General features: G+C 74.3%; 45 protein-coding genes. 24 read left to right on the top strand and 21 right to left on the bottom strand.

Annotated features, from left to right (window positions below):
* Together LQ51_RS01645 and LQ51_RS01640 are read right to left on the bottom strand one after the other, a co-directional pair.
* Nucleotides 1–1,096: GAF domain-containing protein (locus tag LQ51_RS01645; protein ID WP_046562823.1), on the bottom strand; the 1,096-nt coding region annotated here is incomplete at its 3' end.
* A gap of 157 nt (nucleotides 1,097–1,253) precedes the next feature.
* Entirely contained in the window at nucleotides 1,254–2,375 is a 1,122-nt protein-coding gene (locus tag LQ51_RS01640; protein WP_046562815.1) for an FAD-dependent oxidoreductase, read from the bottom strand.
* Between the two features lie 51 nt (nucleotides 2,376–2,426).
* Between LQ51_RS01640 and LQ51_RS01635 the strand changes: the two genes are divergently transcribed.
* Nucleotides 2,427–3,119 carry a TetR/AcrR family transcriptional regulator gene (locus tag LQ51_RS01635; RefSeq protein WP_046562822.1) on the top strand — a complete coding sequence of 231 codons (693 nt, stop codon included), beginning with the start codon at nucleotides 2,427–2,429 and terminating at the stop codon, nucleotides 3,117–3,119.
* A gap of 454 nt (nucleotides 3,120–3,573) precedes the next feature.
* On the opposite strand, the gene LQ51_RS01630 is transcribed toward LQ51_RS01635, so the two are convergent.
* The 6 genes from LQ51_RS01630 to LQ51_RS01605 form a co-directional block, all read right to left on the bottom strand.
* Nucleotides 3,574–4,908: a glutamate mutase L gene (locus tag LQ51_RS01630; RefSeq protein ID WP_046562814.1), complete on the bottom strand. Its 1,335-nt coding sequence runs from the start codon at nucleotides 4,906–4,908 to the stop codon at nucleotides 3,574–3,576.
* A complete protein-coding gene (locus LQ51_RS01625) occupies nucleotides 4,905–5,297 on the bottom strand; it encodes a 3-aminobutyryl-CoA ammonia lyase (protein WP_046562813.1) in 393 nt (130 codons plus the stop codon). Before LQ51_RS01625 ends, LQ51_RS01630 begins: the two co-directional genes overlap by 4 nt.
* A complete protein-coding gene (locus LQ51_RS01620; RefSeq protein ID WP_046562812.1) occupies nucleotides 5,294–6,055 on the bottom strand; it encodes a lysine 5,6-aminomutase subunit beta in 762 nt (253 codons plus the stop codon). Before LQ51_RS01620 ends, LQ51_RS01625 begins: the two co-directional genes overlap by 4 nt.
* On the bottom strand, nucleotides 6,052–7,614 hold the full coding sequence (locus LQ51_RS01615) for a lysine 5,6-aminomutase subunit alpha (protein WP_046562811.1): 1,563 nt from the start codon (nucleotides 7,612–7,614) through the stop codon (nucleotides 6,052–6,054). Before LQ51_RS01615 ends, LQ51_RS01620 begins: the two co-directional genes overlap by 4 nt.
* 73 nt (nucleotides 7,615–7,687) lie before the next feature.
* Nucleotides 7,688–9,259 (bottom strand): amidohydrolase, encoded by a 1,572-nt coding sequence (locus LQ51_RS01610; RefSeq protein WP_046562810.1) that lies wholly within the window; start codon nucleotides 9,257–9,259, stop codon nucleotides 7,688–7,690.
* A gap of 5 nt (nucleotides 9,260–9,264) precedes the next feature.
* Nucleotides 9,265–10,314, bottom strand: a complete 1,050-nt coding sequence (locus LQ51_RS01605; protein WP_197087497.1) for an L-erythro-3,5-diaminohexanoate dehydrogenase — start codon at nucleotides 10,312–10,314, stop codon at nucleotides 9,265–9,267.
* A 153-nt stretch (nucleotides 10,315–10,467) separates the two neighbouring features.
* On the opposite strand from LQ51_RS01605, the gene LQ51_RS01600 reads away from it, so the two are divergent.
* Entirely contained in the window at nucleotides 10,468–11,874 is a 1,407-nt protein-coding gene (locus LQ51_RS01600; protein WP_046562808.1) for a KamA family radical SAM protein, read from the top strand.
* 75 nt (nucleotides 11,875–11,949) lie between these two features.
* Here LQ51_RS01600 and LQ51_RS01595 read toward each other — a convergent pair whose 3' ends face one another.
* On the bottom strand, nucleotides 11,950–12,144 hold the full coding sequence (locus tag LQ51_RS01595) for a CsbD family protein (RefSeq protein WP_046562807.1): 195 nt from the start codon (nucleotides 12,142–12,144) through the stop codon (nucleotides 11,950–11,952).
* Nucleotides 12,145–12,317: 173 nt separating this feature from the next.
* On the opposite strand from LQ51_RS01595, the gene LQ51_RS01590 reads away from it, so the two are divergent.
* Nucleotides 12,318–12,929, top strand: coding sequence for a histidine phosphatase family protein (locus tag LQ51_RS01590; RefSeq protein ID WP_046562806.1), 612 nt, complete (start codon nucleotides 12,318–12,320; stop codon nucleotides 12,927–12,929).
* On the opposite strand, the gene LQ51_RS01585 is transcribed toward LQ51_RS01590, so the two are convergent.
* The 4 genes from LQ51_RS01585 to LQ51_RS01570 form a co-directional block, all read right to left on the bottom strand.
* A complete protein-coding gene (locus LQ51_RS01585) occupies nucleotides 12,859–13,365 on the bottom strand; it encodes an Lrp/AsnC family transcriptional regulator (RefSeq protein ID WP_046562805.1) in 507 nt (168 codons plus the stop codon). The two genes, LQ51_RS01590 and LQ51_RS01585, sit on opposite strands and share 71 nt — an antisense overlap.
* Nucleotides 13,366–13,464: 99 nt before the next feature.
* A complete protein-coding gene (locus tag LQ51_RS01580) occupies nucleotides 13,465–13,941 on the bottom strand; it encodes a MarR family winged helix-turn-helix transcriptional regulator (RefSeq protein ID WP_046562804.1) in 477 nt (158 codons plus the stop codon).
* A 58-nt stretch (nucleotides 13,942–13,999) separates the two neighbouring features.
* Entirely contained in the window at nucleotides 14,000–15,142 is a 1,143-nt protein-coding gene (locus tag LQ51_RS01575) for an acyl-CoA dehydrogenase family protein (protein WP_046562803.1), read from the bottom strand.
* Nucleotides 15,139–16,257, bottom strand: a complete 1,119-nt coding sequence (locus LQ51_RS01570) for a M24 family metallopeptidase (RefSeq protein ID WP_197087495.1) — start codon at nucleotides 16,255–16,257, stop codon at nucleotides 15,139–15,141. The genes LQ51_RS01575 and LQ51_RS01570 overlap by 4 nt, the downstream gene beginning before the upstream one ends.
* A 114-nt stretch (nucleotides 16,258–16,371) precedes the next feature.
* On the opposite strand from LQ51_RS01570, the gene LQ51_RS01565 reads away from it, so the two are divergent.
* Both LQ51_RS01565 and LQ51_RS01560 read left to right on the top strand, forming a co-directional pair.
* Complete coding sequence (locus tag LQ51_RS01565; RefSeq protein WP_046562801.1) at nucleotides 16,372–16,710, top strand: antibiotic biosynthesis monooxygenase family protein; 339 nt, start codon at nucleotides 16,372–16,374, stop codon at nucleotides 16,708–16,710.
* Nucleotides 16,707–17,321, top strand: a complete 615-nt coding sequence (locus tag LQ51_RS01560; protein WP_046562800.1) for a YdeI/OmpD-associated family protein — start codon at nucleotides 16,707–16,709, stop codon at nucleotides 17,319–17,321. Before LQ51_RS01565 ends, LQ51_RS01560 begins: the two co-directional genes overlap by 4 nt.
* Before the next feature lie 165 nt (nucleotides 17,322–17,486).
* Here the strand turns inward: LQ51_RS01560 and LQ51_RS01555 are convergent, their stop codons facing one another.
* From LQ51_RS01555 to LQ51_RS01545, 3 genes are all read right to left on the bottom strand, one after another.
* Nucleotides 17,487–18,572 carry an FUSC family protein gene (locus LQ51_RS01555; protein WP_156312948.1) on the bottom strand — a complete coding sequence of 362 codons (1,086 nt, stop codon included), beginning with the start codon at nucleotides 18,570–18,572 and terminating at the stop codon, nucleotides 17,487–17,489.
* A gap of 113 nt (nucleotides 18,573–18,685) precedes the next feature.
* The gene (locus LQ51_RS01550) at nucleotides 18,686–19,519 is read right to left on the bottom strand and encodes a siderophore-interacting protein (protein ID WP_046562798.1); all 834 of its coding nucleotides are present in this window, start codon (nucleotides 19,517–19,519) and stop codon (nucleotides 18,686–18,688) included.
* Nucleotides 19,516–20,550 carry an ABC transporter substrate-binding protein gene (locus LQ51_RS01545; RefSeq protein WP_046562797.1) on the bottom strand — a complete coding sequence of 345 codons (1,035 nt, stop codon included), beginning with the start codon at nucleotides 20,548–20,550 and terminating at the stop codon, nucleotides 19,516–19,518. Before LQ51_RS01545 ends, LQ51_RS01550 begins: the two co-directional genes overlap by 4 nt.
* Before the next feature lie 67 nt (nucleotides 20,551–20,617).
* Here LQ51_RS01545 and LQ51_RS01540 point away from each other — a divergent pair, with 67 nt between their 5' ends.
* Genes LQ51_RS01540 through LQ51_RS01530 form a run of 3 tightly spaced genes read left to right on the top strand, consistent with a single transcriptional unit; the run spans nucleotide 20,618 to nucleotide 23,552 of the window.
* Nucleotides 20,618–21,691, top strand: coding sequence for a FecCD family ABC transporter permease (locus LQ51_RS01540; RefSeq protein WP_369799810.1), 1,074 nt, complete (start codon nucleotides 20,618–20,620; stop codon nucleotides 21,689–21,691).
* On the top strand, nucleotides 21,688–22,713 hold the full coding sequence (locus tag LQ51_RS01535; protein WP_046562795.1) for a FecCD family ABC transporter permease: 1,026 nt from the start codon (nucleotides 21,688–21,690) through the stop codon (nucleotides 22,711–22,713). The genes LQ51_RS01540 and LQ51_RS01535 overlap by 4 nt, the downstream gene beginning before the upstream one ends.
* Nucleotides 22,714–22,742: 29 nt before the next feature.
* Nucleotides 22,743–23,552: an ABC transporter ATP-binding protein gene (locus LQ51_RS01530; protein ID WP_046562821.1), complete on the top strand. Its 810-nt coding sequence runs from the start codon at nucleotides 22,743–22,745 to the stop codon at nucleotides 23,550–23,552.
* Nucleotides 23,553–23,558: 6 nt separating this feature from the next.
* Here the strand turns inward: LQ51_RS01530 and LQ51_RS33645 are convergent, their stop codons facing one another.
* Complete coding sequence (locus tag LQ51_RS33645; RefSeq protein ID WP_231605171.1) at nucleotides 23,559–24,209, bottom strand: hypothetical protein; 651 nt, start codon at nucleotides 24,207–24,209, stop codon at nucleotides 23,559–23,561.
* A 266-nt stretch (nucleotides 24,210–24,475) separates the two neighbouring features.
* Here LQ51_RS33645 and LQ51_RS01520 point away from each other — a divergent pair, with 266 nt between their 5' ends.
* Nucleotides 24,476–25,432: a helix-turn-helix transcriptional regulator gene (locus tag LQ51_RS01520; RefSeq protein WP_052744721.1), complete on the top strand. Its 957-nt coding sequence runs from the start codon at nucleotides 24,476–24,478 to the stop codon at nucleotides 25,430–25,432.
* Nucleotides 25,433–25,442: 10 nt separating this feature from the next.
* Here the strand turns inward: LQ51_RS01520 and LQ51_RS01515 are convergent, their stop codons facing one another.
* Complete coding sequence (locus LQ51_RS01515) at nucleotides 25,443–25,970, bottom strand: 2'-5' RNA ligase family protein (protein WP_046562794.1); 528 nt, start codon at nucleotides 25,968–25,970, stop codon at nucleotides 25,443–25,445.
* Between the two features lie 166 nt (nucleotides 25,971–26,136).
* Between LQ51_RS01515 and LQ51_RS01510 the strand changes: the two genes are divergently transcribed.
* The 8 genes from LQ51_RS01510 (at nucleotide 26,137) to LQ51_RS01475 (ending at nucleotide 35,698) form a co-directional block, all read left to right on the top strand.
* Nucleotides 26,137–26,916 carry an FkbM family methyltransferase gene (locus tag LQ51_RS01510; protein ID WP_231605169.1) on the top strand — a complete coding sequence of 260 codons (780 nt, stop codon included), beginning with the start codon at nucleotides 26,137–26,139 and terminating at the stop codon, nucleotides 26,914–26,916.
* A gap of 225 nt (nucleotides 26,917–27,141) precedes the next feature.
* Complete coding sequence (locus LQ51_RS01505) at nucleotides 27,142–28,143, top strand: LacI family DNA-binding transcriptional regulator (protein ID WP_046562793.1); 1,002 nt, start codon at nucleotides 27,142–27,144, stop codon at nucleotides 28,141–28,143.
* 122 nt (nucleotides 28,144–28,265) lie between these two features.
* Complete coding sequence (locus tag LQ51_RS01500) at nucleotides 28,266–29,945, top strand: ABC transporter substrate-binding protein (protein WP_046562792.1); 1,680 nt, start codon at nucleotides 28,266–28,268, stop codon at nucleotides 29,943–29,945.
* Nucleotides 29,946–29,997: 52 nt separating this feature from the next.
* Complete coding sequence (locus LQ51_RS34445; RefSeq protein WP_046562791.1) at nucleotides 29,998–31,158, top strand: ABC transporter ATP-binding protein; 1,161 nt, start codon at nucleotides 29,998–30,000, stop codon at nucleotides 31,156–31,158.
* A complete protein-coding gene (locus tag LQ51_RS01490; protein WP_046562790.1) occupies nucleotides 31,155–32,132 on the top strand; it encodes an ABC transporter permease in 978 nt (325 codons plus the stop codon). Before LQ51_RS34445 ends, LQ51_RS01490 begins: the two co-directional genes overlap by 4 nt.
* A gap of 3 nt (nucleotides 32,133–32,135) precedes the next feature.
* Entirely contained in the window at nucleotides 32,136–33,185 is a 1,050-nt protein-coding gene (locus LQ51_RS01485) for an ABC transporter permease (protein WP_046562789.1), read from the top strand.
* A gap of 55 nt (nucleotides 33,186–33,240) precedes the next feature.
* Nucleotides 33,241–34,242, top strand: a complete 1,002-nt coding sequence (locus LQ51_RS01480; RefSeq protein ID WP_046562788.1) for an ABC transporter ATP-binding protein — start codon at nucleotides 33,241–33,243, stop codon at nucleotides 34,240–34,242.
* Nucleotides 34,243–34,285: 43 nt separating this feature from the next.
* Entirely contained in the window at nucleotides 34,286–35,698 is a 1,413-nt protein-coding gene (locus tag LQ51_RS01475) for a GH1 family beta-glucosidase (RefSeq protein ID WP_046562787.1), read from the top strand.
* Between the two features lie 66 nt (nucleotides 35,699–35,764).
* Here the strand turns inward: LQ51_RS01475 and LQ51_RS01470 are convergent, their stop codons facing one another.
* Entirely contained in the window at nucleotides 35,765–37,060 is a 1,296-nt protein-coding gene (locus tag LQ51_RS01470) for an ROK family transcriptional regulator (protein ID WP_082159219.1), read from the bottom strand.
* 177 nt (nucleotides 37,061–37,237) lie between these two features.
* Here LQ51_RS01470 and LQ51_RS01465 point away from each other — a divergent pair, with 177 nt between their 5' ends.
* From LQ51_RS01465 to LQ51_RS01455, 3 genes are all read left to right on the top strand, one after another.
* Complete coding sequence (locus LQ51_RS01465; protein WP_046562786.1) at nucleotides 37,238–38,611, top strand: glycosyl hydrolase family 18 protein; 1,374 nt, start codon at nucleotides 37,238–37,240, stop codon at nucleotides 38,609–38,611.
* Nucleotides 38,612–38,844: 233 nt separating this feature from the next.
* Nucleotides 38,845–39,717 carry a class I SAM-dependent methyltransferase gene (locus LQ51_RS01460; RefSeq protein WP_046562785.1) on the top strand — a complete coding sequence of 291 codons (873 nt, stop codon included), beginning with the start codon at nucleotides 38,845–38,847 and terminating at the stop codon, nucleotides 39,715–39,717.
* 178 nt (nucleotides 39,718–39,895) lie between these two features.
* Nucleotides 39,896–41,335 (top strand): nitroreductase family protein, encoded by a 1,440-nt coding sequence (locus tag LQ51_RS01455; RefSeq protein WP_082159218.1) that lies wholly within the window; start codon nucleotides 39,896–39,898, stop codon nucleotides 41,333–41,335.
* Between the two features lie 43 nt (nucleotides 41,336–41,378).
* On the opposite strand, the gene LQ51_RS01450 is transcribed toward LQ51_RS01455, so the two are convergent.
* Nucleotides 41,379–42,038: a helix-turn-helix transcriptional regulator gene (locus LQ51_RS01450; RefSeq protein WP_231605158.1), complete on the bottom strand. Its 660-nt coding sequence runs from the start codon at nucleotides 42,036–42,038 to the stop codon at nucleotides 41,379–41,381.
* Between the two features lie 114 nt (nucleotides 42,039–42,152).
* Here LQ51_RS01450 and LQ51_RS01445 point away from each other — a divergent pair, with 114 nt between their 5' ends.
* From LQ51_RS01445 to LQ51_RS01430, 4 genes are read left to right on the top strand one after another with little or no spacing between them, the layout of a single operon-like run.
* Nucleotides 42,153–42,653 (top strand): DUF2231 domain-containing protein, encoded by a 501-nt coding sequence (locus tag LQ51_RS01445; protein WP_046562783.1) that lies wholly within the window; start codon nucleotides 42,153–42,155, stop codon nucleotides 42,651–42,653.
* Complete coding sequence (locus LQ51_RS01440) at nucleotides 42,653–43,048, top strand: hypothetical protein (protein ID WP_046562782.1); 396 nt, start codon at nucleotides 42,653–42,655, stop codon at nucleotides 43,046–43,048. Before LQ51_RS01445 ends, LQ51_RS01440 begins: the two co-directional genes overlap by 1 nt.
* 1 nt (nucleotide 43,049) lies before the next feature.
* A complete protein-coding gene (gene folE / locus LQ51_RS01435) occupies nucleotides 43,050–43,646 on the top strand; it encodes a GTP cyclohydrolase I FolE (protein WP_046562781.1) in 597 nt (198 codons plus the stop codon).
* Nucleotides 43,647–43,676: 30 nt separating this feature from the next.
* Entirely contained in the window at nucleotides 43,677–44,936 is a 1,260-nt protein-coding gene (locus LQ51_RS01430) for an NAD(P)/FAD-dependent oxidoreductase (protein WP_046562780.1), read from the top strand.
* A gap of 169 nt (nucleotides 44,937–45,105) precedes the next feature.
* On the opposite strand, the gene LQ51_RS01425 is transcribed toward LQ51_RS01430, so the two are convergent.
* Nucleotides 45,106–46,041, bottom strand: coding sequence for an ion transporter (locus LQ51_RS01425; RefSeq protein ID WP_046562779.1), 936 nt, complete (start codon nucleotides 46,039–46,041; stop codon nucleotides 45,106–45,108).
* Nucleotides 46,042–46,196: the final 155 nt, after the last annotated feature.

Below are 46,196 nucleotides of genomic sequence, written 5' to 3'. Positions count from 1 at the left end.
CGGCCTGCGCGGCGGCCGCGGCGCGCATCCGCGCGGTGAGTTCCGCGGCGGCGGTGGCCCGCTGCTCGGCCTCGGCGCGCAGCTCCCGCTCGGCGCGTACCACCCTCGCCAGCTCGTCGTGGGCGGCTCTGGCCCGGGCGTCGGCGGCCGCCTTCGCCTGTTCGATGTGGTGGCGTTCGATGGCCAGCGCCGCGGTGCCGGCGAAGACCCGGGCGAGGGCGAGGTCGGCGTCCTGCGGCACCCGGGGGGTGCGGTGGTACATGGCGAAGGTGCCCAGCAGGCTGCCGTCGCGGGCCAGGATCGGCGTCGACCAGCAGGCCGCCACCCCGGCCTGCTGTGCGAGGTCCCGGAAGTCGTCCCAGAACGGGTCGGTGGCGATGTCGGTGACGATGACCGGTTCCCGGCGATGCGCCGCGGTGCCGCAGGAGCCGACGCCCTCGCCGGTGGCGATGCCGTCGATGGCCTCGTTGTAGAAGTCGGGCAGGCTGGGTGCGGCGCCGTGGCGCAGGTGCCGGCCGTCGGCGTCGGCCAGCAGCACCGACACGAGCACCTGGTGCGGGGCGAGCTGCTCGATGCAGCGGGCCATGCCGTCGAGCACCTCGGCCAGGGGCGCCTGCCGGGCGATCTGCTCCACCAGGGCGCGGTGCTCGGCCATCAGCCGTTGGGCCTGCTTGACCTGGGTGGTCTCGACCCCGATCACCCGGATGCCGCAGACCGTGCCGTCGGCGGCGCGGCGCGGCTCGTAGGTGAAGTCGAAGTACGCCTCCCGGGCGTGCAGGCCGGAGCCGAGCAGGACCCGGACGTCCCGGCCGGTGTAGGGCTCGCCGGTGCGGTAGACCTCATCCAGCAGCGCGATGAAGCCCTGGTCGGCCAGTTCGGGCATGAGCTCGGCGAGGGCGACTCCGGTGCGGGCCCGTTCCTCGCCGATGGTGGCGAAGAACGCCGGGTTCGCGGTCTCCACCCGGTGCGTCGGCCCGGTCAGTGACGCGAACACGGCGGTGGACTGCCCGAACAGGGCCCGCAGGTCCTCCTCCGCGCCGGGCTGGTCAGCGGCCGGATCCGCGGCGGCACGCCGCTGGCCTGACACCGCTGTCATGTTGTCCTCTGCCTCTCGTGCGCGACCGGCCGGGGCGGTGACCGCAGGTGGATCGGGACCCCGGTGCTGCGGATGAGGGTAACGGATGAACCGGGCCCACCGCACAACTCGCCCCGGGCTCCGCCGCCGGGTCGACCCGGCCCCGGAAACGGGCCGGTCAGGTCGGCTGGACCTGGTCGAAGACGGCGAGGGCTTCGGCCGGGTCCGGGCTCACCAGGCGGTCCAGGCCGGCCGCCGTGATCCGCGCCCACCCGCCGGCCCGCGCGCACATCTGTTCCTCGAAGGCACGCACCACCTCGTCGAGGTCCGCGGGGTCGGCGGCGGCGACGGACTCGGCGAGTTCGGCGCCCTCCAGCATCGCCAGGTTGGCGCCCACCCCCAGCGGGGGCATCAGGTGGGCGGCGTCGCCCAGCAGCGTCACCCCGGGCACATGCGGCCAGGTGTGGCCCACGGGCAGGACGTAGAGCGGGCGGTGCACGAACGCGCCGCCGTGGCGGAGCAGGTCGAGGACGGGTGCCGCCCAGCCGGGAAACAGCGCCAGCAGGTGCGACCGTACGGCCTCGACGTCGGCCAGGTCCAGGCCGGTGTGCCAGTCCAGCGGCGCGCGGAACCGGGCGTACACCTTGACGTGGCCGCCGCTGTTGCGCTGGGCGACCAGCGATCGGTTCACCCCGTACACGCCCACCGAACCGGCGCCGATCAACCGGGCCAGCTCCGGGTGGCGGGTGTCGACGTCGTCGAGGGAGGTCTCGACCGAGGTGATGCCGGTGTAGTGCGGTGTCGCCGGGGAGACCGCCGGCCGGGTCCGGGACCAGGCCCCGTCGGCGCCGACGACGAGGTCGAACGTCTCGGCGCGCCCGTCGGCGAACCGGACCAGGACGCCGTCCGGGGTTCCCGGCAGGACCTGCGTGACGGCCCGCCCCCACTTGACGTCGAGGGGGCCGAGCAGCAGGTCACGCAGCTGCCCGCGGTCGATTTCGGGATTGGCCCGCTCGTCGGGACGGGGTTGCCAGTCGCGCAGCACGGTGCCGTCCGGGTCCAGGATGCGCAGGGCCTGCCCTTCGGGGCGGGCCAGCGCCTGGAAGCCGGCCAGCAGCCCGGCCTTGTCCAGCGCCCGCTGGCCCAGCCCTTCGTGCAGGTCGAGGGTGCCGCCCGGGGGCCGGGCGTCGCGGGCGGGGTCGCGTTCGAAGAGGGTGACGGGGTGGCCGTGGCGGTACAGGACCCGGGCGAAGGTGAGGCCGGCGGGGCCGCAACCCACCACGGCGATACGATGTCTCATGCCGATACACCGTATTGGCTGGGTCGAGGTGCGGCCAGCAGAGGGGTGACCATGAGCGTCTGGGACCGGCCGGAGCCACCGGCTCCGCCCGTGCCGCTGGACCGGCAGCGGATCGTCGCCGCCGCCATCGCGCTGGCCGACGAGGGCGGCCTGGACGCGGTGTCGGTGCGCAAGGTCGCCGCCCGGCTCGACGCGGGCCCGATGCGCCTGTACGGCCACATCGCCACCAAGCAGGAACTGTTCGACCTCATGCTCGACGAGGTCCAGGCCGAGATCCTCCCCGAGGAGCAGCCCGCAGACTGGCGGGAGGCGCTGTCCGTCCTGGCCCACCGCACCCGGCAGGCGGCGCTGCGCCACCACTGGCTGGCCGACCTGCTCGGCGGCCGCCCGAGCCTGGGCCCGCACGGCCTCGCCGTGACCGAGGCCACCCTGGCCGCCCTCGACGGGCTGGCCGACATCGACACCGTGCTGCGCGCGGTGGAGACCGTGGCCGCCTACTTCACCGGCGCGATCCGGCGCGAGATCGCGAACCTGCGGGCCGAGCGGGCCACCGGCCTGTCCGAACGCGACTGGCAACGCGCCCACGGCCCGCACGTGACCAGGATGCTGGCCACCGGCCGCTACCCGACCCTGAGCAGGGCCGTACACGACGGCACCGACGTCGACCCCGACGCGTCCTTCGCCACCGGCCTGGACTGGATCCTGGACGCCGTGGCCGCCAAACTCACCGGCCCACCGGCGTGACCGGCACCCGCTGCCGGCCCGGGGTGCGGCGGGCAACGGTGGACCGGAACGGAAATCGGGGCGCGGCTCGCGCCGCGCCCCGATGCTCCCAGGCCCTTCCCGGCCGGTGGGGCGAGGAAAAGCGACGGCGACCTTCGGACCGACCCGACGTGGACTGGCTGCCCCCGCCTGGCCGTTGTCTACTGGCCGTGCCGCTCATCCTGCCCGTACACCGGTAACCGCGGCCGGTCCGCGCCGCCCCGCCGACCCCCGCCCGCTGGACCTGGCCGCCGCAACCTTTTCGGTCACTCGGCCAGCAGGCGAAGGGACGAAGCGAACAACAGCCGCTTCCCGTAGTAGGACTCAAAGACGGTACGGCGTCGACCCCCGCCGCTGTCAACCCACCCCGGCCTGTCGTGTGGTGCGCCACGGCGTGTCGCGTCGGCGCGTCTCGATGCGTGGCCGCGCGGGCGGCTCAGCCGCCGAGGTGACGACGCAGCAACGCGGCCGCCGCCCCCGGATGATCCGCCGCGAGCAGACCACCGGCAGCCAGCACGTAGTCGACGTCGACGACCGGGCGGGCGGCGCGCGGCAGCGGCCACCCGCCGGCGTGGTCGGCGAGCACCGCGCCGAGCACCCCCGCGGCGTCACCCGGGTCGGCGTGCCGCAACACCCCGCCCGAACCCACCATCAGCCGCACATCCCGCAGGTCCCGGCCGGCCCGCTCCCCTGTGGCGGCGCCCCGCGCGTGCCGACGCAGCGCCACCGTCGCGGCGAGCGCGGCGATGCGCCGCTCCGCGGCCCGCTCGGCCGCGTCGGCGGGCAGGAACGCCGGATCCGCGGCCCGCACCGCCGCCGCGGCCGCCAACCCGTCCTGCTCGCCCGGCGCCAGCAGGCGTTCCTCGACGGCGGCCCGGACCACCCCGGGGGCGCTCCACCGCATGCCGAGATCCCCCTCCACGGTGCGGGCCCGCCACAGCGTGCCCGCCACCTCCTGACCGGGGCCGCTGTCCCGCTCATCGGGGGTCAACACCGAGTACACGTCGGTGGTCGCCCCGCCGACGTCCACCACGGCCAGGTCACCGCCGAGCGCGTCGGCGAGGACCTCCACCCCGGTGAGCACCGCGTCCGGCGTGGCGGCCCGCACCAGGCGGGCGAACCGCCCACCCCGGGACAGCCGCTTACCACCGATGACGTGCCGCAGGAACACCTCCCGGATCGCCGCCCGGGCCGGCGCCGGGGCCAGCACCCCGATGCGGGGCAGCACATTGTCCGCGACCGTGACCGGCACCCCCGCCGCCGCGAGCAGCGCCCGCAACTCGTCGCGAACCTCGACGTTGCCGGCCAGCACCACCGGCACCCGGAACCGGGCCCGGGCCAACCGGGTCGCGTTGTGCGTCAACGTCTCCGCGTCACCGCCGTCGGTGCCCCCGACCAGCAACACCACGTCCGGGCGGGCGGCGCGCAACGCGGCCAGCCCGGCCCGCCCGAGCCGCCCACCGGCCACATGCACCACGTTCGCCCCCGCCGACAGGCCCACCCGCCGGCCCGCCTGCGCGGTGACCAGCGGCTCATAGCCCACCACCGCCAGACGCAGACCACCGCCGGCCGACGAACAGACATACCACGGCACGTCGCGCCCACCCAGCCCGGCGGTGGCCGCCGCCACCGCGGCGTCCAGGCCGTGCAGCACGTCGCTGCCCACCGTCGTCGGCGCCGACGCCGCCGCGACCAGCCGGCCACCGTCGAGGTCCACCACCGCGGCCTTGGTGTACGTCGACCCGACGTCGGCGCAGACCGCGACGTTCACGCCGCCGGCGGCACGACCACCGTGCCCGTCGCGGTGACCGCCACGACCGGCTCGGCCAGCACCTCCGCGGCCGACTCACCCCGCTCCGGCCGGCCCCGACACACCACCCGCGCCTCGAAGTCCAGGGTACGGCTGCGCGTGCCGACCCGGGTGACCGTGGCCACCACCTCCAGCACGTCCCCGGCCTTCATCGGCGCCCGGAACTGCACGTCCGAATAGGAGGCGAACAACCCCTCGTCGCCGTCGGTACGGATACACACCTCCGTGGCCACATCCCCGAACAGGCCCAACGCGTACGCCCCGTCGACCAGGTTGCCCGCGTAGTGGGCGTGCGAGTACGGCACATACCGTCGATGGGTGACCGTCACACCCAGCCGCGCGTCGCTCATGCTCCCGCCTTCTTCTCCGTGATCAGCGCATGGACCAGATACGACGCCACCTCACCCGGCGTGGTGCCCCGGCCGAAGATCCGGTCCACCCCCAACTCGCCGGCCATCGTCTCGTCGAAGCGCGGCCCACCCACGATCAGCAGCGGCCGCCGACCGGCCGGCATCGCCTCCCGGAACGCCGCCGACATCTCCCGGGTGTTGTGCAGGTGCGCGTCGCGCTGGGTGACCACCTGCGACACCAGCACCGCGTCGGCCCGCTCCCGCCGGGCCGCCTCCACCAGCTCCGGCACACTCACCTGCGCACCCAGGTTCGTCACCGTCAACTCCCGGTAGTACTCCAGGCCCTTCTCCCCGGCGATGCCCTTGACGTTCAAAATCGCGTCGATGCCGACGGTGTGCGCGTCGGTGCCGATGCACGCCCCCACCACCGACAGCTTGCGCCGCAGCCTCCGCTTCACCACCGCGTTGACCTCCTTGGCCGACAGCAGCGGAAAGTCCCGCTCCACCACCTGCACCGCCGACAGGTCCACCAGGTGGTTCACCCGGCCGTAGACCACGAAGAAGGTGAACCCGTCACCCATCTGCCTGGCATGCACCAGCATCGCCGGGTCCAGACCCATCTTGTTGGCCAACTGCACCGCCGCGCCCTCGGCCCGCTTGTCCAACGGCACCGGCAGCGTGAACGACACCTGCACCATGCCGTCACCGGTGGTGTCCCCGTACGGCCGGACAACCGTCTTCTCCCCCGCCGCCGTCACGCCCGGTCCCCTTCCAGGATCTCGGTGGCCGGGTTGTAGTAGTCGGCCTCGTGCCGCGCCACACCGTCCAGGCCCTTGCCCCGGTCCGCCGGCCGCTTCATGATCCCGAAGGTGCCCTCGGCGATCGCGGTCAGCAACGACTGCTCCCCGATGCGATCCAACAGCTCCACCGCCTCGCCCAGCACCCGGTGCGCCCGCTGCTGGATGAACCCGCCCGACGCCGGCACGAAGTCCTCGTGCAACCCACCCGCCGCGCCCAACACGTACCGCACGTTCTGCAGCGCGATGTCCCGGTCCGACAACCACGGCGTCACCACCGCCTCGGTCATCATCCCCACCAGCAGGATGCCCTGCCCGGTCATCGCACCCACCAGGTTGAAGAACCCGTCGAGCAGGTTGCCCCGGAACACATCACCGGTCATGTGCTTCGTCGGCGGCATCCACTTCAACGGCGCGTCCGGGAACAACTCCCGCGCCAGCAACGCGTGCGCCAACTCCAACCGGAACGACTCCGGCAGATCCGGGTTGATCTCGAACGCGTGCCCCAACCCCAACTGCCAGTCCGCCAACCCCGCCTCGTGCGCGAAATACTCGTTGAGCAACTGCGACACCGTCACCGTGTGCGCCTCGTCCACCGCGTCCGCCGTGGTCAGGTAGTTGTCCTCACCGGTGTTGATGATGATCCCCGCCCGCGCGTGCACCTGCCGCGAGAACCGCTGGTCCACGAACGTGCGGATCGGGTTGATGTCGCGGAACAGGATCCCGTACATCGAGTCGTTCAACATCATGTCCAGCCGCTCCAGCCCCGCCAGCGTGGCCATCTCCGGCATGCACAACCCCGACGCGTAATTCGTCAACCGCACGTACCGGCCCAACTCCTTCGACGACACGTCCAACGCCGCCCGCATCAGCCGGAAGTTCTCCTGCGTCGCGTACGTGCCCGCGAACCCCTCCCGGGTCGCCCCCTCCGGCACGTAGTCCAGCAACGACTGCCCCGTGGACCGGATCACCGCGATCACATCCGCCCCGGCCCGCGCGGCCGCCTGCGCCTGCGGAATGTCCTCGTAGATGTCGCCCGTCGCCACGATCAGATAGATCCACGGCCGCTGCTCCGGGTCCCCGTACCGCTTCACCAGCCGGTCCCGCTCGGCGCGACGCCGGTCGATCTGCCGCACCCCCGCCGCGACCGCCTTCCGCGCGGCCCGGCGCGCCGCGGTGGCGGCCCTACCGGTCGGCTGGCCAAACCGCACCGACCCGGCGGCGGCCTTCTGCGCCAGCAGCGTCACGTCGCCCAACTCCTCCCGGGCCAGGGCGTCGAACACCGGCACGGCCACCCCGTGCCCGAGACCCACGTCGGCGACGACCGCGTCAACGAGCCGGTTCACCCACGGAATGCCGTCCGGGTCCGCGCCGGTCACCCCGGCCAACCGCAGCACCGCCCGCTCCACCGACACCGTGGTGTGGCTACGCGCCAGATCCACCACCGGCTGCCCCGCCCGGCGCGCCAACTCCCGCGCCCGCGCCACCAGCACCGGATCCAACCCAAGCTTGCCCGTCACGCCGCCACCCTCGCTCCGCTCCGCGACGCCGCGCCGACGCCACCCCGTGCCGATCGTCCGCCCGCCCGCCCGCTCACGAACCGCCCTCCTGATAGATCACGTCACCGCGCAGCACCGTCGCCCGGCACACCGGCAACGGCGTCGGATCGTCCGCGCCGCGCGCCTCCGGATCCTCGGCCTGCAACACCGGCAGACCCCGCTCCACCCCGGCCGGGCTGTCCCACACCGCGAACGTCGCCGGCGCACCCAACGCGAGCACCCCCTCGTTGTCCAGGTGCACCGCCCGCCACCCGCCCCGGGTGTGCGCCGCGAACGCCGACCGCACCGTCATCCGCTGCGCCGGATTGTGGTGCGCCACCGCCGCCCGCACCGACCCCCACGGATCCAGCGGCGTCACCGGCGAGTCCGACCCGAACGCCAACGCCACCCCCACCGCGTGCATCGCCCCCATCGGGTTGGACTCCAACGACCGCGCCAACCCCAACCGCGACTCGTACATCCGGCCCGCCCCACCCCACAGCCGGTCGAACGCCGGCTGCACCGACGCCACGATCCCGTACTCCACGAACCCGGCGATGAGCCGCTTGCTCATGATTTCCGCGTGCTCCACCCGGTGCCGGGCCGCCCGCAGCCGATCCACCCCCACCGTCCGCGCGGCCCGCGCGAACCCCTCCAACACCGTCCCGATGGCCGCGTCACCGATCGCGTGGAAGCCGCCCTGCAGCCCGTGCGCCGCACAGTCCAGCAGATGCTCACCCACCTGCTCGGCGGTCACGTAACCGTGCCCGCACGCCCCCGGCTCCCCGTCCAGGTAGGCCGCCGACACGTGCGCCGTGCGCGAACCGAGCGCCCCGTCGGCGTACAGGTCACCGCCGGCACCGACCGCACCCAACTCCCGGGCCTTCGCCGCGCCCAACAGCTCACCCCAGTACCCGTACACCTCGGGCACACCGTCGCCGGAGATCGCCAGCAGGCCGGTGAAGTCGCTCTCGTCAGAAGTGCCCGGGCCGCCGCACTCGTGCACCGCGGCGATGCCCAGCGACGCCGCGTGCCGCAGCGCGGCACGCTGGGCGGCCACCCGCTGCGCCGCCGTCACCGACCCCAACGCCGCCGCCCGCACCACATGGTGGGCGTCGCGGCGCAACCAACCCGACGGGTCGTAGCCGGCCGCGCCCGCCACGTCCGGACAGGCGGCCAGCAGCGCCACCGACACCAACGCCGAATGGATCGACGCCTGCGACAGGTACACCCGGCGGCCCCCCGCCGCCCGGTCCAGCGCGGCCGCGTCCGGCAGCGCCGGCCGCGACCAGCACGACTCGTCCCAACCATGGCCCAGCACCACCGCGTCCGCCGGCAGGCCGGCCGCGAACGCCGCCACCGCGTCCAGCAGCTCGGCCGCGGACCGCACCGCCGACAGGTCCAGCCCCGACAGGGCCAATCCGGTGTCGGTGGCGTGCACGTGCGCGTCCACGAACGCCGGGGTCACCAGCGCCCCGCCCAGCTCCACCACCCGGTCGGCGGCCGGCGCGTCGGCGTCGACGCCCAGCCAGGCGATCCGCCCGTCACGCACCAGCAACGCCGTCGCGCTCGGGTCGGCCGGACAGTGCAGCACTCCGCCGCGGTACAAGGTCGAGGGGTTCGTCATGACGCTCAGTCTGCCGCCAGCCGGGCCTCGAACAGACGACGCACCCCCGGCTCGCCGCGCAACAGGTCCAGCGCCAGCGCGGCATGCCCCGGCACGTACCCGTTGCCGACCAGCATCGTCACGTCCGCGGCCAGGCCCTCCGCGCCCAGCGCCGCCGCCGCGAAACTCGTCGCCATCGAGAAGAAGATCACCGTGCCGCCGTCCTCGGTGGCGAGCACCGCCCCGTGCTCACAGCCCGGCACGTCCACGCAGACCACCGTGACGTCCGCGGGCGCGTTCAACGCCGTGGTCACCGCCGTGGACAACCCCACCGGATCCCGCGCGTCGGCCAGCGCCACCACGTCGGCCAGACCGGCCGCCGCCAGCGCGTCACGCTCCGCCACCACCGGCACCACCCCGACCGTACGGCCGGCCCCCGCCCGCCGCGCCGCCGCCAGGGACAGCGAGCCGCTCTTGCCCGCCCCACCGATCACCGCCACGCTCACCGGCCGCGGGTCCCCCTCACGGCCGCGCCGCGCCACCTGCTCGGCGACCACCCGGGCGGTCAACGCCGGCGCCCCGCACACGTCCAGCACCGCCAGCGACAGCTCCGGGTGCAGGTCGTCCGGGAGCACCGCGGCGATCGACCGGGCGAACAGGATCGCGTACCCGTCACACGGCACCTGCTCGCTGCGCCCGTCCCAGGCCGCCAACCCGTCCAGGATCGTCAGCGGGGTCAGCGTCAACGACACCAGGGTGGCCACCCGCTCGCCCGGGCGCAGCCCGAGCGGGGACCGCTTCCCGGCCTCCTCTACGGTGCCGATGAGCATGCCGCCGGAGCCGGTCACCGGGTTCTGCATCTTCCCCCGGGTCGAGATGATCTCCAGCACCTCGGCGCGGACCTTCTCCCCGTCCCCGCCGTGCTTCTCCGACAGCTGGCGGAAGCTGGCCGCGTCCAGGTTCAGCCGCTCCACCCGGATCCGCACCTCGTTGGCGGCGATCCGCGGGTCGGCGTCCAGCCGCCACGCCGCCTGCGGCAGCACCCCCGCCGGTTCCACGACTCGGTGCAGACCCACCGGTGACGTCACGCCGACCCCCTATGTCCAGCCGCCCGAAACCCCGGTCTGGGCTCGCGTCGCGGGAAAACTTACGGCAGACTAATTTCTTCACCGGATATTTTCCAGTAGCCTACGACGTCGTTGATCACCCGCAACAGCTCAGGAGGGGCCGTGACCCAGACCCAACCGGTTGAGACCATCCCTCAACCCCGTCACGCCCCGGTCGCCGTTCCGACCGCCGGGCAGCCGTACGAATACCGCCGCAGCCCGCTGGTCGAACCCGACTGGACCCGCTTCCCCGGCTGGCGCCACGTCACCCGCGACCAGTGGGAGAGCGCCCAGTGGCAGCGGGTCAACTGCGTCAAGAACATCAAGCAGCTGCGTACTGTGCTCGGCGACACCGTCGACGAGCGCTTCTACGCCGACCTCGAGGCCGACCAGAAGGCCCTGGCCACCATGTCCATGCTGGTGCCGCCGCAGATGCTCAACACCATGGTCCCGGACCAGCCGATGAGCACCGAGGCCTTCCTCGCCGACCCGATCCGCCGCTACATGATCCCCGTCGCCTCCGACCGGCGCACCGACTGGCCCTCCCACCCCTACGCCAGCCGCGACAGCCTGCACGAGCACGACATGTGGGTCGCCGAAGGCCTCACCCACCGCTACCCCACCAAGGTCCTCGCCGAACTGCTCTCCACCTGCCCGCAGTACTGCGGGCACTGCACCCGGATGGACCTCGTCGGCAACTCCACCCCCGCGGTCGACAAGCTCAAACTCTCCCTCAAGCCGGTCGACCGCTACGACGCCCACATCAGCTACCTCAAGGCCCACCCCGGCGTCCGCGACGTGGTCGTCTCCGGCGGCGACGTCGCCAACGTGCCGTGGCGCAACCTCGAGTCCTACCTGATGCGGCTGCTGGAGATCGAAACCATCCGCGACATCCGGCTCGCCACCAAGGCCCTCATGGGCCTGCCGCAGCACTGGCTCCAGCCCGACGTCGTCGAGGGCCTCGAACGCGTCGCCCGCACCGCCGCCCGCCGCGGCGTCAACCTGGCCATCCACACCCACGTCAACCACGCCCAGTCGCTGACCCCGCTGGTCGCCAAGGCCGCCCAGACGGCCCTCGACGTGGGCGTCCGCGACGTACGCAACCAGGGCGTGCTGATGCGCGGCGTCAACGCCACCAGCGCCGACCTGCTCGACCTCTGCTTCGCGCTCCAGGGCGAGGCCGGCATCCTGCCGTACTACTTCTACATGTGCGACATGATCCCCAACGCCGAGCACTGGCGGGTCCCCGTCTGGCACGCCCAGCAGCTCCAGCACGACATCATGGGCTACCTGCCCGGCTACGCCACCCCGCGGATCGTCTGCGACGTCCCGTTCGTCGGCAAGCGCTGGGTGCACATGCTCACCGACTACGACCGCGACCGCGGCATCTCCTACTGGACCAAGAACTACCGCACCTCGATCGAGTCCGCCGACCTCGAAGCGCTCAACAAGCGGTTCGCCTACTACGACCCGATCGACACCCTGCCCGAGTCCGGCCAGGCCTGGTGGGCCGCCCACCGCGACGACTGACCCCCGTACCGACCACGGCGCCCGGCACCCCCGTCAGGAGGGCCGGGCGCCGTCGTCTGCGCCGCCGCGCGCGGGTCACTTGTCGAACGCGTCCTTGATGTCGCGGCCGGCGTCCTTGACGTTCTCCCCGGCCTGCCGGGCGCGCGCCGTGGACTGCTCGCTGGCGCCCTCGGCCCGCAACCGTTCGTTGTCGGTCGCGTCGCCGATCCGCTGCTTGGCGGCGCCGCTCAGCTCCTGGGCCTTGTTCTTCGCCTTGTCGGTGAAGCTCATCGGTTTCCCCCTCGCTGCCGGGTGCGCCGGGCCAGCCGGCCCGATCCCCTGTCGCGTGCCCGTCGTGCCGGTGCCGAAACCAGGCCCGCTGCGGTGCGCGGCTGCATCACCTGCAAGGCGTCCTAGGATACTAGGGGAAGTGTGGGAACGGGGTGACTGGTTAACTGGGGCGCATGGGAGAAATCCTGCTGATCCGGCACGGCGAGACCGCCTGGAGCGCCAGCCGGCGGCACACCTCGTACACCGATCTGGAGCTCACCCCCGACGGCGAACGGCAGGCCCGCGCGCTCGCCACCGCCCTGGCCGGACGCGACCTCGTCCGGGTGCTGGCCAGCCCCCGCCGGCGCGCGCTGCGCACCGCGGACCTCGCCGACCTGCGCATCGACGCCACCGACGAAGACCTCGCCGAATGGAACTACGGCGAGTACGAGGGCCGCACCACCGCGGACATCCACGAGACCGACCCGGGGTGGAACATCTGGACCGACGGCTGCCCCGGCGGGGAGTCACCGGCGCAGGTCGGCGAGCGCCTCGACCGCGTGCTCGCCCGGATCACTCCCCTGCTCGACGCCGGCACCGTCGCCCTGGTCGGGCACGCGCACAGCCTGCGGGTGCTCGGCGCCCGCTGGATCGGGCTGCCGCCGGCCGCCGGCGGGCTGCTGCGGCTGGACACCGCCACCCTGAGCCTGCTCGGTCACGAGCACGGCCGGCAGGTCATCCTGCGCTGGAACCAGCCGGTTCCGCCGCCCCCCGCGACCGCCCCCGACCGGGCTGCTCGGCACTGATCCGGGGCGGCCGGTTCTCGTAGGGCGTGGAGAGCACCACGGTCGTGCGGGTCGTCACGTTGGCCGCGGTACGGATCTCCTGCAGCAGCCGCTCCAGGTCCGTCGGGCCGGCCACCCGCACCAGCAGCAGGTAGAAGTCCTCCCCCGCCACCGAGTAGCACGAGTCGATCTCCGGCAGGTGGGCCAGCCGCTCCGGCGCGTCGTCCGGCTGCGACGGGTCGAAGGGGCGGATCGCCACGAACGCGGTCAGCGGCAGGTCCAGCGCCTCGAACGACACCCGCGCGGCGTACCCCTTGATCACCCCGCGCTGCTCCAGCCGGCGGACCCGCTGGTGCACGGCCGACACCGACAGCCCCACCCGCTCGGCGAGGTCGGTGTACGACAGCCGACCGTCCCCGGTCAGCGCGGCGACGATGGCGCGGTCGATCTCCTCCACGCGCTGCAACCTACCGGAGCGCGGCCCGTCGCGCCGTACCCGGTCCGCGGGCCGGGACCGGCCGTACCGGCCACCTCCGGGCGGGGCCGGCGGCCGGCCTCACGCCTCGGGCCCGGGCTCGGCCCGCCGCCGGTCGCCGTGATGGTCGACGAGGCGGGTCAGCAGGTCGACCAGGCTGCGCCGGTCGGCGGCGGGCAGCGGCGCGAGGAACTCCTCCTGGGCGTCGGCGACCAGCCGGTCGAGGTCGGCGAGCCGGTCGCCGCCCGCCGCCGTGATGCTGACGATGTTGCGTCGCCGGTCCGCCGGATCGGGGGCGCGCTCGAGCAGCCGCCGGTCGGCGAGCTCGTTGACGGTCGCCACCATGTCGCTGCGGTCGATGCCGGTACGCCGGCCCAGCGCGGCCTGGCTGGCCGGCCCGAACTCCGCCAGCGCGGCGAGCAGCGCGTAGTGGTAGCGCCGGACGCCGGCCCCGGCCAGGGTGCGGTCCACGATCCGGTTGGCACTCAGCGCGGCCTGGTTGGCCAGCCGGCTCGGCAGCGCCCGCAACCGCCGCGGCGTGCCCTCTGCGGTCTCCACGGCAGTCAATCTAGCAACTCGTTGGCCGCGCCCACGGTCGTCGACACCGGCGGCCCCGTCACCCCTTGGCGAGCGCCCGGGAGATGACCAGCCGCTGGATCTGGTTGGTGCCCTCCACGATCTGCAGCACCTTCGCCTCCCGCATGTACCGCTCGACCGGGTGGTCGGCGACGTAGCCGGCGCCGCCGAGCACCTGCACCGCGTCGGTGGTCACCCGCATAGCCAGGTCGGTGGCGAAGAGCTTCGCCTTCGCCGCCTCGATCGAGTACGGCCGGCCGGCGTCGCGCAGCCGCGCGGCGGCCAGGGTCAGCGCCCGGGCCGCGGAGATGCCGGTGGCGTGGTCGGCGAGGTTGAAGCCGAGCCCCTGGAAGTCGATGATGGGCCGACCGAACTGCTGCCGCTGCCGCGCGTAGTCGACGGCGTAGTCGAGGGCCGCCTGGGCCAGGCCGACCGCGCAGGCGGCGATGCCGAGCCGGCCGGAGTCCAGCGCGGACATGGCGATCCGGAAACCGGCACCCTCCCCACCGATCAGCCGCTCGGCCGGCACCCGGGCGTCGTCGAAGGCGATCTGCGCGACCGGGGAGGCGTGCAGCCCCATGGTGCGCTCGGCGGCCTGCGGGACGATGCCGGGCGTGTTCCGGTCGGCGAGCAGGCAGGAGATGCCCTTCGGGCCGGGGCCGCCGGTGCGGCAGAAGATGTTGTAGAAGTCGGCGACCCGGGCGTGCGTGATCCACGCCTTGGTGCCGGTCACCACGTAGTCGTCGCCGTCGCGGACCGCCTTCGTGGTCAGCGCCGCCGCGTCGGAGCCGCCCTGCGGCTCGGAGAGGCAGTACGCCCCGAGCAACTCGCCGCCGATCATGTCGGGCAGCAGCTTGCGCTGCTCGTCGGTGCCGAACCGGGCGACCGGGTGGCAGGACAGGGTGTGCACGCTGACCGCCTCGGCGACGGCCAGCCAGCGGCTGGCGAGGATCTCCAGCACCTGCAGGTAGACCTCGTACGGCTGGGCGGCCCCGCCGTGCTCCTCCGGGTAGGGCAGCCCGAGCAGGCCGGAGCGGCCCAGGGTGCGCAGCACCTCGCGGGGGAACTCGCCGCGCGCCTCGAAGTCGGCGGCCCGCGGGGCCAGCTCGCGGTCGGCGAGCTCGGTGGCGAGGTCCAACAGGTCGCGGGCCTCGTCGGTGGGGAGGATCCGGTCGACGTTCATAGCGCGATGAGCTCCGTGGGGGTGGTGTTGAGCCGTTGCCCGCCGTCCGTCGTGCAGACGACGATGTCCTCGATCCGGGCGCCGTGCCGCCCGGCGAGGTAGATCCCGGGTTCGACCGAGAAGGCCATGCCGGCCTCCAGGGGTCGGCGGTTGCCGGCCACCACGTACGGCTCCTCGTGGGTGTCGAGGCCGATGCCGTGGCCGGTGCGGTGCAGGAAGGCGTCGCCGTAGCCGGCCGCGGTGATCACCTCACGGGCGGCCGCGTCGACCGCCTCGGCGGTGATCCCGGGCCGGACCGCGGCCACCGCCGCGCGCTGCGCCTCGTACAGCACCGTGTAGTAGTCGGTGAACTCGGCCGGGGCCGGCCCGCCGGCGACATAGGTGCGGGTGCAGTCGGAGCGGTAGCCGGACGGCATGGTGCCGCCGATGTCGACCACGACCGGCTCGCCGGCCCGGATCGGCCGGTCGGAGGTGCCGTGGTGCGGGCTGGCGCCGTTGGGGCCCGCGGCGACGATGACGAAGTCCACGGTGACGTGGCCCGCCGCCCGGATCGCGGCGGCGAGGTCGGCGGCCACCTGCGCCTCGGTGCGGCCCGGGCGCAGCCACCGCCCCATCGCGGCGTGCACGGCGTCGATGGCGGCGCCGGCCTCGGCCAGGGCGGCCACCTCGGCCGGGGACTTGCGCAGGCGCAGCTCACGCAGCACCGCGGAGGCGAGGCGCTGGGTGGCCTCGGGCAGCGCGGCGCGCAGCGCGAGGACCTGCTCGGCCCACATCCGGTCGGCGAGCCCGACCGCGGCCACCGGCCCGGACAGCGCGGCCCGGACCAGCGGGTACGGGTCGGTGCCGTCGGCGTGGTCGACCAGGCGCACCGCCGCGACGCCCGGGGCGGCCTCGGCGGCCGGCCGCTCCAGGGTGGGCACGATCAGGGTGGCTTCGCCCTCGGCGGGGAGCACGAGGCAGGTCAGCCGCTCCCCCGCGTGGGCGTCGTAGCCGGTCAGGTAGCGCAGGTCGGAGCCGGGGGTGAGCAGCAGCGCGTCCAGGCCCGCCGCGGCGGTGGCGCGCTGGGCGGCGGTCAGCCGCGCGGCCGGGTACAGCTCGTCGAGTCCCACCCCCAGAGCTTAACGGTCGTTTGGGTCGGTACGGGAGCCGGTAAGCCGACCGGCGTGCCCCGTGCGCCCGGCCCGCCGCCGCTACGCTCGGTCGGACACGGTTCCGGCGGAGGGAGCAGGATGGACGGCACCGGGCGGATCGGCCGGCTGATGATGATGCGGGCCCAGCCCGGGCGCGGGAGCGAACTCGCCGACGCGCTGGTGCGGGTGGCCGAAGGACTGCGCGGATTTCCCGGCTGCGAGCTCTACCTCGTCAGCCAGGACCGGTCGGCGCCGGACACGGTGCGGGTGACCGAGGTGTGGGCCGACGAGGCCGCCGCGCAGGCGGCGCTGGCCGCGCCCGCCGCCGACTCGACCGCTCCGAGCGTCAATGACGTGCTGGCGATGCTGGCCGGGCCGCCCGAGCGGGTGGACGTCGTCCCCCTCGGCGGGGTCGGCGCGGGCGACGCCGGGCGATGACCGCGGAGCCGCCCGAGCTGATCGTCCCGGACGCGCCGGCCTGGCGGGACTGGCTCGCCGCCCACCACGCCGATCCGACCGGGGTCTGGCTGGTGCTGGCCAAGCGGGGCACCACCAGCCCCACCCGGCTCGGTTACGACGAGGCGCTCGACGAGGCACTCTGCCACGGCTGGATCGACGGTCAGGTCCGCCGCCGCGACGAAGCCACCTACCGGCAGCGGTTCACCCCGCGCCGCCCGCGCAGCCCCTGGTCGGCGCGGAACGTCGGCATCGTGGCGCGGCTGACCGCGCAGGACCGGATGCACCCGGCCGGCCTGGCCGAGGTGGAGCGGGCCCGGGCCGACGGCCGTTGGGACGCCGCGTACGCCGGCCAGGCCAGCGCGGAACCTCCGCCGGACCTGCTGGCCGCGCTGGCCGCCGAGCCCCGGGCCGAGCGGATGTTCGACCTGCTCACCGCCCGCAACCGCTTCGCGGTGATCTACCGGGTCACCAGCGCCAGACGGGCCGACACGCGCCACCGGCGGATCGCCGAGTTCGTCGCCATGCTGGCGCGCGGCGACACGCCGTACCCGCAGCGGCGCACCCTGGACGACGGCGGGGAGTCCTCGTAGGCGGACCGCGCCGTCTCGCTGCGGGGTCGAGGCCCATTTGATCAACCCCGGTTGCGGCAGGTGGTGGTGTCCGGAGCCCCTGAAAGGCCGCTTTGCCGCAGCCGGAGTTGATCATCCAGGCGGCGGGCGAACCCGCCGATCCGCGCCGCGGCGGGCGGCCGGCGGTCAGCGGCCGGTAAACCGGTCCGCCTCGGGCTTGCTCAGCCCGGACGCCTGGAGCAGTTCGTTGGCCACGATGAAGATCTGCGAGACGACGATCGTGCCGGAGAAGCCGAGCCCCCGGGCCCGGGCCCGGCGTGCCTGCTCGACCGCGTGCAGCGCCCGGGCCCGGGCGAGCGCCGGATCCCGGCCGGCCAGGAAGTCCCGGTGCAGCAGCCGCAGTGACTGCCCGAAGGTCTCGATCGCGGCCGGCAGCTCGGGTGGGACCGGCTCCCCGGTGTCGAGCAACGCGACCGCCCGGCGGACCATGTTGCGGCTGTTGGTGAAGGCCAGCTCCAGGTGGCTGGCGGCGTGCTGGTAGCGGCGCAGCCGGGAGCGGTTGCGCCGCCGCCAGGGAGACAGCGACGCCACCTCCGCCGCCGCCGCGACGATCTCGGTGGTCTGCCGCCGCTCCGCCTCGGCGGCCTGGAGGCGTTGCAGCGCCGCGTCGGCCTGCCCGCCGTCGGCGGCGACGAGGGCCTGCGCGGTGCGGGTCAGCTGGTCGGCGAAGAGGTCGAGGGTGGGACCCGCCGCGCGGTGCACCACCCGCACCGGATTCAGCGGCAGCAGCAACAGCGCCACCACCACCGCCACCCCACCGCCGACCAGCGCGTTCGCCGTACGCGGCACGGCGAGGTCCGGCGCGTTCGGCTCGACCGTGCCGAGCAGCACGGCCGTGCTGCCGGCCTGCACCATCACCGCCCCGCTGCCCCGGAACGCCACCGCCGCCGAGATGGCCAGCGCGACGACCAGCCCGGTCTGCACCGGCCCGTTGCCGATCACCTGGATGATCAGGTCGCCGATGAGCACGCCGACGATCACCCCGGCGAGCAGCTCGGCGGTGCGGCGGACCCGGTTGCCGATGGCCGCGGCGATGGTGCCGACCGCGGCGGCGGGCGCGAACAGCGGCTGGGGGTTGTGCAGCAGGGTGTGGGCGACATACCAGGACAGCCCGGCCGCCACCCCGGCCTGGAGGGCCACGATGAAGTACCGGCGCAGCCGCTCGTACGCCTCCCGCAGCTCCCGCCCGGTGGCCGTCGCAGCCTTGCTCACGGCGCCACCGGGCGGTCCGGGCGGCACCGGCGCGGCGGCTCGGGCGCGGTCACGCCCCGCTCTACCCACCCACCGCACGGGTAGTCCCGGCCGTGGCCGGTTCCGGCCGAGGGTCAGGCGCCGGCCTCGGCGCGCAGGTCGTCCTCGGACGCGCCGCGCCGCCAGTAACCGGCGAAGGTGATCCGGCGGCGGTCCAGGCCGCGCTCACCGACCAGGTGCCGGCGCGCGGCGCGCACCATGCCGGCCTCGCCGGCCAGCCACGTGTACGGGTTGGCGCCGGGCAGCCGGGTGGCGCGCAGCGCGTCGGGCAGCAACGCCCCGGCGGGGGCGGTGGCGCCGCGGACCAGCCAGGTCACCTCGGCACGCGCCTCGGTGGGCAGCGGTTGGATGTCGCCGGGCTCGGGCACCTCGACGAGCCCGCGGACCGGGGTGCCGGCGGGCAGCCAGTCGAGGATGGCACCGACCGCCGGCAGCGCCGTCTCGTCGGCGACCAGCAGCACCCCGTCGGTGCCGGCCGGCGGCTGGAAGCGGACGCTGCGCTCGTCCGGCACGGCCGGGCCGAGGATCAGCACCGGATCGCCGGCAGCGGCCCGCCCGGCCCAGCGGGTGGCCGGGCCGGTGTCGCCGTGCCGGACGAAGTCGATGTCCAGCTCGCCGCGCTCCGGGCGCTGCGCCCGGATGGTGTACGAGCGCATCACCGCCCGCACCTGCGGGTCCAGGGCACGCCAGGCCGGGTGCCAGTTGTCCCCGGCTTCGACCGGCACGACCGGGGCGGCCTGCCCGGGGTGCGGCAGGAAGAGCGAGACGCTCTGGTCCCGCCCGCCGCCGGCGAAGTCGACCAGGTCCTCGCCGCCGAAGGTGACCCGGACCAGGGAGGCGCCGACCGGGCGGACGGCGCGCACCCGGGCCGCGTAGAACCGGTACCGCAGCGCGACGGCCGTGCTCACGAGGTGACCTTCTTCGCCCCGCGGATCGCGGTGGCCAGGCTCTCCAGCAGCGGGGCGGCGCCGGCGTACGAGAAGCGGGGCACCGCGTCCCACGGGGTGACCTGGTTGGCCTTGACCGCGGGCAGTTGCGCCCAGGTCGGCTTCGCGGCCAGGTCCTTGGGCTGCAGGGCGGTGGGTCGGTTGTCGAGCAGGATCAGGTCGGCCGGGAACTTGCCGGTGTTCTCCCAGCTCAGCGCCTCGAAGTAGTCCCCCTGTTCGAGCTTGGTCGGCAGCACCAGGTCGACGCCGAGTTCGGCGAAGTACATCAGGTCGGTGCTGACCTTCGGGTTGGAGACGTAGAACAGGTCGGGGCTGCCGGAGGCGGCCATCACCTTGATCCCCGGGTTGGCCTTGACGGCCGCCCGGACGGCGTCGGCGGCCGCGGTGAAGCGGGCCTTCGCGTCGGTGACCTTCTTGGCGGACAGGTCGGCGCCGAGCGAGCGGGCGAGTTCGGCGTAGCGCTCGATCGGTCGGGTCATCGGCACCCGGGCGGTGGTGATGGCGACGCTCGGCGCGAGCGGCAGGATCTTGGCCTTGCTCTCGTCCGGCACGTACCAGAGCGCACCCGGGTCGTACATGTGGGTGACCAGCAGGTCGGGGCGCAGCCCGGCGTACTTCTCCAGGTTGAACTCGCCCCACGCGTTGCCGAGGATCTCGACGCTCTCCACGTCGAGGTCGCCGGCCTGCGGCTCCTTGCTGCCGTCGGCCTTCTTGGTCTCGCCGAAGACGCCGACGATCTGCTTGTCCACCCCGAAGTCGACCAGCGCGGCGGCCACCCCGGTGAAGGCGACGATCCGTGCCGGCCGGCTGGCGGCGTCGACCTTCTCCGGGCGGTCGTCGGTGAAGGACCAGGGGCCGCCGGTGGCGGCGGTGCCGGTGGCGGTGTCGCCGTCGCCACCGCAGCCGGCGAGCAGGGCGGCGAGGCCGGCGGCACCGCCGGCGGCGAGCAGGCCACGGCGGGTGAGGCGGCGGCCGGACAGGGTCTCGGGCATGGTGTCGTCTTTCGGTACGGGTCGGATGACCATGGACAGCGGGCTTAGGTTAACCTAACCTAACTGCCTGTCAAGCCTGTTCACCGCCCCGGAGCCCACCCTGTACGTCATCGCACCCATCCCACCCGCCACCGTCGCCGGCCCGGCGTCCCGGCGTCGCCGCTGGCGCGGCGCCGGCCTGCTGCTGGGCCTGCTCCTGCTCGGCGCGGTGGCGGTGCTCAGCGTCGCCGTCGGCGCGAAACCGCTCAGCCTCAGCGAGGTGTGGCAGGGCCTCACCGACCCGGCCGCCGCCGACTACGCCGTGGTGCACCGGATGCGGCTGCCCCGCACCCTGCTCGGCCTCGCCGCCGGGGCCGCCCTCGGCGTGGCCGGCGCCGCCATGCAGGTGCTCACCCGCAATCCGTTGGCCGACCCGGGCCTGCTCGGCATCAACGCCGGCGCCTCGGCCGCGGTGGCCACCGCCACCGTCCTGTTCGGCGTCACCGCCCTGGACCACCAGGTGTGGTACGCGCTGCTCGGCGCCGCCCTGGTCACGGTCGCCGTGCAGGCCGTCGGCGGCGGGCGGCAGGCCACCCCGGCCCGGATGGCCCTCGCCGGCGCGGCGCTCAACGCGGCCCTCTACTCCTACGTCAGCGCCGTGATGCTGGTGGACAGCACCTCGCTGGAGCGGCTGCGGTTCTGGACCGTCGGCTCGCTGGCCGGCGCGCGCACCGACACCGTGCCCGCCCTGCTCCCCTTCATCCTGGCCGGCCTGCTGCTCGCCCTCGCCGCGGCCCGCCCGCTGGGTGCCCTCGCCCTCGGCGACGACCCGGCCCGCGCCCTCGGCGCCCGACCCGGCCTGGTCCGCGCCGCCGTCGTCGCGGCGGTCACCCTGCTCTGCGGGGCGGCCACCGCCGCCTGCGGCCCGATCGTCTTCGTCGGGTTGCTCGCCCCGCACCTGGTGCGCGCGTTCACCGGCCCGGACCCGCGCCGGCTGCTGCCCTGGTGCGCGATCTTCGCGCCGGTGCTGCTGCTCACCGCCGACGTGGCCGGGCGGCTGCTGGGCCGCCCCGGCGAACTCCAGGTCGGCCTGGTCACCGCCGTGCTCGGCGGTCCGCTCTTCCTCTACCTGGTCCGCCGTGGACGGGTGGCCCGCCCGTGATCGTGCTGCGCCTGCCCGGCGGGCTGTCACTGCGCCTGCACCCCCGGGCGCTCGTCGTCGGCAGCGCCGGCGTCCTGCTCGCCCTCACCCTCGGCGTGTTCGCCATCGGCGCCGGCGACTACCCGATCGCCGCGCGCGACGTGCTCCGCGTGCTGGTCGGCGGCGGCAACCCCGCCGACCGGTTCATCGTCACCGAGCTGCGCCTGCCCCGGCTCGTCACGGCCCTCGCGGTGGGCGCCGCGCTGGGCCTGGCCGGCGCGGTCTTCCAGTCCCTGACCCGCAACCCGCTGGGCAGCCCGGACGTCCTCGGCGTCACCTCCGGCGCGGCCACCGGCGCGCTGGTCGTGGTGGTGGCCGGCGGCAGCAGCGTCGCCCTGGCCGGGGCGGCGGCCGTCGGCGGCACGCTCACCGGCGCGCTGCTCTACGCCCTGGCCGGACGCTCCGGAGTGGGCGGTCACCGGCTGGTCCTGGTGGGCATCGGGGTGACCGCCATCCTCACCGGCGTCAACGGCTGGCTGCTCACCCGCGCCCCGCTGATGGACGCGGCGCGGGCCACCCTCTGGATCACCGGCAGCCTGGACGGCCGCGGCTGGGCCAACGCCCTGCCGGTGCTCGGCGCGCTGGCCGTGCTGGTGCCGGTCGTGCTGCTGGCCCGCGCCCCGGCGCTGCGGCTGCTGGAGATGGGCGACGACAGCGCCGCGGCGCTGGGCGTGCCGGTCCGCCGGGTCCGCGCCGCCGCCCTCGGCACCGCGGTGCTGCTGGTCTCGCTGGCCGCGGCGGCCGCCGGCCCGGTGTCGTTCCTCGCGCTGACCGCCCCGCACCTGGCCCGCCGGCTCACCCGCGCCCCCGGCCCCAATCTGCTGCCGGCGGCCGCCCTCGGCGCCGCGCTGCTGGTCGCCGCCGATCAGCTCGCCCAGCACGCGGTCGCCGGCCACCAACTGCCCGTCGGTGTGGTCACCGGCGTGCTCGGCGGCGGCTACCTGGCCTGGCTGCTCGCCGGCGAACGAGGAGGCCGGCGATGACCGGCCCGGATCGGAAGGACACCGCCCGGATGGGACCGGACAGCCGGCTGGTCGGCACGGCGCTGACCCTCGCGTACGACCGGCGCATCGTCGCCGAGGACCTCACCGTGGCGGTGCCGGACGGCTCGTTCACCGTGATCATCGGCCCGAACGCGTGCGGCAAGTCGACCCTGCTGCGGGCGCTGGCCAGGCTGTTGCGGCCCACCCGTGGCACGGTGCTGCTCGACGGCGCCGACATCCACCGCCGGCCGGCCCGCCAGGTCGCCCGTACCCTCGGGCTCCTGCCCCAGTCCGCGGTCGCGCCGGACGGCCTCACCGTGGCCGAGCTGGTCGCCCGCGGCCGCTACCCGCACCAGGGCCTGCTGCGCCAGTGGTCCCGCGAGGACGAGCGGGTGGTCGCCGGGGCGATGGCCGACACCGGGGTCGCGGAGCTGGCCGACCGCCCGGTCGACGAACTCTCCGGCGGGCAACGGCAACGGGTCTGGATCGCCATGGCGCTGGCCCAGCAGACCCCGCTGCTGCTGCTCGACGAGCCGACCACCTATCTGGACATCGCCCACCAGGTGGAGGTGCTGGACCTGTGCGCCCGGCTGCACGAGGAGCAGGGCCGCACCCTGGTCGCCGTGCTGCACGACCTGCACCAGGCGGCCCGCTACGCCACCCATCTGGTGGCGATGCGCGACGGGCGGGTGGTCGCCGCCGGCGATCCGCGCCGGATCGTCACCGCCGAGCTGGTGCAGGAGGTCTTCGGGCTGCCCTGCCGGGTCATCGAGGACCCGGAGACCGGTGCCCCGCTGGTGCTGCCGGCCGCCCGCCGGGCCACGCCGGCAGCCGGCTGAGGCCGGTCAGAACCGGGTACGGGGCAGCCAGCCCAGGAACCGCTCGCGGGCCTGGGCCAGGGAGAGCGCCGGCAGGTCCTGCACCGCGGCGACCAGGCACGCGCCGAGGTAGACCGCCAGGCCCGCGCTCGCCCCACCGAACTCCACCAGCAACTGGCTCTGCTTGGTCGGGCAGGGCCACGCGGCACCGCACCCGGTGCAGAACCACCCCGGCGGGGTGGGCAGGTGCTCGGGAGGACGGGAGGCCGTGTACCGGCGGGCGGCGGCGTTGCCCGCCGGCGCGCCGGTCGTCACCCGGCGCCCGTTGCGGGCCGGGCCGGCCGGGTGCAGCCGTCCCCGCACGGTGCCGAGCAGCGCGCCGACCCGGATCAACGCGTCCGCGCCGACCCGGTGCGGCAGCAACGCGCTGAGCAGATGGTGGCCGAGCGCGTCGAAGGCGTCCCGGCTCAGCCGGCTCTGCCGGCAGAGCAGCAGCAGTCGCTCGGGCACCGGCGCCACGTCGGCCACGAGGACCTCGGCGAGCAGGTCGCGCAGGCACGACTCCCACACCGGTGTTCGCTCCGCCATCCGGCCGCGCAGCCGGTCGTCCCGTGTCGCCCGCCGCACGGCCTCGCTCGCCGCCGCGTTCCCGATCTGCCTGGCGGTCCTGGTGTCCACCGCGGTCCCCCTCCCCACACCGTCGACCCGTTGCCCTCCCGGCGACCGGAATCGGCAACCCGTCCCCGCATGATCCACGGGCCCCGCCGACGCGATCTAGTACCTGACACGCGGGCCGTTAGTCCAAATGCGAATCAGACCCGGAACTGGCTGTGTGATCAGTCAGTCACGCATACAATCCACCTCGGCGCTATTCCCAGCAACGGGAATCGCTCGCCACCACCAATCGTCCCAGCGCCCTCGAGACACCGGCATCCGGAGGCGGAGTGAGGACCCTGGCACCGGCGACGCACCAATTCGACAGCCGAGACCCCGACGACATCCACCACCATCTCGCCACCACGTACGGCACCCGGTTACGCCTGCGCGCCCGCGACGGCGACTACCGGCTCACCCACTGGCGCACCGACCTCGGCCTGGTCCGCCTCGACGACCTCAGCCAGTCCACCGACCTGACGGTCGGCATCGACGGCCTCGACACCCTGGTCGTCTGCGAACCACTCACCGGCGAGGTCAACCGGACCCGCGACGGCGAGGCGGTCCGCTACCTGCCCGGCGACGTGCACGTGGTGAGCCGGCCGCAGCAGCCGTGCACAGTGGACTGGCGACCCGGCCGGGTGGCCCTCTGCGTCCTCGACCTCGCCCTGCTCGCCGAGGTCAGCGGCGAGGACGCAACCGCCGACGCGGTGCGCAACGCCGATCTCGGCGCGGCCCCGCCCCACCTGGCCCGGCACTGGCGGACCACCACCGCCTACGTCCGCCGGGCCCTGCTGTCCGAACCGGACGCCCTGCGCAGCCCACTGGTGATGGGCGCCACCGCCCGGCTGCTGGCCGCCTCGGCCCTGGCCCTCTGCGACGCGAGCCCGCCCCCGGCCACGCGGCGGGACACCGCGGACGCCGGCGGCGCCACCCTCCGCCGCGCCGTCGCCTACCTGGAGGAGCACGCCCACCTGGACGTCAGCGTCGCCCAGGTGGCCGCGGCGGCCCGGGTCTCACCGCGCGCCCTGCAACTGGCCTTCCGCCGGCACCTGGACACCACCCCGATGGCCTACCTGCGGGACATCCGGCTGCGGCGCGCCCACCGGGAGCTGCAGGTCGCCGACCCGGGCCGGGAAACCGTGGCCGGCATCGCCCTGCGCTGGGGCTTCCTCAGCCACAGCCGGTTCACCGCCCGCTACCGGGCCACCTTCGGCGTCGCCCCGCGGCGCACCCTGTACGGCTGACCCGGCCGGGCTATCCCCGGCCGAACGCGAACTCGTGCCGGGTGCGCCAGGAGTCGGGCGCCGCCGTTCCGGCGATGAGCCGGACCGTGTCGACGGTGGTGCGGATCGGCAGCCGGCCGGCGACCGCCTCGGCGGCCTGCGCCAGCACCTGCTTCGGGGCGTCATGCCCGATGGTCAGGTGCGGTACGGGCTCGGCATGGGCGCCGCCATAGGGCGCCGCCTCCGGGAACCGCCGCCACACGGCCGCGGTGAGGTGGCGAAACACGTCGTCCGGGTCCGGCGCGAGCCAGACGACCGTGTCCCCGAACCACTTCACCTCCGCGAACGACACCTCGCCGCACGGGGTGGCCGCGCAGATCCGGTCCAGGTCGGTGATCACCTCGTCGGTGATCCGATCCGGGGGCAGGAACGGGTAGAGCACGGTCACATGCGCGGGCACTCCCCAACCGGCCGCCACGTCGAGGGCGGACCGGAAGCGTCCCACCGCCGGCTCGGCCTCGGGCACGACGACGATCAGGGCGGTCTCGGTGGGCTTCATCGGCCCAGCCTCCGGTCATCGTCGGACACGGTCCAGCGGGTTTCGTGACCGGCGGCTCCACCCGCAGGGCATCCTAGGAGGCTGGACCACCGGGTGCGGCCCGATGCGACCCGGGATGGACGCGAATCGGGCTCGCGGTCGGGCCGGGGCGACTACGGTCGGAACGGTGGGCGATCAGCACGGGGTGATCGAGGCCCTCAAGACGGATCCGGCCCTGGCGGAGCTGCGCGGCTCGCTGGAGCGGTACTACGGCGACCCGGCCCGCGACGCCGCGATGGACGCCTTCTACGCCCCCCTGGTCCGCCCCGGCGACCTGGTCTTCGACGTCGGCGCGCACGTCGGCGACCGGCTCGGCAGCTTCCGCCGGCTCGGCGCCCGGGTGGTGGCCGTCGAACCGCAGCCGCTCTGCGCCCGGGCGCTGCGCGCCCTCTACGCCCGCGACGCCCAGGTCACCGTGGTCGAGGCCGCCTGCGGGGCCCGCCCGGAACGGCTCCGGCTGCACCTCAACTCCGCCAATCCCACGGTCTCCACGGCGTCGGCCCGGTTCGTCCGGGCCGCGGCCGGAGCGCGTGGCTGGGAGCGCGAGACCTGGGACGACCAGATCGAGGTCGCCGCCACCACGCTGGACGAGCTGATCGCCGCGCACGGCGTACCGGCCTTCGTGAAGATCGACGTGGAGGGCTTCGAGGACGCCGTGCTGGCCGGGCTGAGCCGCCCGCTGCCGGCGCTGTCGTTCGAGTTCACCACCATCGCCCGGGAGCTGGCCGGGCGGTGCCTGGACCGGCTGACCGGGCTCGGCTTCACCCGGTTCAGCCTCGCCGTCGGTGACGAGATGCGGCTCGCCCTGCCGGGCTGGCGGCCGGCGGACGAGGTGGCCGCCCACCTGGCCGCGCTGCCGCACGAGGCCAACTCGGGCGACGTCTACTGCCGCACCGCGTCCTGGTGACCCCGTCCGGCCCGCGGGAACGTCGCCACAGGTGAGCGGCCCTGCCGGCGGGTCCACCGTGCACAGTGGTCGACGCCGCCGTCGCGGCCCTTTTTTAGCATTTTGAATTTAGTCATGTTTTGTTACCGGCCCGTTATTGACGTGACCGCAGCCCCTTCGGTTGACTGCGTGAAACCGGTTCCGAGAGCGCTCTCTCCACCGCCCCCACTACCCGGGAAGGTCACCGTGCCGATCACCATCGCCGACGTCGCCACCCGGGCGGGGGTGAGCAAGACCACCGTCTCGCGGGTGCTCAACGGCAAGGGCGAGGTGCACGTCCGCACCGCCGACCGGGTCCGGGCCGTGATCAGCGACCTCGGGTACGTGCCGAGCGCCCGCGCCGTCGGCCTGGCGCGCGGCCACACCCGGGTGGTCGGCATGCTGGTGCCCGCGCTCACCTGGCCCTGGATGGGCGAGGTGCTGCAGGGCGCCGCCGACGTGGTCGAGTCCGAGGGGTACGGGCTGCTGCTGTTCACCTGCACCCACGGCGACGAGTCGATGCGCCGGTTCGCCTCCCAGGTCTCCGCGAAGTCCTTCGACGGGCTCCTGGTCGTCGAGCCGGAGGGCACCCTCGACTACATCACCGAACTGCACGAACGCGGCCTGCCGGTGATCCTCATCGACGACCGCGGCCACCAGCCGGGCTTCCCCTCGGTGCGGACCACCAACACCGCCGGCGCCCGGGCCGCGGCGAACCACCTGCTGGCGCTGGGCCGGCGCCGACCGCTCGTGGTGACCGGGCTGCGCCGCTTCGGCTGCACCCGGGAACGGCTGGCCGGCTTCGCGGAGGGCTACGCCGACGCCGGCGTACCCATCGACCCCGACCTGGTCGTGGAGGGCGACTTCACCTTCGAGTGCGGCCGGGCGGCGGTGCAGCGGCTGCTGGCCGGCGGCGTGCCGTTCGACGCCGTGTTCGCCCACAACGACCTCTCCGCCGCGGGCGCGCTCCAGGCGCTGCGCGACGCCGGCCGGCGCGTCCCCGACGACGTGGCCGTCGTCGGCTTCGACGACCTGCCGCTGGCCGGGCACACCCACCCGCCGTTGAGCTCGGTGCACCAGCCGTTGCGGGAGATGGGAGCCGTCGCCGCCCGTACCCTCATCGCCCACCTCGCCGGCCGGCCGCTGACCCACGCACCGACCGTCATCCCCACCAGCTTCACCGTCCGCGCCTCGACCGGCGTCACCTGACCCCGCACCGATCGCTCCACCACCCACACCGGCGGGCAGCACGGCCGCCGGTGGCACCACCGCACACCCTCCATCCACCACATCCCGCTCGAGAACACGCGGGACCACCGAGGGAGACCTCCATGAGAAGAAGGCAGTTCCTCGCCGTGGCGCTGGCCGGCGCCCTGGCCACCGGGGTCGTCGCCTGCGGCGACAGCCCGAACGCCAACAACAAGAAGAGCGGCCCGGCCGCCACGGTGCTCACCATCGGCATGCCGAACGGCCCGCAGGCGGAGAACAACAACCCGTTCCTCACCACCTCGGCCGCTGCCTCGCTGGGCTACCGCTGGCAGATCTTCGAGCCGCTGATGATGTGGAACCCGGTCAAGCCGGCCGAGCCGTTCAAGCCGTGGCTGGCCACCAAGGCCGAGTGGTCGGCCGACTACACCTCGGTGAAGGTCACCATCCGCGACAACGCCAGCTGGTCCGACGGCCAGAAGCTCACCGCCGAGGACGTCGCGTTCACCTACAACCTGGTCAAGAAGTACCCGGCCCTGAACGACCAGGGCGTGCCCTACACCGACGCGACCGCCAGCGGCAACGAGGTCACCATCAAGATGGCCAGCCCGCAGTTCGTCAACCAGCAGAAGGTGCTGTGGCGGGTGCCGATCGTGCCCAAGCACATCTGGGAGAAGATCAGCGACCCGACCACCGACGCCGTCAAGGCGCCGGTGGGCAGCGGCCCGTACACGCTGAAGTCGTTCACCCCGGCCAGCATGACGCTGGCGGTGCGGGACAGCGGCTACTGGCAGGAGCTGCCGAAGGTCAAGGAGCTGCGCTACACCTCCTACACGGACAACAGCGCGCAGACCACCGCGCTGGCCAACGGCGAGTCGGAGTGGAGCTTCGTCTTCATCCCCAACTACCAGGCCGTCTTCGTCGCCAAGGACCAGCAGCACCACAAGGTCTGGGCGCCGGCCATCCTGGGCATCCACGGCCTCTACCTGAACACCACGAAGAAGCCGTTCGACGACCCGATCCTGCGGCGCGCCATGAACATGGTCATCGACCGCGAGGACATCTTCACCACCGCCGAGGCCGGCTACTTCCACCCGCTGGTCAAGAGCGTGACCGGCCTGCCCAGCCCGGCCGGTGACTCGTTCGTCGCGCCCGAGTTCAAGGGCCAGGAGCACAAGGTCGACGTCGACGGCGCCAAGGCGCTGCTCACCGGTGCCGGCTACAAGCTCGACGGCAACACCCTCAAGGACAAGACCGGTAGGGCCGTGACGATCAAGCTGACCGACCCGGCCGGCTGGTCGGACTACCAGACCAGCCTGGAGATCGTGAAGGACGGCCTGTCGAAGATCGGCATCGCCGCGACCGTCGACAAGGCCAACCAGGACGCCTGGTTCCGCAACGTCGAGCAGGGCAACTTCGAGGCGACCTTCCGGTGGACCGAGGGCGGCGCCACGCCGTACGACATCTACCGGACCATCATGGACGGCCGGCAGCTCAAGCCGATCGGCACCGCCTCGCCCGCCGGCAACTTCGGCCGCTTCAACAACAAGCAGGCGACCGACGCGCTCGTCGCGTACGCCAACGCCACCGACGACGCCGCGCGCACCGCCGCGATGAACACCCTGCAGAAGATCTTCGTCGAGCAGATGCCGATGATCCCGGTCGGCGCGGACAACATCGGCGGCGCGTACAGCACGAAGAACTGGACCGGCTGGCCGGACGACTCGAACCCGTACGGCGCGATGCAGCCCACCCAGCCCAACGCGCTGGACGTGGTCCTGCACCTCAAGCCCGCCAACGGCTGATCCGTCACCGCCTCCCGTTCGTGACACGGCAACCCCCAGACAGGAACTCGGCATGACGTTGAGCGAGAGCGCGGCGGCGCCGGCCGGCGAGGTGGTGCTGGAGGCCGTCGGCCTGACCAAGCACTTCCCCGTCCGCAGGCGGCTGCGTGACCTCTTCTCCCGGACGCCGGCGGTCGTCCACGCCGTCGACGACGTCTCGTTCGCGCTGCGGCGCGGCCAGGTGACGGCGCTGGTCGGGGAATCCGGCTCCGGCAAGTCCACGGTGGCCCGGCTGCTGGCCCAGCTCTACCCGCGCACCGCCGGCGACCTCCGCCTGCACGGCGCGCCGACCCGGGTACGCGGCGGTCGCCGCTTCCGGGCGTACGTGCGACAGGTCCAGTTGATCCTGCAGGACCCGTTCGCCTCGTTGAACCCGGTGCACACCGTCCGCTACCACCTCACCCGGTCGCTGCGGATCCACGGCAACGCCGGCCGCAGCGCCGAGGACCTGGAGAAGGCCCTCGCCGACCTGCTGGCCCGGGTCAGCCTCACCCCGGCCGAGCGCTACCTGGACGCGTTCCCGCACGAGCTCTCCGGCGGCCAGCGGCAGCGGGTCGCGATCGCCCGGGCGCTCGGCGCCGACCCCGAGGTGCTGCTCGCCGACGAGCCGGTCTCCATGCTCGACGTCTCGATCCGCCTCGGCGTGCTCAACCTGCTCCAGGACCTCAAGAACCGGCTCAACCTGGCGATCCTCTACATCACCCACGACATCGCCTCGGCCCGCTACTTCGCCGACGAGACGATCGTGATGTACGCCGGCCGGATGGTCGAGGGCGGCGACAGCGAGACCGTCACCCAGCACCCGGCCCACCCGTACACCCGGCTGCTCACCGAGTCGGCGCCGGACCCGGAGCGGATCACCGGCGACGGCGCCGGTGCCGCCCGGGCCGACCGCGGCCGGGGCGAGCCACCCAGCCTGATCAACCCGCCCGCCGGCTGCCGGTTCCACCCGCGCTGCCCGCACGCCATGCGGCGCTGCACCACCGACCTGCCGCCCCGGCTGACCATCGACGACCGGCCCGGGCACTGGGCGGCGTGCTGGCTCTACGACCCGGCCACCGTCGCCGCCGACGCCCCCGGCTCCGCCGCCCCCGACGCCGACCCGGCCGTGCCGCCGCCACCGGCGCTGGCCGAGCGGGCCGGCGACACCGCGCCCCTGGAGGAGGCACGATGAGGTTCCTCCTGCAGCGCACCGTCTTCTACCTGTTCACCGCCTGGGCGGCGATCACGCTCAACTTCTTCATCCCGCGGCTGGTCCCGGGCGACCCGGTGCAGTCCCTCATCACCCGCAACCAGGGCCGGATCAGCGCCGACGCCATCGAGTCCCTGCGGGTGCTGTTCGGGCTGGACCGCAACGACAGCCTGTGGGAGCAGTACCTCGACTACTGGCGGCAGCTGCTGCACGGTGACCTCGGGCTGTCGTTCACCTTCTTCCCGGCGCCGGTGTCGACGGTGATCGGCGACAGCCTGCCGTGGACGGTCGGCCTGGTCGGCATCACCACGATCGTCAGCTTCCTGCTCGGCACCGCGCTCGGCGTCGGCGCCGGCTGGCGGCGTGGCTCGTGGATCGACGGGCTGCTGCCGGCCACCACGTTCCTCTCCTCGATCCCCTACTTCTGGCTGGGCCTGGTCGCCATCGCCGTGTTCGCCGGACCGGGCAGCTTCTTCCCGTCCTCCGGCGGCTACGAGGCGGGCCTGGTGCCGGCGTTCGACCAGTACTTCATCCCGAGCGCGATCCAGCACAGCATCCTGCCCGCCGCCACCATCCTGGTCTCCTCGATGAGCGGCTGGATCCTGAGCATGCGCAACATGATGGTCACCGTCTCGTCCGAGGACTACATCACCGTCGCGCACGCCAAGGGCCTGTCGGAGCGCCGGGTGGCGCTCAGCTACGCGGCCCGCAACGCGCTGCTGCCCAACGTCTCGGGCTTCGCGCTGTCCCTCGGGTTCATCGTCGGCGGCACCCTGCTCGTGGAGATCGTCTTCTCCTACCCGGGCCTCGGCTACCAGCTCTTCCAGGCGGTCGGGTCCAAGGACTACCCGCTGATGCAGGGGATCTTCCTGATCATCACGATCTCGGTGCTGGTGGCGAACCTGCTCGCCGACGTGGCGTACCTGCTCCTCGACCCGCGGACCCGAAAGAGCTGAGCGATGACAATCTCCCCGTCGAGCATCGAGCAGGTCATCCCCGGCCAGGGGGCGATGGCCCAGCCGTCCGCCACGCCAGGCCGGACCAAGCGGCGCCGGCTGCGCTTCGTGGCCAACGCCAAGGCGGCCACCGGCCTGGCCATCCTCGGCATCTACTGCCTCTTCGCGGTGATCGGGCCGTGGGTCGCCCCGTACGACCCGGACGCGCGCAGCGGCGACGTGCTGCAGGCGCCGTCGGCCAGCCACTGGTTCGGCACCACCCACCTGGGGCAGGACATCTTCAGCCAGATCCTGGTCGGCGCGCGCAGCGTCATGGTGGTGGGGCTGCTCGCCGGCGTGCTGGCCACCATCCTGTCCATCCTGATCGGCGTCACCGCCGGCTACCTCGGCGGGGTGACCGACGAAGGGCTGTCGGCCATGTCGAACGTCTTCCTGGTCATCCCGGCGCTGCCGCTGATCATCATCGTGACGTCGATCGTCGAGCAGGCCAGCGACACGCTGGTCGCGCTCATCATCGGGCTCACCTCGTGGGCGTGGGGCGCCCGGGTACTGCGCGCCCAGACGCTGTCGCTGCGCCGTCGCGACTACGTCGAGGCGGCCCGGGCCACCGGCGAGCGGACCTGGCGGATCATCCTGTTCGAGATCCTGCCGAACCTCACCGCGATCATCGCCTCGGGCTTCGTCGGCACCGTCATCTTCGCGGTGATGTCGGAGATCACCCTGGCCTTCATCGGCATCTCGTCGATCTCCTCGTGGAACTGGGGCACCATCCTGTTCTGGGCGCAGGGCCAGCAGGCCCTGGCCCAGGGCGCCTGGTGGTGGTTCGTGCCGGCCGGGTTGGCCATCGCGGTGCTCGGCACCGCCCTCGCGCTGATCAACTTCGGCATCGACGAGTTCGTCAGCCCCCGGCTGCGCACCGGCGGCCGGACCCGGATCCGCACCGCCGACGGGCGCACCGTGCGGATGCGGGTGGGCTTCACCCCGGTCCTGGCCCCGAAGCCGGCCGTCCCGGCGCCCCGCGAGGCGGCGCCCCGGGTGGACGGCGCCCGGTGAGCGCGCGTACTGCGGCGGAGCGGAGCCCCGCCGTCCGGAACGAAGGAAGGTACCGATGACCGATCCGGTCCTGGAGATCCGCGGCCTCCGCGTCGACTACGGGCTCGGCGACCAGGCGGTGCGGGCGGTCCGCGACGTCGACCTGACCCTGCACCGGGGCGAGGTGCTGGGGCTGGCCGGCGAGAGCGGCAGCGGCAAGTCGACGCTGGCGTACGGCCTGACCCGGCTGCTGCCGCCGCCCGGCGTGGTCAGCGGCGGCCAGGTGATCTACCACCCGGTCGACGGCCCCCCGGTCGACGTGCTGTCCCTCACCCCGGCGCAGCTGCGCCGCTTCCGCTGGGCGGAGACGTCCATCGTGTTCCAGGGCGCGATGAACTCGCTGAACCCGGTGCACAAGGTCGCCACCCAGCTGCTGGACGTGATCCGGGCGCACGAGCCGAAGAGCACGCCGGCCGCCCGGCTGGCCCGGGCCAGGGAGCTGCTGCGGCTGGTCGGCATCGCCGCCGACCGGCTGGACAGCCACCCGCACCAGCTCTCCGGCGGCATGCGGCAACGCGTCATGATCGCCATGGCGCTGGCCCTGGAGCCGCAGGTCGTCATCATGGACGAGCCGACCACCGCGCTGGACGTGGTGATGCAACGGCAGATCCTCGGGCAGCTCGCCGAACTGCGCGAGCGGCTCGGCTTCGCGGTGCTGTTCATCACCCACGACCTGTCGCTGCTGGTCGAGTTCTCCGACCGGATCGCCATCATGTACGGCGGCCGGATCATCGAACAGGCGCCCGCCGGGCAGCTCTACCGGGACGCCCTGCACCCGTACACCGAGGGACTGCTGCACAGCTTCCCGGCGCTGCACGGGCCCCGCCGGGAGCTGACCGGCATCCCGGGCTCGCCGCCGGACCTGCGGGCGATGCCGTCCGGGTGCGCGTTCCACCCGCGCTGCCCGAAGGCCTTCGACCCGTGCGACGAGACGCTGCCGCCGCTCGGCCCGCCCGGCGACGGCCGGCCGGACCGGACCGTCGCCTGCTGGCTGCACCCGGTCGCCACCCCCCGCTGACCACCACCACCTCACCGAACACCCGCGACCCGCGAGGAGAACCATGGACACCGACCTCACCCGATCCACCAGCACCGGGCAGGCCGACCCGATCGACACCCTGCCGCCGACCTTCCGGTGGGGGGTGGCGACCTCGTCGTACCAGATCGAGGGCGCGGTGGCCGAGGACGGCCGCACCCCGTCCGTCTGGGACACCTTCTGCCGGGTGCCGGGTGCGGTGGCCAACGGCGACACCGGTGACGTGGCCTGCGACCACTACCACCGGATGCCGCAGGACGTCGCCCTCATCGCCGACCTGGGCCTGGACACCTACCGCTTCTCGGTGGCCTGGCCGCGGGTGCAGCCCGGTGGGCGCGGTCCGGCCAATCCGGCCGGCCTGGCCTTCTACGACCGGCTGGTGGACGAGTTGCTGGGTCGGGGCGTCGACCCGTGGGTCACGCTCTACCACTGGGACCTGCCGCAGGAGCTGGAGGACGCGGGCGGCTGGCCGAACCGGGACACCGCGTACCGCTTCGCCGACTACGCCGAGCTGGTCTTCGCCGCGCTCGGCGACCGGGTGAAGACCTGGACCACGCTGAACGAGCCGTGGTGCTCGGCGATGCTCGGGTACGCGTACGGCCTGCACGCGCCCGGCCGGCGGGACCTCGGCGACGGCATCGCCGCCGCGCACCACCTGCTGCTCGGTCACGGGCTGGCGGTGCGGCGGCTGCGCGCGGCGGCGACCGCCCCGATCGAGCTGGGGCTGACGCTGAACCTGGCCACCGCCGACCCGGCGACCGACAGCGCGGCCGACCGGGACGCCGCGCGGGCCGCCGACGGGCTGGGCAACCGGCTCTACCTCGACCCGGTGTTCCGCGGCGCGTACCCGCAGGACGTGGTGGCCGACCTCGCCGCCGAGGGGGTGCGGATCCCGGTCGAGGAGGGCGACCTGGCGGTCATCTCGTCCCCGATCGACGTGCTCGGGGTGAACTACTACTTCGGGCAGGTCCACTCCGGGGTGGACGAGCAGGGCCGCGAGCGGGACGACGACGGCCGGCCGGTGCGCCGGGTGGTCCGCCGGGACCTGCCGCGCACCGCGATGGACTGGGAGATCGTGCCGGAGTCCTTCACCGACCTGCTGGTCCGGCTGCACCGGGACTACCCGGGCGTGCCGCTGGTGATCACCGAGAACGGTGCGGCGTTCGACGACAAGCCGGACGCCGACGGTTTCGTGGCCGACGACGACCGGGTGGCGTACCTGACCGAGCACCTGCGGGCGGTGGCCCGGGCCCGGCAGGCGGGCGCCGACGTGCGCGGCTACTTCGCCTGGTCGCTGCTGGACAACTTCGAGTGGGCGTACGGCTACGACAAGCGGTTCGGCATCGTCCGGGTCGACTACGACACGCAGCGGCGCACCCTCAAGCGCAGCGCGCACTGGTACCGCGACACGGTCCGGCGGGTGCGCGGGGCGAGCTGATCCGCGCCGCCGCGCGGCCGCCCGGTGCGTGACCCGGGCGGTCGCCGCCGGCGGGCGAGGGCAGCCTCAGCGCTCGCGGGCCGGTCGGGCCAGGGGGCCGGCGGTCCGCTGGCCGCCGGGCCGACGTACCGGCCGCAGCACCGCCGGGGTGAGCCGGGCGGCCGGCTCGCGCGGCACGCCGCCGTCGCGCAGCAGCCGGGCCATCGGCAGGGTGGCCGCGCCCATCGCGACCGCGTCCGGTCCGAGCCGGCCCAGCTCGATCGAGGTCTGGGCGTACGGCTGGCGCAGGGCGTGCCGCCCGGTGGCCGCGCGGATCTGCGGCAGGTAGCGCTCGCCGAGGGCCAGTCCGGCCCAGCCGCCGAGCACCACCCGCTCCGGGTTGAAGAGGTTGACCAGGTTCGCCACCCCGGCGCCGAGGTAGCCGACGGTCTCGTCGAGCACCCGGGCGGCCGTGCGGCCGCGGGAGCGGAGCAGTTCGGCGAAGGCGCTCTCCTCGTCGCCGCCGGGCGCCGGGCGGCCCCGGTTGGCCTGGCGGAACCGGTCCAGCACCCCCTCCGCGCCGACGTACGCCTCCAGGCAGCCCTGGTTGCCGCAGCGGCAGCGGCGGCCGCCGTACACCAGGGTGGTGTGCCCCCACTCGCCGGCGCTGCTGTGCGCGCCCCGGTAGCCGACGCCGTCGGCGACCACGCAGGCGCCCACGCCGGAGCCGACCAGGGCGACCACCGCGTGCCGGACGCCGCGGCCGGCGCCGAACCACATCTCGGCCTGGCCGAGCGTCTTCGCGCCGTTGTCGATGTGCACCGGGATGTCGGTGCCGGCGCGCAGCATCGCGCCGAGCGGCACCCCCGCCCAGCCGAGGGTCTGCGCGTGCACCACCGCGTCGGCGGTCCGCTCGACCGTGCCGGCCACCGCGACGCCGAAGCCGAGGACGGCGGCCGGCGCGACGCCGGCCTGCCCGATGACCGCGTCGAGGCCGCGCAGCAGGTGCCGCGCCACGTCCTGCGGGTCGGGCCCGGCGGCGGCGATCGGGTACTCGGCCTTGGCCAGCGCGGTCATCGCCAGGTCGAAGAGCTCGACCTGGACCCGGGTCTCTCCGACGTCGGCGCCGACCAGGTAGCCGTAGCCGGGGGCGACCCGCAGCAGCACCCGGGGCCGGCCACCATCGGACTCGACCGAGCCGGCCTCCTCGACCAGCCCTTCGGTGATCATCTCGCCGACCAGGTTGCTCACGCTGGCCAGGCTCAGCGCCGTGCTCTGCCCCAGCTCGTGGCGGCTGAGCGGCCCGTCCAGCCAGATCCGGGTCAGCAGCAGCGACCGGTTGGCCCGACGCATGTCCCGCACGGTGGTGCGCCTGGCGTCCATGTCCGCCCACCCCTCCCCTGTCACCACCCGCGCGGCCCACCCCGGGATGCGTCATCCCAGATTAATGCCGTGAAGAAAGTGGTGAAGGGCCCGGTCGGTGGATACCGCGGCAGGCCACACATTTACATTTAACAAAGTTAACTGATAGCCTCCGGCGCATCGACGAGGAGGTATGTCATGCGACTTCGACGCGGGATGACCGCACTGCTCGGCGGCGCCGCGCTGCTCGCCGCCACCGCCGCCCTGCCCGCCGCCGCCGGCAGCGCCGCGACCGCCGGCCCGACCGCCCTGGTCTCCTGCACCGGCGTGCCCGCCTGGGCCGAGGGGGTGACCTGGACGGCGGGCAGCCGGGCCAGCTACGCCGGCCGGCTCTACCAGGCGCTGGTGACGCACACCCCGCCGGCGGGCGCCGGCTGGACGCCGCCGGCCACCCCGGCGCTCTGGACCGACCTCGGGGCCTGCGGCGCCGGCACCCCGTCGCCGAGCCCCACCACGAGGCCACCGTCACCGACCCCGACGCCCACGCCGACGTCCTCCCCGTCCCCCACCGCGACGCCCACACCCCCGCCGACCGGCACCCCGCCCCCCGGCGGGAGCACCTGCGCGCTCCGGTCCCGGCCCACCGGCAAGGTGCTGCAGGGCTACTGGGAGAACTGGGACGGCGCGGCCAACGGCGTACACCCGGGGATGGGCTGGATCCCGATCACCGACAGTCGGATCCGGGCCCACGGCTACACCGTGGTCACCGCCGCCTTCCCGGTGATCCGCGCCGACGGCACCGTGCTCTGGGAGGACGGCATGGACGCCGGCGTGAAGGTGCCCACCCCGACCGAGGTGTGCCAGGCCAAGGCCGCCGGGCTGACCGTGCTGCTCTCGATCGGCGGCGCGACCGCCGGCATCGACCTCGGCTCCAGCGCCGTGGCCGACCGGTTCGTCGCCACCGTGGTCCCCATCCTCAAGCGGTACAACTTCGACGGCATCGACATCGACATCGAGACCGGGCTCACCGGCAGCGGCACCATCAACCAGCTCTCCACCTCCCAGGCCAACCTGGTCCGGATCATCGACGGGGTGCTGGCCCAGATGCCGGCCGGGTTCGGGCTCACCATGGCCCCGGAGACCGCGTACGTCACCGGCGGCAGCGTCACCTACGGCTCGATCTGGGGCGCCTACCTGCCGATCATCAAGCGGTACGCCGACAACGGCCGGCTCTGGTGGTTGAACATGCAGTACTACAACGGCAGCATGTACGGCTGCGCCGGCGACTCGTACCCGGCCGGCACGGTGCAGGGCTTCGTGGCGCAGACCAGCTGCCTCAACGCCGGCCTGGTCGTGCAGGGCGTCACCATCCGCGTCCCGTACGACAAGCAGGTTCCCGGCCTGCCCGCGCAGAGCGGCGCCGGTGGCGGATACCTGGCCCCGTCGGCGGTGGCGCAGGCGTGGAACACCTTCGGGGGCGGCCTCAAGGGGCTGATGACCTGGTCGGTCAACTGGGACGGGTCCAAGGGCTGGACCTTCGGCGACAACGTCCGGGCCCTCCAGGGCCGGTGACGGCCGGCGGGGCTGCGCAGGCGCGCGCAGCCCCGCCGCTCCCAGCCGCCTGTTCCGGGTCCGGCGGCGACGCGCAGTCGGTGCCGCGCCGCGCCGGGCGGAGGTGGGGCTGCTGCTGGGCCGCGCCCGCTCCCCGCCGACTTCCTCCCCCGTGACAAATGTCAGCCGTGCCATCGACGCGCGGCGCTAACGTCGTCGGCGGAGCCGATGTCCGGGGTAACGGGAGGGACGCGATGTCGAGGCCTGTGGCGGCGAGCCGGACCGCGGTCATGGTGTGCCAGGGGCGCGCCGCCGCCGACGGGGTGATCGCGCCCGGCCGCTTCGCGGACCCGACCGCGATGACCCTGCTGCGACCGGACGAGCGGGAGGCCGTCGGGTGGGTACGCGACGGCGCGGTACCCGGGACCTGGCGGCAGCGGATCGACTACGAGACGGTCCGGGCCGCCGCCGCGACGATGGTGCCCCGGACCGTCGCCATCGACGACGCGGTACGCGCCCACCCGTGCCCGCAGCTGGTGATTCTCGGCGCCGGGCTGGACGGCCGGGCGTGGCGGATGCCGGAGCTGGCCGGGGTGGCGGTCTTCGAGGTCGACCAGCCGGCCACCCAGCGGGACAAGCGGGACCGGGCCGCCGGGCTGGACGGCACCCCGCCCACGTTCGTCCCGGTGGACTTCGGCCGCGACCGGCTGCCCGAGGCGCTGGCCGCCCACGGGCACCGCGCCGAGGTGCCCACCACCTGGATCTGGGAGGGCGTGGTGCCCTACCTGACCCGGGCCGAGGTGGCCGCCACCATGGCCGGGCTGGTCGCCGGCTCGGCGCCGGGCAGCTGCCTGATCGTCAACTACCAGAGCCCCGCCGCGGTCGCCACCGGGGGCCGCGTCCTGGCCCGGCTGCTGACCGCCTCCACCGGCCGGCGGAGCGTCTGGGCGACCGAGCCGTGGCGCTCGACCTGGACCCCCGCCGCGATGGCCGCCCTGCTCGCCCGGCACGGCTACCGGGTGACCCGGGACGAGAGCCTGCTCGACGTCGGGCGGCGGCTGGCGTTGCCGGTCGGCCGGGCCAGCTCGCTGCGCCACGGCCGGGTGCTGGTGGCCGACCGGGCCTGACCGGACGTCGGCCCGCGCGGTTCCGGCGCTGGACCGGACGCATGCCCGCGCGCTTCCGGGGCTGCCCGGACGCAGGGCGCGGTTCCGGGCCGGCCGCGGGCCGCCGCGTGACCGGCCCCGGCGAAACCGCTCGCCGCACAGTGGATCACGGGACGCGGAATGCTGGCAGGATGGCCCGGTGGACCTGAACTCCGGCGCCGGGCTGCTGCACCGGCTGACCTCGTACGTGCCGGATCGCGAGTGGAACGTGCCCGTGGACGACCCACGCGTCCGCCACGACCTCGTGCCGAACGATCCGGCGACCATGCCACCGCCGATGAAGGGCTACCCGCCGGGCCGGCCCGTCCTGGCGTTGCCGCGCGACCTGCCCGATCCCGGCCTGCCCGCGACGGCCGTCCTGGCCGGCGTGCCGGCGACGGCCCGGCCGCTCGACGCGGCGCAACTCGGCCGCCTGCTCTTCCTCGGCGCCGGCGTCGTGCGCACGGGCGAGCGCCAGGGCCGCCGCTTCCTCTACCGGGCCGCCGGCTCGGCCGGGGCACGTTTCCCGCTGGAGGTCTACGCGAGCACCCGCGGGATCGCCGGCGTGCCGGACGGGGTGCACTGGTACGACGCCGCACGGCACGCGCTCGTGCCGGTCGCGCCCGCCGCGAGCGGGCAGGCCACCACGCTCGTGGTGACCGGGGTGCCCTGGCGGACCGGGTGGCGGTACGCCGAGCGCGGCTGGCGGCACCTCTACTGGGACGCCGGGACGCTGCTGTCCCAGCTGTCGGCGGCGGCCGCGAGCGCCGGCCTGGCGCCCCGGCTGCGCTCCCTCTTCCCGGACGCCACGGTGCGCGACCTGGTCGGCGCGGACGGGGTGCACGAGTACCCGTTGGCCCTGCTCTCGCTCGGCGACGGCGAGCCGGCGATCGTGCCCACCGGGCCGGCGGTCGCGGGCGTGCTCCCCCCGGTGGAGCTGCCGCTGTGCACCGCCGCCCAGCGCGCCGGCGAGCGGGACGACCTCGGCGCGCCGTGGCCGGAGGCACCCGCGCTGCCCGACTTCCCGCCGTCCGACTCCCTCGACGAGGTGGTCCGGCGGCGCGGTTCGCAGCGGCGGATGGACCGGTCCCGGACCCTGCCCCGCCCGTTGCTCGACTGGTCCCTGGCCGCGGCCCTGCGCGGGGTGGCCGTGCCGCACTGGGTCGCCGTGCACGGCGTCGACGAGGTGCCCGCCGGCCTGTACCGCTGGCCCGACCTCGGCACGCCGCTGCGCGCCGGGAGCCTGCGCGACGACCTGCTGCGGATCTGCCTGGACCAGTCGCTCGCCGGGGACGCCGCGTACGTCGTCATCGCGGCCACCCGGCTGTCCACACTCGACGACCGGAGCTACCGCGACGCCCAGCTCGCCGCCGGGCTCGTGGAGGGCCGGCTGCACCTGGCCGCGTACGCGCTCGGGGCGGGGGCCTCCGGGATGACCTTCGTCGACTCGATGGTGCCGGCGCTGCTGTCCGAGCCGGCGGACCTGGCGACGCTGCTCTTCACCTGCGTCGGGGTGCCGGAGTACCGCAACCGCGGTGGCGGCGCCCCGGGCGCACCGGTCGAGGTGCGGCCCGTCCTGCCCCGCCTCGGACGCGCCTGACCGGGGGCCCGCGGCCCGCCAGCAGCGGTGCCGCCCCGGGCGGTCACCGGTCCGGGGCGGTGTCCAGGCGGACGCAGCAGGCGCCGGGGCGGGGCGCGAGCCGGGGCAGCAGGTCGGTGCGGCCGGCGCCGTCGACCAGCCCGCCGAGGAAGGCGTTGTTGAGCCCGCAGACCAGCGCGGTCTGCCGGGCCGCCAGGGCGTGGAACGGGCAGTTGCGCAGCAGCACCTGGTCGCCGAGTGACTCCGGTGCGAAGCCGAGTCCGGCGAGCACGCCCACCACGTCCTCGTCGGCCTCGCGGATGCGTACGCCGATGTCCCGGCCGCGCTGCCGGGCGTGCCGCCGCGCCGCCTCGGGGGCGTCGTGCGGGTCGTCGGCGACGGCGTCGGCGAGGATCTCGGCGATCAGCTCGTAGCGCCGTTCGGGGACGGTGATGGCCAGCCCGTCGCCGGCCGCCTGGTAGACCTTCGGCGTGCGGCCACGCCCGCGGGGCTGGTCGGCCGGCGTCTCGTAGTGGGCCCGCAGCAGTCCCGACTCGACGAGCTTGTCGAGGTGGAACGCGGTGAGGTTGCGGGACATCCCGTGCGCGGCGGCCGCCTCCTCGCGGGTGACCGGATGGTCGGCCCGGCACACGTAGTCGTAGAGCGCCCGTCGGGACCGGTCGACGAGCGCGGCCATCGCGCTCCAGCGCTCCCCGCCACTCACGCCCCGAGGTTATCACCAACGATGGCTATTGAAATTCCGGACGCGCTGGGGCAGCATGACCGCTATCACCAATGAGCATTGGTGAAAATCTTCTGGGGGTTCCCCGTGCGACCCATGGATCAGGCCAAGCACCCGGTGACCACACTGGCCGGCCGGTACGGCCACCCGCTGCATCCCGCGCTGGTCGCGGTGCCGATCGGCGCCTGGGTGGCCAGCTTCGCCTTCGACCTCGCCACCCGCTTCGTACCCGGGTCACCGGACCTCGCCGACGGCGCGCGGTGGCTCATCGGCCTCGGCGTCGTCGGTGCGCTCGCCGCCGCGCTGCTCGGCTTCCTCGACCTGTTCGCCATCCCCACCGGCACCCGCGCCTTCCGCACCGCGCTCGCGCACATGGCGATCAACCTCGCGGTCACCGGCGGGTACGCGGTCAACTTCGCGCTCCGGGACGCCGGCCCGCCTGGCGCGGCACCGCTGGCGCTCTCCGCGGTCGGCCTCGCCGGGCTGGCCGTCGGCGGGTACCTCGGCGGCGAACTGGCCTACCGCTACGGCGTCCGGGTCGCCGACGAGCACACCCAGGCGCAGGGCTACCACCACGCAGACAAGGAGAACGACTGATGGGCATCGCCGCACTCGTCACCTGGCTGATCACGGCCGCCGGTGGCTTCGTCATGCTCGGCACCTGGATCAGCCGCGGCGGCCACCGACCGGACAGCGGCAGCCGCCTGGCGCCGGGCCTGGTCTTCGGTCACGCCGCGCTGGCCGCGATCGGGCTGGTGCTGTGGATCGTCCACCTGCTCCTCGACGACCGCGTGCTCGCCTGGGTCGCGTTCGCCGCCCTGCTGCCGGTGGCCCTGCTCGGGTTCACCATGCTGGCCCGCTGGATCCCCACCCGCCGCTCCGGCACCGCCGAGTCCCGCTTCCCCGTCCCGGTGGTCGTCGGCCACGGCCTGTTCGCCGTCGCCACGCTGGTGCTGACCGCGCTCGCGGCCCTCGGCACGGGCGGTCGCTGAGATGACCGTCACCGCGCTGCGGGTGCGGCACGAGCGTCCCCGCCCCGACCCGGTCGCCGCCGAACGGGCCGCGGCGGAGTTCCTCGCCGCGCTCGGCGTGGACCTCTCCGCCGACGGGCTCGCCGACACCCCGGGCCGGATGGCCCGGGCCTACGCCGAACTGCTCACCCCCCGCGAGTTCCAGCTCACCACCTTCGCCAACGACGAGGGGTACGACGAGCTGGTGCTGGCCCGGGCCATCCCGATCCGGTCGGTCTGCGAACACCACCTGCTGCCGTTCGTCGGCGTCGCGCACGTGGGCTACCTGCCCGGCACGCGCATCCTCGGACTGTCCAAACTGGCCCGGGTGGTCGAGCTGTTCGCCCACGGCCCCCAGGTCCAGGAGCGCCTCACCAAGCAGATCGCCGACTGGCTGACCGCGAACCTGCACCCGCACGGCGTCGGCGTGGTCATCGAGGCCGAACACCTGTGCATGACGCTGCGCGGCGTGCAGGCCGTCGGCAGCAGCACCATCACCTCCACCCTGCTCGGCACCCTGCGCGACGACCACCGCTCCCGCGCCGAGTTCTTCACCCTCACCGGCGTCGGCCCCCGCTGACCGACGTACCGCCAGAAAGGAGCTGGACCGATGTCGACGACCGACCGGTTCGTCATCGTGGGTGCCGGGCTCGCCGGCGCGCGGGCCGCCCAGACGCTGCGGGAGGAGGGCTTCGCCGGCGGCATCGTCGTGCTCGGCGACGAACCCGAGCGGCCGTACGAACGGCCACCGCTGTCCAAGGGGCTGCTGACCGGCGGCGCCGAACCCGACAGCGTGTTCGTGCACGACGCCGGGTGGTACGCGGCGCACGACGTCGACCTGCGCACCGCCACCCGGGCGGTCGCCGTCGACCGGGCCGCCCGCACGGTCCGGCTCGCCGACGGCGAGCAGCTGCGCTACGGCAAGCTGCTGCTGGCCACCGGTGCCACGCCCCGCGACCTCGCGGTGCCCGGCGGGCACCTGGCGGGGGTGCTGCGGCTGCGTACCCTCGCCGACAGCCGCCGGATCGGCGCCGCGCTGGTCGACGGCGCGCGCGTGGTGATCGTCGGGGCGGGCTGGATCGGCCTGGAAGTGGCCGCCGCCGCCCGGCACCGCGGCGTCACCGTCGACGTCGTCGAGACGGCCGCGCTGCCGTTGCGCCGGGTGCTCGGCGACGAGATCGCGCGGGTCTTCGCCGACCTGCACCGGGACCACGGCGTCACCTTCCACTTCGGCGCGGAGGTCCACGAGATCCGCGGCACCGATCGCGTCTCCTCGGTCCGGCTGGCCGACGGCACCGAGCTGCCGGCCGACGCCGTGGTGGTCGCCGTGGGCGTACGGCCGAACACCGAGCTGGCGACCGCGGCGGGCCTGGCCGTCGAGAACGGCATCCACGTCGACGCGTCCCTGCGCACCGCGGACCCCGACGTGCACGCCGCCGGTGACGTGGCCAACGCCTACCATCCGGTGCTGCGCCGGCGGCTGCGCGTCGAGCACTGGGCGAACGCGCTGCACGGCGGCCCCGCCGCGGCCCGGGCCATGCTCGGCCAGCCGGTCAGCTACGACGACCTGCCCTACTTCTACACCGACCAGTACGAGCTGGGCATGGAGTACGTCGGGCACGCCCCGCCCGGGGCGACCGACCGGGTGGTCGTCCGGGGCGACCTCGCCAAGCGCGAGTTCATCGCGTTCTGGACCGCCGGCGGGCGGGTGCTCGCCGGGATGAACGTCAACGTGTGGGACGTCGTCCCGGAGATCCGGCGGCTCGTCACGGCGGCCCACCCGGTCGACCTCGACCGGCTGGCCGACCCGGACGTGCCCCTCGCCGACCTGCTGCCGGCGGAGCCGCCCGCCGAACGGCGGGCCGGGTAGCCGGCGGCCCCGCCACGCGGACCGGCCGGCGCCCACGGGTGCCGGCCGGCTCCGGCCGGGCGGGGCGGCCGGTGGCGGCGGTCGGGATGTCCGGCCGGTGCCGGTGGTCGGCGTGGCCGGCCGGCTCCGGCGGGCCGGCCTCACCCCGGGTGCGCCGGGGGCGGGGACGTCAGCCGGCGGGCTCCCGTTGCTGGCGCGGCCGGGCCGGTGCGTCCTCCCGGTCGATCCGCAGCTCCCGCTCGAGCGCGGCGATGACCGCGCGCAGGTCGTCCAGCCGCTGGGTGAGCGCGATCCGGTCCAACTCGTCGGGCAACCCGTCGCCGTCCTCGTCGTAGTCCGGGGCCAGCCGCTCGGTCATCTCCAGCCGGCGAGCCTCCTCCATGGAGTTGACGATGACCGCGATCAGGATGTTGAGCAGCAGGTTCACGGTGATCAGGACGAAGCTGACGTAGTAGACCAGGGTCCACGGCGACACCGCGATGCCCTGTTCGATCAGGTCCGGCAGGGTCTCCAGGGACAGCAGCACGAACAGGGTCAGCAGCGAGCGACCGATGTCGCCGTACTGCTCCGGGTAGTGCTTCCCGAAGATCAGCCAGCCGGCCATGCCGTACATGTAGAGGGTCACCCCGGCCAGCGCGAGGAAACCCGCGACCCCGGGCAGGCTGCGCCACAGCGCCGCCACGATGGTGCGCAGCCCGGGTGAGAACCGGACCAGGCGCAGCACCCGGGCGACCCGCAGGAAGCGCAGCACTCCCGAGTCGCCGTGCAGGCCCGGGATGAAGATGGTGGCGGTGACCAGGAAGTCGAAGACGTTCCAGCCGTGCTTGAAGAAGTCCTGCGGCCGGCGGCCGTAGGCCAGCACCCGGATCGCGATCTCGACGACGAAGACGAGCCGGAAGAACCACTCGATCCACCGCAGGGCCGGGTGCGCCGCACCGAGGTCCCGGTAGGTCTCGAAGCCGAGCACCGCCCCGTTCAGCATGATCACCACGACGATCACCACGTCGAAGGCGCGCGAGTCGGCGATCAGCGCACAACGGTCCGCCAGCTTCGAGCGCGGCGCGGGCGGCGCGCCCCGCGGCCCCGGCACGGTGGGCCCCGTCACCGCCCCGACCCGCCCGCGCTTGCGGCGGGGCCGTCGGACAAGGTGGGTGCGCGGTGCCGGGCAAGCATGCCGACAAGCCTAGAGGTGCCGCCGGTACGGGCGCGGGCCCGGCGACCCGGCCGGAGCGGCCCGCCGGCGACCGCCGGAGCGGCCCG

The organism is Micromonospora sp. HK10, assembly GCF_000982955.1.
Lineage (GTDB): Bacteria > Actinomycetota > Actinomycetes > Mycobacteriales > Micromonosporaceae > Micromonospora.
The sequence above is the reverse complement of the archived record's forward strand: the minus strand, read 5'-3'. Positions and strand labels throughout refer to the sequence as shown.

Coding starts and splice junctions, on each gene's coding strand:
- LQ51_RS01640 (WP_046562815.1), bottom strand. CDS start 2,375: ATGAGACATCGTATCGCCGTGGTGGGTTGCGGCCCCGCCGGCCTCACC.
- LQ51_RS01635 (WP_046562822.1), top strand. CDS start 2,427: ATGAGCGTCTGGGACCGGCCGGAGCCACCGGCTCCGCCCGTGCCGCTG.
- LQ51_RS01625 (WP_046562813.1), bottom strand. CDS start 5,297: ATGAGCGACGCGCGGCTGGGTGTGACGGTCACCCATCGACGGTATGTG.
- LQ51_RS01610 (WP_046562810.1), bottom strand. CDS start 9,259: ATGACGAACCCCTCGACCTTGTACCGCGGCGGAGTGCTGCACTGTCCG.
- LQ51_RS01595 (WP_046562807.1), bottom strand. CDS start 12,144: ATGAGCTTCACCGACAAGGCGAAGAACAAGGCCCAGGAGCTGAGCGGC.
- LQ51_RS01590 (WP_046562806.1), top strand. CDS start 12,318: ATGGGAGAAATCCTGCTGATCCGGCACGGCGAGACCGCCTGGAGCGCC.
- LQ51_RS01575 (WP_046562803.1), bottom strand. CDS start 15,142: ATGAACGTCGACCGGATCCTCCCCACCGACGAGGCCCGCGACCTGTTG.
- LQ51_RS01565 (WP_046562801.1), top strand. CDS start 16,372: ATGGACGGCACCGGGCGGATCGGCCGGCTGATGATGATGCGGGCCCAG.
- LQ51_RS01560 (WP_046562800.1), top strand. CDS start 16,707: ATGACCGCGGAGCCGCCCGAGCTGATCGTCCCGGACGCGCCGGCCTGG.
- LQ51_RS01545 (WP_046562797.1), bottom strand. CDS start 20,550: ATGCCCGAGACCCTGTCCGGCCGCCGCCTCACCCGCCGTGGCCTGCTC.
- LQ51_RS01530 (WP_046562821.1), top strand. CDS start 22,743: ATGGGACCGGACAGCCGGCTGGTCGGCACGGCGCTGACCCTCGCGTAC.
- LQ51_RS01515 (WP_046562794.1), bottom strand. CDS start 25,970: ATGAAGCCCACCGAGACCGCCCTGATCGTCGTCGTGCCCGAGGCCGAG.
- LQ51_RS01500 (WP_046562792.1), top strand. CDS start 28,266: ATGAGAAGAAGGCAGTTCCTCGCCGTGGCGCTGGCCGGCGCCCTGGCC.
- LQ51_RS34445 (WP_046562791.1), top strand. CDS start 29,998: ATGACGTTGAGCGAGAGCGCGGCGGCGCCGGCCGGCGAGGTGGTGCTG.
- LQ51_RS01490 (WP_046562790.1), top strand. CDS start 31,155: ATGAGGTTCCTCCTGCAGCGCACCGTCTTCTACCTGTTCACCGCCTGG.
- LQ51_RS01485 (WP_046562789.1), top strand. CDS start 32,136: ATGACAATCTCCCCGTCGAGCATCGAGCAGGTCATCCCCGGCCAGGGG.
- LQ51_RS01480 (WP_046562788.1), top strand. CDS start 33,241: ATGACCGATCCGGTCCTGGAGATCCGCGGCCTCCGCGTCGACTACGGG.
- LQ51_RS01475 (WP_046562787.1), top strand. CDS start 34,286: ATGGACACCGACCTCACCCGATCCACCAGCACCGGGCAGGCCGACCCG.
- LQ51_RS01470 (WP_082159219.1), bottom strand. CDS start 37,060: ATGGACGCCAGGCGCACCACCGTGCGGGACATGCGTCGGGCCAACCGG.
- LQ51_RS01465 (WP_046562786.1), top strand. CDS start 37,238: ATGCGACTTCGACGCGGGATGACCGCACTGCTCGGCGGCGCCGCGCTG.
- LQ51_RS01460 (WP_046562785.1), top strand. CDS start 38,845: ATGTCGAGGCCTGTGGCGGCGAGCCGGACCGCGGTCATGGTGTGCCAG.
- LQ51_RS01445 (WP_046562783.1), top strand. CDS start 42,153: ATGGATCAGGCCAAGCACCCGGTGACCACACTGGCCGGCCGGTACGGC.
- LQ51_RS01440 (WP_046562782.1), top strand. CDS start 42,653: ATGGGCATCGCCGCACTCGTCACCTGGCTGATCACGGCCGCCGGTGGC.
- folE (WP_046562781.1), top strand. CDS start 43,050: ATGACCGTCACCGCGCTGCGGGTGCGGCACGAGCGTCCCCGCCCCGAC.
- LQ51_RS01430 (WP_046562780.1), top strand. CDS start 43,677: ATGTCGACGACCGACCGGTTCGTCATCGTGGGTGCCGGGCTCGCCGGC.